A 45,297-nucleotide genomic window follows, 5' to 3' on the forward strand; every position below is an offset into this window, starting at 1 on the left:
CGAAAAGTGGAAAGCGTATAATAAGATTCTAACTTCTCCGCATCATTTGTTGATTTTTGTCGAAAAAGGAGCTTGTGCATACCGTATCGAGGGGACTCCGTATGTCGTGGAAAAGGGGGATGTATTATTTATTGCAGAGGGTCTGGGACGGCAAGGCGAAGCTGTCAATGAAGATGCTCATACCAAATATTCGATCCATTTTACAGGAGACGATGTGTTCCAGCACTTTCCGGATCTGAATCATAAAGCGGTCGTATTCAAAACGGCGTCGCTTCATTCGTATTTAAAGCAATCCTACGCCCATATGTATGCCATTTGGGCCAAGAAGGATATGTATTTTAAACCGATCTGTGAGTATATGCTGCTGGAATTGATCGTGCGTATTCATCAAGAGTCTATGGTGCAGCAAAGCTCAAGCAAGCAGCCAAGCGTCGTTCAGCAGGTTCGCAATTATATTACGGAGTACTACCGGGAGCCTCTTTCGATTAAAGAGCTGGCACAGTTCGCCAATAGAAGCGAATCGCATATCATTACAAGCTTCAGAAAGCACTACAACATGGCTCCTCTTGAATACATGCACAGGATTCGTATTACGAAGGCCGAGGAGCTGCTCTTAACAACGGGAGCTAATATCGAAAAAATTGCGATGGAGCTTGGCTATTATGATGCTGCACACTTCAACCGTTTGTTCAAAAAGTTAACCGGAATGTCCCCATCGATGTATAGGAAGCTGCAGTAAATACCTTTTATTATCTTTTTCTATCCTTCAATTTTAATTGTAACTGATGAACATGGCAAAAATGACGTATAAATTACTATTTACACAATCATCGGCTGCTTTTTATTATCTTTTTATTCCTTTTTCATGGCATAAAATTGACTTTTCCTTCCGACCATTGATATGATGAAAGCGATTGAAGCTAAACAAGGTCAGGGAGATGAAAGGATTGTCAAAGCTGTTCGCCTACGAAAGAAGGACGAAAATATCCGAATATTTGAATGAGCACCAGCGCGCAACCGTCAAGGAGCTGTGCCAGCTGCTCAACGTCACGCCGGCGACGCTGCGCTCGGATCTGGATGTTCTGGTAAGCGAAGGACATATCGAGCGCACGCATGGCGGAGCGATGATGAAAGCGAACGGGCGAGTCGAATACAAGTTTGCCACCCGGCAGCTGATGAATTCGGACAAGAAGATCTCCATTGCCGGCGAAGCCGTCAAAATGATTTACCCCGGGCAATGCATCCTCCTCGATTCCAGCTCTACCGCCTTCGAGCTTGCGAAACTTTTAGCGAGAAAAGACATTCGCGCTACCGTCATTACGAACGGCATTTATTCCGCCATGGAATTGAGCAACAATGCATTGCTTACGGTTATTTTAATCGGAGGCGTGGTCCAGAGCGGTTCCCCCGTAATCGAAGGCAAGTTCGGCAGCTCGATCTTATGCCAGTTTGATATTGACACCATGTTTACATCCGCAACGGGCTTTACGTATGAAGACGGATTGACGGATTTTAACGTATACGAAGTCGATCTAAAAAAACTGATGGCCAAATTCGCCCGCAACGTAGTCGCCTTGCTGGACAGCAGCAAAATCGGCAATAGCTGCAATAACACGTTCGTTTCCGCCCATCAAATCCATACCCTCATTACCGACCGAAGCCTGGAAGAGCCATTGATGGAAAAGCTGCGAAGCGATCAAGTGAACGTGATGGTCGCTCCCTAATCCGCATTAGCTAACGAACAGATCGCGCCTTGCGCTTGCACCTCTCAATCGGCCTGCGGGACGATCGCTCCGAAGCGCTGAAGCTGCGCCCTGAGCACATCCATCGGCACCTCTCTAACGGATATGCGCCGCTCTGCGGCAATGGAGGCGGCGAGACCTGCCGCTTGACCTGTGGCCATGCAGCTCGCCTGTACCCGGAAGGCGGAATTGGCCATTCGATCGCCGGCGGCACAACGTCCCGCTACGAGCAGGTCGTCGCTGCCCTTCGGGATCAACGCCCGATAAGGCAATGTCGGGACAACGCCCTGCGGAATCATTTTCTGCTCGATATGGTATCCGCTGTGATGATGCAGGTCGATCGGGTAGAAGCTGTAGCATACCGCATCCGGCCATACGTACCCGGAGATATAAGACTGCTCGTCGACCTCGGTCTCGCCTTCGATTCGCCATGTTTCGCGAATGCCGCATTCACCCGCGAAATACCGGACTTCCAAGTTCTCGCATCCCGGCACCTTACGCAGCAGGCTGACGGTGTTCAGCAGCATTTCTCGAGCCTTGATCTCCGCCTGCGTCTTCGTTTCGGAATTCGACCCGTCGATTCCCTGCACATGCATGTTGATCCGTCCGACCTTCAGCTCGTGGTACAGACCGGAGCGGCTGCGGCTGACTTCGCCTTTCGCCAATGCCTCCGTGTAGATCTGCTCCAGCTGCTCTCTCGACACTTCAGCCAGATTATAGCCGCCGATATCGTTGATTAACGTTCCGGGCTGCAGCACCTCGCCCTTTTTACGCGGATAACCCATCATCCCCGTTACGTTCGCGTCGCCGGTCGCGTCGATCAATTTGGCGGCTTTCACCCAAGTCAGGCCCGTCTTGCCGGCTAGCGCCACATCGTATCCGTCCTCCGCCGGCACAATGGCTGCCGGCATTTCGTGCAGCCGAAGGTGGACGCCTGCGTCCAGGCAGAGCCGATCGAGAACGGCGCTGTAGATGAAGCGGTTGACCAATACTTGCTGATGCCAATGCTTCGCGGGCGTAACGGAGAAATCCGGCAGCTTCGCTCCGCCAAGCTTGACGGTCTGCTCAATGATCTCCCAGCCGATGCCGCGAATGACCTGCTTCCCCCAGGCGTGGAACAGCCCTGGGAAATTGACCGAGGCCACGGTCGTTGTACCGCCCAGCACCCCGTTCTTCTCGACCAGCGCCGTTCGCCTGCCCGTTCGCGCCGCTTGAATAGCAGCCACGCATCCGGCGGAGCCCCCGCCGAATACGATGACGTCATACGTCTCCGTGCCGGCCGCCGATTCGCCGTTCATCCGGCGATTCAGACCAAGCGCGTCCAGCATACGGGATTGATGTAAAGTATCCATATTATTTATTCTCTGCCTCCAATGCTTTATTCGCTTCTTCCTCCGCCATTTGCAGTGCGGTGTTCAGATCGGTTTCGCCCATCATGACTCTGGCAAGCTGTTTCGTCAAAGGACTGGCAACGAGCCGGTCATGGATATAGCGCTCGATCGGAGCGGCCGGCTTATTGGTGAATACCGCCGGAATCATGTTCTTATCCTTGAAGGGGGAATCCTGTCCGAACGCCTTGCGGACCGCTTCGTTTTTGACGACGGGAACAAAGCCCTTCTTGGACAGCGTCGTTTGGAATTCGTCGGAGACGAGATAGTTCAGCACTTCCATCCCCTGATCCTTGTACTTGCTCGTGCTTGTCAGGAATAATCCGTTCGGATACGGCTGGCTGCCGATGCTTGGCAAATCGCCAAAGGTAGGCAGACTGACCATATCCCAGTTGAACGTTTCAAAATCCGGCTGAAGCTGCAGGTAGAAGTTCATCACGAACATGGCGACGTTCTTTTCTTTCATAAAGTCGTTGTTGTTTAACGTCCGCTTCAGCGATTTCAAATAGTCCCGATAGCCGCTCGCTTCCGTCGGTTCGACGATGCTTTTGCTGACCATCTTGCGGTAGGCCTCGGTACGAATGGCCGCTTTCTCCGTCGACGAATTGACGTACGGCAGCGAGTAAGGATTCATCGTCAGCATATGGTCAATCGAAACGCCCAGTCCGATATACTGGCGCCCGTCATAACGGGTCAGCCGCTTGCCGAGCTCGATAGCCTGGTCCCAGGTCATGCCGTCCTTCGGATACGGCACGCCGAATTTATCGAAAATATCCTTGTTATAGTAAAGAACAAGGCCGCCGTCATGAAGCGGATACCCGTACAGCTTCCCCGCATTGCTGAGCGATTTGAACACATTCGGCTCGAAACGGTTCATGTCGACCTTGTGCTTCTTCATCAGCTCGGTCAAGTCTTGGCCTAAGCCCGTCTTGATGATGTTCTCGCGCACACCGCTGATCGTATCATGGACAAGATCGATGGTCTGGCCAGAGGCAATCAGGTTGGATATCGTATTTTGACGGTCTTTCGGAATATAGGTAAATTTGTAGTTTGGAAATTTCTGCTTGAGCGCGTTCCCGAACCGCTCGTTCCAGACCTCCTCGCTATTGCCGACTTGACCGAAAATAACAAGTTCAGCCGGATCATTGGCATACGATCGGGCCGGCTCCCCGTCCTTCCGCTCCCCCTGCGAAGCCGGTTGATCCGCCGGGATGCCTCCTGAGCTGCACGCCGTCATGGCCGCAACAGCCAATACACATAAGCTCGTCAATTTCTTCCGATGCTTCCTCAATCCCATACACCCCTTAACCGCTCAGATCGGTGCAGCGGGCCCGCTCCCCTACTCCATTGTATTTGAAAGCCCTTTCAGGTTACCATGCATTATTGTAAAATGAATGATATACTTTTTAACGGAATACGCGGTTTCATCGCAATCGCTCCGGTTGCCGGGCATCCAAGATCTGGGGAGGATCGTTCATGCACATGTTTCCGCTGTGCGGCCATATTCCGCGACTTACTTATTTCAGGCACTTCGTGCACCATGAGCAGTTTTTCCAGTACGAGAGCATTCAGCGCGAATGGCTTGTTTTTGCCATAGCGGGGGGCTCGTTTTACTTTGAAATTGGGGACTGCCACACGACCGCTTCTTTTGGCGATCTTGTGTTCTGCCCACCCGGCGTCGCATTCCGGCGCGTCGTTATCTCCCCTGTCTCCTTGTTCGTGCTGCGGATGGTTTGGATGGACGATGAAGGCCACGCGATCCCGCCGGACCGGCTCGGCCCCCTTCCGTCAGGCAAGGTCAGTCTCAGCAGCTCCGACCGGTTATTGGACATTTACTCGGCCTTTACACGGTACAGCCCCCTGCATGACCGGTGGAGCCGGATCAGCCGCAGCCATACCCTGCACCGGCTTTGGCTGCTGTACTGCGAGGAGATCGGCGAGCTGCTGGAGGACGACCGGCCGCAGCCGGCCGATCCCCTCATCCAGCAGGCCGTCACGCTGATTCAAACCAAAGCGTTCGAGCGGTTCAGCCTTCATGCCGTGGCACAGGAAATCGGATTAAGCCGGATGCAGCTGTACCGAAGGTTCCAGTCCGTGCTCGGGATTACGCCGATGAAGTACTTGACCTCCCTTCGGCTCGAAAAAGCGAAGAGGCTGCTCGCCGAAACGAATCTGAATCTGGATCAAATCTCGGAATGCTGCGGTTACTTGAACGGCTTCTATTTAAGCCGTGTATTCAAGAGCAACTTTCGGATGACCCCCATGCAGTACCGCAAGGAACACCGGCTGTAGGCTGCTCGGGATCGTAAAGAAGCCGGATCGGCGCGTCCCGATGAACAGCAAACAACGCAAAAAGCCCGGCATAAGCGATTATGCCGGACGTTGCGCTGCTCCTATCACGTCGTTCTCGTTCTTGGACGCCGCTTACTTTTTCAGCGCCTCGATCTGCTTGGCCGCTTCTTCCTGCGCCTCCCGCAGCGCCGTATTGATGTCTTTGCCGGCGGCTACATCCTTGAACTTCGCTTCCAGCGCCGCGCGCGCCTTGCCCGAGAACGTCGATTGGGCGACGAACGGCGCCGGCTTGCTCTTGAAAATGCCCTCGATATGCTTCCCTTTGAGCAGCGGCAGGTCTGCGCCGAACTGCTTGTTCATCTCCGGATTGTTCAGCCCCGACAGCATCGCCGTCGATTTCGTATAAGCGAGCTGCACCTCGTCAGAGGTCATCACCTGCAGCGTCTGCATCGCCTGCTCGCGGTGCTTGCTCGTCGTCGTAATGCAGAGTGCGTACGCCTTCACCATGCCGTACACGTTCGGCCTCTCCTTGAAGCTCGGGTATTGGGCGATATCCCAATTCACGTCGGACTGCGCCAGCGCGCTCACCACGCCGTGGGAGGCGTACATCGCGACATTTTTATCCTTGGCGAAGCGGTTTACCGTCCCCGCGTGATTCGAGATCGTATTCTGGTTGCCGGGGATGCCGTAAATTTGCTTGAGCGTATCGAATACGTTTCTCCACCCTGCGGTATCGAGCGCCGCCTTCTGCGTCTTCGGATCGACGAACGGCAGCGACAGCGAATTGCCGAGCTTCTCCGGCCCTTCCGGGTCAAGCCCCTTGTACTGAACTCCCCCGTCTTCGCGCGTCAGCTTCTTGGCCAGCCCGATCGCGTCCTCCCATGTCATGCCGTCCTTCGGGTAAGCGACGCCGAACTTGTCGAACAAGTCTTTGTTGTAAAAGAGCGCGTAAAAATCTTGCGCAAACGGCAGCCCGTACAATATCTCTTTCTTATCCCCGTCGCGCATGCCGTCGAGCACCTGGGCGTCGAACCGGCCGAGGTCGAGCCCCGCTTTCTTGACCTCCGGCGTCATATCGCTAAGCAGCTTCAAATCCTGAAACTGAAACAGTACGTCGTTCCACGCCATAATGATGTCGACCGCATTGTCGTCGCTCGTCACGATGCTCTCCGGCTGCGTGTTCGGCCCGCGCACCACCTGCTGCAGCGTAATGTTCGGATACTTTTTCTTCACGGGCTCGGCGATCAGCTTCTGGAACACATCCTCCTGGAAAATGGCGTCCCACATATAAATTTTCAAAGTAACCGGCGGCGCCTCGGCAATCGGCTGTTTCGGTGCGCCGACCGGGCTGCTGCAAGAAGCCAGAAGCGCGGCGAGCGTCAAGGCAGCCGCGGTTTGTTTCACGACGGAACGGACCATGATCGTCAACCTCCCTCTTTTACGGAAAGACTGGCCATACCTCTTACGCCTTCCATATGTAAACCCTTACAATACCGTTATGGTATCAAATGCGCAATTGGTTTAAAATAGACATAATGGACAATATTTCAAGGAAAATGTCCCGATTGTGCAATCGGAAAGGGGAATACGGGATGGAGATTCCCTATCGCAGGGATTATGACGACCTGGACTTGCGGGTTCAGATGGGTCACTTGCAAATCAACGTGTGGTATATCCGGTTCGTTCCCGCTTCGATGCGGACGAATAAGAAGCATGCGCACGGCGGCTATGAGCTGCACTTCATTCCGTACGGGTACGGTCAGCTGATTGCCGAAGGAAACCATTACCGGATTACCCCGAATACGTTTTATTTGACCGGCCCGCTGGTCTACCACGAGCAGACAACCGACGCTGACAATCCGCTCGCGGAATGCTGCATTAATTTCGATATCACCGTGACCAAGAAACGGAACGACGACAACGAGTTTCTCCGGATCGAAACCGACGCGCTCATCGAAACGCTGTCCTCGACACGCTTCTGGTTCGGGGAAGACGCCTACGGCAGCATCGGGTTGTTCCAGCGCATCATGGACGAGCTGGACAACCGGCTTGTCGGGTATTATCACAACATCCGCAGCTACGTCTCGCAAATTATCGTCAATGCCGTCCGCAGCTACCGGGGCGAGAACAAAGCCGACTACGCGCTGCCCCGCAAGACGCTAAACGAAAAAAGAGAGCATCTGCTCGATGCCCTCATGAATCGCGAACCGTCCGATCTGTCGCTGGAACAAATGGCGAGCGCGCTTAAGGTAAGCAAACGCCATCTGCACCGGCTGATGAAGAAGCAATTCCATATGACGTTCAAGCAAAAGCTGTCGCAGGAAAAGCTGGAGATCGCCAAGAAGCTGCTGACGGAGACGCAGCTTACCGTAGACGAAGTCGCGCGCACCGCCGAATATTCGTCGAGCAGCTATTTTTGCAAAAAGTTCAAGGCGCTTACGGGCATGTCGCCGACCGCGTACAGGAAAACCGCGATGCGGGAATAAGCATTGCGGTTCACGTAGCTCCCTGGTCAAGAGCATGCCGCAAGCGGCTATCTCCAAGGGACAAAGTCTGGATTCGGCTGCGGAATCCGCGCTTCGACGCGCTCGCGCCACTGCGCCAGCTTCGCCTGCATGCGCTGTGCCAGCTCCGGAAGCTGCGACGACAAATCGCGCGTCTCGGAGATGTCGTTCTTCAGATCGTACAGCTCGAGCCGCCCGTCTTCGAAAAATTCGATGAGCTTATAGTCGCCGATGCGAATGGACGAGCCCGGCGTGCCTCCCTGGTTGCCGTAATGCGGGTAATGCCAATAGATCGCTTCACGTTCGAGGGCGTCCTCCCCTTGCAACAGCGGGACGAGGCTGCTGCCGTCCGTATGCTGCTCCGGCAGCGGAGCGAGGCCGGCGATGCCGAGCAGCGTCGGATATACGTCGGGGCTTGTCACCGGCACGTCGCACACCGTCCCGGGCTTCGTGACGCCGGGCCACCTGACGATGAACGGCTCCCGCACGCCGCCCTCGTACATCCAGCCTTTCCCCTCATGCAGCGGGCGGTTGCTGGTCGGCGAGCCTTCCGCCGTCGCCAATCCTCCGTTATCCGAGGTGAAGAAGATCGCCGTATGCTCGTACTGGCCGGTCTCCTTTAACGCTTCGATTAACCTCCCGATATTCGCGTCGAGGTTATGCACCATCGCCGCATAGACGGGGTCGGACTGGACGACTCGCCGCTGCACGTGCAAATGCTTCTTGTGCTCGCACGGGAAAAGCTCGCCCTGCACGATCGTTTCGACCTCGTCCAGCCCTTGTGCTCTTGCTTTCGCTGCGAATCGTTCGGTCAGCTCCGGATGCGCCTGAATCGGCGTATGCACCGCATAATGCCACAAGTTCAGGAAGAACGGCGAACCGTCGTTTTGCCGGATGAGCCGAATCGCTTCGTCTGTCAGCCGATCTGTCAAATATTCGCCTTCCGGCCCCTCCTCCAGCGTGTCGATCCCGTACGGGCTGAAGTATCCTTTCTTCGGCGCGCCCCAGTGGCAGCCCCCTACGTTCACGTCGAATCCGTGGTTGTCCGGATAATGCTCGCGGCCGCCCAGATGCCATTTGCCGACATGCCATGTGCGATAACCGCCTTCCTTCAGCGCTGCGGCGACCGACTTCTCCTCAAGAGACAGATGGTCGACGTAAGGCGAATCGATCAGCTTGCCCCGCGCCTTTCCTCCGATCCAGTTCGTTACGCCGAGCGTTGCCGGGTATTTGCCCGTCATGATGCTTGCCCGTGTCGGCGAGCAGACCGGGCAGGCGGCGTACGCCTCCGTGAACCGCACGCCTTCGGCGGCCAGCGTGTCCAGATGCGGCGTTTCGTAAAACGAGCTTCCGTAGCATCCGAGATCAGTCCAGCCCATATCGTCGATCAAAATAAAAATGATGTTCGGTTTTGGTGCAAAATGGCTCAACGCTGAACGCTCCCTTCGGCAGCAAAAGGAAACCGGCATGCCGCCAGGTTTCCTTACTCTTGCTCCTATTTATGATCTTATCAATAAGGACGGTCTCCGACAATCGCAACCCGCTCCGCAATGCGGCGGCTCGGATAATAATCCGACGAAGCGTAATGCTGCGTGGCCCGATTGTCCCAAAAGGCGACGGTGTTCGCTTCCCAACGGAAGCGCACCTGATATTCCGGTACTTGCGCCTGCTGGAATAAGTATTGCAGCAGCTTTTCGCTTTCTTCCGCTTCCAGTCCCACGATCCGTACCGTGAAATTCGGATTGACGTACAGCGTCTTGCGTCCGGTCTCCGGATGCGTGCGCACGACCGGATGCTCGGCCGCCGGAAATTCGGCTTGCTTGATCGGGAGTTGATCCGCAGGCAGTCTCACGCCGAACACATGCGTGAAATCGTGGATCGCCGTCAAGCCGTCGATGCGCCGCTTCACTTCATCCGGCAAGTTGTCGTAGGCGGCTCCCATGTCGGCCCACAGCGTATCGCCTCCCGCTTCCGGCACCTCGATGAGCCGAAGCACCGCGCCGAGCGCGGGGTTGAGCCGCCAGCTCACATCCGAATGCCAGCTGTTTTCCCGGCCGACGGCGTTCTCGTTTTTCGCGAAGCGGACGACTTCGTCCGAATCCCCTACAGGCAGGAACGGGTGGGTCTCCAGCTCGCCCCACAGCTCGGCGAACGCCCGCTGCTGCGCGCTCGTCATATGCTGATTGCGGAAGAAGATAACCTTCCATTCGAGCAAGGCCCGGTTCAGCTCCTTCTGCAGCTCGGGGGACACCGGCTGGCTCAAGTCGACGCCTTCGATATCGGCGCCGATGATCGGGCCGTGCGGCTTGACGTTGAACAGCGTGTACGGCTGCGGCTCTACCCCTTCGGGCAGACGGCGGACGATACGCGGACCGGTCTTAAGACCGCGGACAGGCAATTGCAAGGGACGCTCATGATTGGCTACTACTTCAGACATATGACATTCTCCTCTCAAATAGACGGTTATCGTTACGCCTTTTCGGCTATGAACCTTTTATTTAGGATTGCGTTATTTGCCGCCGTTCTTCTTGTACTCCTCCGTGACGGCCTTCAGTATTTTGTCTCCGCCGGCCTGGCGCCACTTTTGCCCCAATTCGGTAATCCCCTTGTCGACGTCGAGCTTGCCGTTCAGCAAATTGACGAAATACTGGTTGTACACTTCATTGACCGCTTTGCCGAATTCAATCTCCGCGTCCGTCTTTTTGTTAATCAGATTCGGCATAATGTATTTGGATGCCACCTTGACGGAATCAAGCGCCCGTTCAATGCGGGGCTCCGTCTGCGGCAAGTAGCTCTCGTCGATCGGCCAAGTGACGTTGCCCCATGCGATCGGATGCGCCCAGCCGTTCGGAGCGAAGCCGTCTTTCTCGCGTTCCGACTCGTTGTAGCTGATTTTGTCCCCCTGCTTCGTGTAGTGAACGCCCTCGATGCCGAGCTGAAGCAGGTCGCGCCCTTCCTTGGACAGCAAGAACTCGATGAATTGCGCCGCTTTTTGCGGATTTTTCGCCTTCTTGGTCACGGCGGTGAACAGGGCGTTTTTCGACTTCGTCGCCATGCCCTGCTTCCCTTCCGGTCCGGTCGGCGGTGCCGTATAGCCGAGCTTGCCCGTCGGGATGACCTGCTGCAGGCTGCCCTCGATCCGGCTCACGTGGCGGAACAGCGGTCCGTCCATAAAGCCCGCCTTGCTCTGGAAAAACTTCTGCTCCTTGGTCGGGCGGTCGTATACGATAAATTCCGGATCGATCAGCTTCTCATCGTACCATTTCCGCAAGTCGGCGAGCCCCTTCTTGAAGGCGGGATGCTCGAATTTCGGGATCACGTTCCCTTTGTCGTCTTTGGCATAGTCGCCGTAAGGCAAGCCATAAGCGTAAAATACGAAATCGAAGGCGGTCAGTGCGTCGCCGGCGTTCGGCTTATTCGTAATGAAGCCGTATGTATCGGCCTTGCCGTTGCCGTCCGGGTCTTTCTCCACGACCGCTTTGAGCGTGGAATGCAGTTCTTCGAGCGTCTGCGGCGGCTTCAGGCCGAGCTTGTCGAGCCAATCCTGACGAAACTGCACCGTGTAGTTCGACCGCTCCACGCCGCTGATGAACGGGTAGCCGTAAAACTTCCCGTCGATGGCCGTCCACTTCAAGTCGCCCTCCAGCTTTCCTTTCAGCGTCGGCGTATCTTTCAAATAGTCGTTCAGCGGCACGATAATGCCTTCCTTGATCCACTGCGATACGGATTCGGACGGGTATTGCGTCGTGACGACGTCGGGCAAGTCTCCGCTCGCGATCGCGACGTTGATTTTGTCGTACGAAAATTCCGGCACGATCTTGACGGTAAGCTTGATGTTCAGCCGCTTGTTGATTTCCGCGATAATGCGGTCGTTCGGCTGCAGCGGCTTCGCCCCTTGGTCTCCCGTCGTCAGGAACGTCAGCTCGTAGGGCTCGTTGCCGTTCCCCGCCTCCGAGCCGGCCGGTTTATTCGAGCAGCCTGCCGCAAGCAGCAAGGAAGCTGCGCTCGCGCCTGCAATCCATTTGTTCCACGTTCTCTTCTTTGTCCCCATCGTATGTTTCCTCCACCATTTGATTTTTTTATGTTGGACCGGCCGGTCACTCTTTGACGCCGCCGATCATGACCCCATTGACGAAATATTTTTGAAAGAACGGATACACGAGCATGACCGGAATCGTCGCTGCCATCACCGTCGCCATCTTGATCGATGGCCCCAGCAGGAACAAGCCGTCTCCGCCGCCGGAATAGGACGATTCGTTCTCGAACAGCATGCTGCGCAAAAACAGCTGCAGCGGCCATAAATTTTTGTCGCTGATAAAAAAGACGGCGTTAAAAAATTCGTTCCAGCGCGACACGGCGTAAAACAGCGTGATCGTCGAGATGGCCGGCATGGATAGCGGGATGACGATTTTGAACAGGACGCCGATGTCGTTGCAGCCGTCGATGCGCGCTGCGTCAATCAAGCCGTCCGGCAGCGACGAGAAAAAGTTGCGCATGATGATCAAATTGTACGTATTGATCGCGCTTGGGATGATGAGCGCCCAGACGCTGTTCATCATGCCCAAATTTTTGACAATCAGGTACGTCGGAATGATGCCCCCGCTGAACATCATCGTAAACACGATGAGAAACATCATGACGCGGTAGCCCTTCAGCTCCGTTCTCGACAGCGCATAAGCGGCCGTCACCGTGAGCAGCATGCTGATCGCCGTGCCGACAACCGTAACGAAGATCGTTACGCCGTACGAATTCCACAGCTCCTTCATCGAGAATAAATATTCATACGATCCGAGCGTGATGGTCTTCGGAAGCCAATGGACGCTTGCGTTCAAGTATTCGTCGAGCGGTATGATCGAGACGATGAGCGTATCCCAGAAGGGGTACAATGTAATCAGCGCGAGCAGCGCCAGCAGCGTATAGTTAAAGGTGTCAAACAGCTTGCCTGCGGTTCCCGTACGGTGCATATCGATTCCCCTTTCTTCATTAATAAACGCCCTGCTCTCCCATCATCCTTGCGAGCCGATTCGCGAGAACGAGCAATGCGAAGTTGATCAGCGACTTGAACAACCCGACCGCCGCCGCCAGACTGAACCTGCCTTCGGTCAAGCCGATGCGATACACATAAGTGTCGATAATGTCCGAGACGCTGTAGACACCGGGATGATACAGCACGAAGATTTGCTCGAAGCCGGCTTCCATAATGCCGCCCAGCCTTAGAATAAGCAGCAGGATGATCGTGCCCCGCATAAGCGGAAGCGTGACGTGCATCAGCCGCTGCCACCGGTTCGCGCCGTCGATCAACGCCGCCTCGTACAGCTGCGGGTTAATGCCCGCCAGCGCCGCCATATAGATGATCGTGTTCCATCCGAACTCCTTCCAGATCATCGAGAACACGAGTGTGCTGCGGAAGTAAGACTCGTCGCTCATAAAGCCGACCGACGTCCCGCCGAACGCCCGGATGACGTTATTGACGACGCCGTTGTCCGTGGACAGCAGGTTGAGCAGCAGCCCGCCGAGAATGACCCATGAAATAAAATGCGGCAAATAGATAGCGGTCTGCACTGTCTGCTTGAACAGTCTCGACCGGACCTCATTCATCAGCAAGGCGACGATGATCGGCGCCGGAAATCCGAAGGTAAGACGATACAAGCTAATGATGATCGTATTCTTGATTACCTGCCAAAACTTATCTTGCGAGAACAAGTAGGCGAAATGCTTGAAGCCGGCCCAGTCGCTGCCGAGAATCCCTTTTGTGATGCTGAAGTCTTTGAACGCGACAATCGCGCCATACATCGGGATATAGTGGAATATCAAGTAGTACGCAAGCGCCGGAGCCAGCATCAAATATAAATAACGATGAAACCAGACGTAGCGCCAAAACGTTTTTTTGCTGTTTGCCGCCTGTCGCGGGGCGCGTCCCGCGGTCTCGACCCGATAATCGCTGTTCATAACGGACATGCCGTCCATCCCTCCTTCGTAAGTAAAAGCTCTTGTCACCCACGCCCCAACAGACAACAAAAAAAGACACAACAGCCGATCGTACTCGATCGTCATATCGTGTCTCTGGTGGTCCAGTAGACGGATTTTTTTTCGAAGTAATTCTTTTATTCCGATGCGTTTACTATGATTTATTTATAAATGGATCGTAGCACCTGCAGCCCATCTTTGTCAATGCCATTTTTCAAAAAAGTTCCGAGACCTCCACCGGCTGTGCGAACCGTACGCCCAATGATTGAATCAAAAACACGACTCCCCTGGAGAATCGTGTTTGGGCCGTGTCCCGATCCGCTCTATATACGTGCACGTTCCCTGGCATTACATCGAGTCGTAACGCTGAAACAGCATCAGGGGCATTTTGAATACATAGGCGACGACGATAAAGATACCGATCATCATGCCAACAATGACCAGCACGCTGCTCAGCGACAGTCCGCCGACGCCCGTAATGACGTTGGCGATGTTGCAGCCTGGCGCGATTCGCGACGATACGCCCATCAGCAGGCCGCCGCCGATAGCATAGGGCAAGCGCGAGGCGCGCGGTAAGCGGATCTTGAAGCTTCCGCTCAGCACCGATGCCGCAAGCGAGCCGATGATGAGAAATATGACGAGCGTTTCTTCCGGTCCGAGACCAACCCGCGGGAAATCGGCAAACAGCGCATTCAAATACGTGTTGTTGAATACGACGTCGTCGCCGAGCAGCTGCGCCAGCGCAACGGCCCCGATACGCGTCTCCGGACCGGTGATGCCCACGTTGGACATGAGCGCGAATTGAACCGTCGCAACGACGCCGATCAGGAAAGCGACAAGACGAATGTCCCAGTGCGATTGCTTGAACGGATTGTTCTCCCAATCGGTCAGCGCCGCCTTCACCCCGTTCCAAAATCCGGACGCGCCGTGCCGGTACATCGCGATAAGCAGCATCCCGGCGACGAGGACAACGGGAATGACCCAATACGGGATGGGCAAAGAATACAGCGTATATCCGTTCTCGACCAGCGTCAAAGGCTGCAGCGCTTCCCTTGCCCACGGATCATAAATAAAGGCGAACAGCAGATTGCCTGCGATTGCGAACAGCAGCACGATCCAAAACTGCACATACCCCATGCCGCACCGGTACAGCGTCCCCGAGCCGCAGCCGCCGGCGATCGTCATCCCGATGCCGAACAAAATGCCGCCAAGCAGATTCGCGCCGCCGAGCGGTACGGTCCAGACGTCGGACACCTGCTTGACGCCGAGCGTAAGCACGAGCGCCCAGCCGAGCAGCGCCGTGGCGATCAGCACGAGCACGCCGTTCAATATCCGGTTATCCCTCACGCTGATCCAGTCGCGAATCGAGGCCACGAAGCAAAAGTCCGCCTTCTGCAGTAGAAACCCGTACAGGAACCCGAAGACTCCGGCCAGTATAAAGACATCCAATGTGTATGCCATCAGTCTTCCCCTTCCAGCTCAATCCTTATATTTTTTTCACGAAAATATGATACTGCCCGTTCTTCTTGGCAACGCCGAGAAACTCCCCGTATTTGTTCATCTTCACCGCGGCCGGAATCGTCTTCGTCGCGATCGTATGATCCGTAATTTCGACGACGATCTCGCCCGGCTTCGCCCGCTTCAGGCCGTCCAGCGCCAGGTTCAACGTATGCGGGCATACCTCGCCCACCGCATCGACGGTAATATCGGCTTTCAATTCCAGCAGTTGTTGTTCGTTCAAGCTCATAGGTTGATCTTCCTCTCCAGTTGGTCTAGTGCAAACGCGTCGACGATGCGCTCGCGGCCGGTGGCCACCTCGCGCCCTTCCTGCTGCCATTGCAGCGTGCCGCCCGAGTAATTGTGCACCTGCGCAAAGCCGTTGGCGCGGAAAAACTTGGCGACCTCCATACTCCGCCGTCCGCTCCGGCACACGAATACGTACGCTCGCTGCGGGTCGAGCTTCTCGATCCAATCGATGATCTCGCCCATCGGAATGAGCGGAATGCCCGGGATGTGGGCCGCTTCGTACTCTTCGATCTCCCGTACGTCAATGACAATCGTCCGGCGCTCCGGGTCGCCCGCGAATTCGATCAGCTCCTGCGAATTGAGATGGGATATATGTTCGATGATCTGTGCCATGGAATCCGCTCCTTATTTGACGACTTCGGTGTCGGCCGCATTGCCCCATTCCGCCCATGAGCCTTCATAAGGACGGATGTCGGAAAATCCGAGCAGTCGCAATGTAAAATAAGTGTGGGCCCCGCGCACGTTCGTCTGGCAATACGGAACGACCGTTTTGTCCTGCACGACGCCGATTTGATCGAAGGCCGCTTTCAAATCTTTGTAGCTTTTGAATTTCGGCACGCCGTCCGCTCCGCTCGCGTCGACCGCATCGCTCCATTCCTTGTTGACCGCCTGATCGATATGCCCGCCCTTCTGCGAACGAACGTCCTCGCCTGTGTACTCCTTGGCGGAACGAACATCGAGCAGCACGCACTGCTGTTTGTTCAATTCCTTAATTTGATCCTTCGTCGTAACCAGCTTATCGTTTGGCTTGGCGACAAAATTGCCCTTCGTCACCGCCGGCTTGTCGGTCGATACATCTTTGCCGGCGGAAGCCCAGGCGGCATATCCCCCGTTAAGCACCTTCACTTTGTCTTTGTGCCCGTAATATTCCAGTGCGTAAAATACGCGCGTCGCATTCAGCGCATTGCCCTCATCGTACAGCAGCACCGTCGTGTCGCTGTTCACGCCGAGGCTCTGGAACAGCTCCGTGAACGGCTCGGTCGCCAGGATCGTATTGTTTTTGGCGTCTTTAAGCAGTCCGGAGTTTAACGCGATCGCGCCGGGAATATGTCCTTGCTCATAGCCTTTGGCACGCACGTCGAATATTTTCACTTTGCCGTCTTTGGCATGCTCTTCCGCCCATTTGACGTCTGCGAGCAGATGCGCGTTCGGATACGTATCGGACGCTTTCACCACAGCCGCCGACCCGCCGGTCTTGGTATCCCCTGTATTGGCATTGGCAGCTTGAGGCGCTTCTTTTTTACCGCAGCCGGCCGACATTAAGGCAACCGCCAACATAGTTAAAATCATCCACTTGCTCTTGCTTTTCATCGATCATTCCCCCTACAGCTTGAAAATAAATGATTGCTTTCCATCGCGATTACACCGTATAATATCATCAATTCCGATAGAAATACAATGATTATTTTTGAGGTCCACGAACATGCTGTTCAAGTTAGGAGAGCCTGCAATGAATACGTACAAAAAAAGTCTGCTCATCGGCGCCGCATCGTTGACCGTCTTGTTAAGCGGATGCGCCCTGGAAACGAAGCAAGAGGCGGAACTACGACTGCACGGGAAATCCGCAAATGCCGCGGAATCGGCTGCTGCCAATCAACCAGCCGCCGGCAAATTGACGAGCATCCAGTTCTATGTCCCTTCCGAGAAGGAGAACCGCATCTCCGTCATCGATGTCGTCTCCAGTAAGGTGGTCGGGAACATCCCGGTGTCGGAATCCCCATCGACCGTCATCTTCTCGAGCACGATGCGCGAAGCGTACGCGGCCAATATGCACAGCAGCACGATCTCGATCATCAATACGCAGACGCTCAGCGTCGTAAAGGAAGTGCCTGTCGGTCCCATGCCGCACGGCATGGTGCTCTCACCTGATAATAAAACGTTATATGTCGCCGCCGTAGCGGATCAATTCGTTTATCTCGTCGATACGAAGGAAGGCAAGGAAGCGGGCACGATCGATTTGGGCACCGGCGCCAAAACGAATTACCTCGCCCTGCTCGGCGACAAGCTGTATATCAGCGATCATGAGAATCACAAGGTCTATATCGTCAATGTGAAAACGAAGACGGTTGAACACACGATCGCGACCGGCAAAATCCCGCGCGCCGGCAAAGTAAGCGATGACGGGAAGACACTGTACGTCCCCGTCGCCGGCGACCGCGCCCTAGAAATCTATAACACCGCCGACGGCAAGCTGCTCGGCAAAATCGACGCGATCGACGGAGCGACGGACGTTGTCGTCACCGATAACGGGCAAACGGCAATCGTCACCGGTATGGAGGGCAGCTCCGTCACTTTTGTCGACCTGCAAAGCTATAAAGCGGTGAAGACGCTCACCGGTCTGCCCGGCGCCAAGCATATTTCGTTCAATCGGCAGCAAACGAAAGCGTACGTAACGCTGAGCGGCTCGAATCAGGTCGCCGTGATCGATACCGAGAAACAGGAAGTCACAGACCGGATTACCGTCGGCGCGCAGCCCCACGGCATTCAGCTCAAGGCGCTGCCCGGCATCGGCGGCAGCTGCTGACGGCTAAGGAGGAACGGGGATGCTGCGTAACCGGATCATTGTCATCATCATTTTGTTATTCGCCGGAGCGACGGTCTACTGGCATGTGTTTCAAGCCAAAGACGCGGCGAAACCGGCGGATACCGCGCCGCAACCCGGCTACCTAGCGCCCTCCTTCGAGCTGGCCTCGCTCGAGGGACAGCCGTGCCGCGTGGGCGGAAGCCGGGACAAACCGCTGCTCTTGAATTTCTGGGCTTCATGGTGCGGACCTTGCCGCCAGGAAGCGCCGGATTTAAAGGCGCTGTACGATCAATATAAAGACCGGCTCGATCTGTACGCCGTGAACGTCACCCATCAGGATACGCTCGCGGATGTGAAGGAGACCGTCCGCGAGTTCGACTTCCGGTTCCCTGTCCTGCTCGACCCGAAAGGAGACGCGACCGGCCCGTATCAAGTGCGGGCCATCCCTACCAGCTATTTGATCGACAAGAACGGTAAAATCGTCGAAGTGCTGTACGTGATGGAGCGCGAGCAGCTCGAACGGAAAATAAAGAAGCTGATCGGCGATTGAGCTCGGGATTGACATAACCTTGGCACCGCACGTGCCGGTTCGCCTCTTGCTGGGAATAAAACAAAAAAGCACCATCATCCGTAGCTCTACGAATGATGGTGCTCGTTTTGTATTTCCTGCTGTCAGGCACAGTCCTGCCTCCGTATAACGCGCCAGCCGCCTTGATGTAATATCCGGGCGACCGCTAGCCGGAAACCGACTTGACGATGTCGTCCATTACTTTTTGCCCGGCGATGACGCCGTTGTACAGCCAGCTGCTCTTGGAATCCATCTCATATACATGACCGGCACGTACGGCAGGAACGTTGCGCCATAACGGGTCTTCCAGATTACCGGCCAGCCCTTTGTCGTGGTTCACAAGGAAAATATAATCGGCGTCCAGCTGCGCCAGCTTTTCAAGCGAGATCGGCGTCCAGTTCGCTTTCGCATCCGGAAGCACAGAGAGAATGTTAGGCGGCTTCAGGCCAAGATCGCCGTATACGACAGCCCCGCTCGCTACTTTGCCGTTGACTACGTAAAAATTTTTCTTCGTAAGCCACAGAATGGCAACCTTCTTGTCGCCGATGGATGGCTTCAGCTTCTCCTTCGTTGCGGCCGCCTTCTGGTCATACTGCTGCAGCGCCTTGCTCGCCACATCCTTCTTGTTCAGCAGCTCCGCCATCCGGTTCAGCGTCTGGCGATAGTCGTTGATCGTCTCGCTGCCGAGCACATACGTCGGCGCAATCTTCGAATACTGCTCGTAGAGCCCTTTCTCCACTGCCGATTCCGGACCAATGATGAGCAGATCCGGGTTAAAGCTCAGCACGACTTCCGGCGGCAGCGTCGAAGGAATGATCGGCACGCCTTCCAGCTCGCTGCGCAAATAGTCCTGCACGTTCCCTTCCTTAACAGACCATTGCGCCACCGGTTTAATGCCGAGAACGAGCAGCGGGTCTTCCAAATACGAGGCGATGATGCGCTGCGGGTTCGCCGGCACCTTCACTTCATGTCCCATGCTGTCTTTCATTGCGGCAGGTGCGGCAGGGGCGACCGGAGCGGCCGACTTGCCGCAGGCTGACAACAGCGCGATGGCGCATAGCGCCAGTATACCGAACAAGCGGCCCGCCGACTTATTATACTTATGCATCATGAACAATCCTCCAAGTAAAATCTCATTTACAGCTCCATCAGCTGCTTCACGATCTCGCGGTTGCGCTGCTTGAACAGCTCGTTATGCGACGAGACCATCCCGACTTTAGTGGCGTCGGGTTGTATATACTGCTTCGCTTTATTCACCGCGTTGGCCGCGTCCTGGAACGCCCCGGCGATCAAATTCAGCTTCCCGTCATGCCGCAATATATCTCCGGCGGCGTAGAGTCCGGGGATGGACGATTCGCTGCACGCCGTGCCGGCAATATAATAGCCGTCCGCGATGTCGATACGGAGTTCGCTGTTGTTGAGCAGCGCCGTGTCGCGCTCATAACCGTGATTAATAATGACTTCGTCGATCTCAAGGTAACTAATCTCGCCTGTTTCATGATTCGTGAGCTGCACGCGCTCGACCGTTTCATGATCGTCGCCGGCGATTAATTTGGTGATCGACGTGTTGAAATGGCACACAACCGAGCTGTTCATCAGCTGCCGGACCTGCGCTTCATGACCCGTCAGGGCGTTTTTGCGGTAAGTCAAATGCACTTGTCGGGCGATCGGTTCCAGCTCATTGGCCCAGTCGACCGCAGAGTTGCCTCCGCCGGATATAATGACCGTCTTGTTCTTGAACCGCATGAGCGACTTGACGGTATAGTTCAAGTTCGTCACCTCGAACCGCTCCGCTCCTTCGATCTCCAGCTTCTGCGGGTTCAGAATTCCTCCGCCGACGGCGACGATGACCGTTCTGGACCCATGCTCACGGCCAGAAGCGGCGCGCAGGACGAACAAGCCGTCTTCTTCGCGCGAAATCGATTCGATTTTTTCATTCAGCACGACTTCAGGTCCGAAAGTCAATCCTTGCTGCACGAGCTGCTCGATCAGCTTCGCTCCGGACGTCGGCATTAACCCGCCTACGTCCCATATCATTTTTTCCGGATAAACATGCACTTTTCCGCCGAGCCTGGGCTGAAATTCGATGATCTTCGTTTTCATTTCTCTAAGACCGCTATAGAAGGCGGAATACAACCCAGCCGGGCCTCCGCCGATGATCGTCACGTCGAATACCTCTTGATTCATCTCCCGTTCTCCCCCACTAAGATGATAATGATTATCATTATTAATAAATATACCGTCTTTTCATCCTGATTACAACAATCGGCTGCCAACGAAAAAAAACTGTACTATCTAATCATATCGATAATGATTCTCATTATCAAGATAAATTTCCATTTTCTATTTTACACCGTTCCATTCCATCCATTTTTTCGAGGTAAACCATGATGAACAAAATGCATGTTTCCTTTGCTCTGCGGGAAAGGACATGAAAGCGAAAATCGGCGAGAACGCCACCGTCTCCGTCTTTGAAAGCTCCGACAAGCAGATCTGTGTATTCGGCGACAACTGGGGCCGGGGAACGGAAATTATTTACCGGGCCGACAAGTAAAAACGCTTTCAGGCCCTTACGGCGATGAAAGCGTCTTTTGGCATGCAGATTCATAAAGTCAGGCAGCGCGCTTGGCGTTCTGGAACATGCATACCGCGTGCAGCTCCCCTCCTCCGGTGTTTCGCTGCATGCCATCCGGCTCGAGGGCCGTCCGTTCGCCAAGTCGCTTACAAGTGCAGATACAAAACAAGCGCCGCTTGAACGATTCCCCGTCCAGCAGCGCCTTATCTCATGTGGTCATCTATGGTTTATACCTGCGTCACATCCGAAACGGTGAACTGTCTCGCCTCGCCCCAGCCATGGCCGCAGCCGCCGGTACCGACCTTACCCGAGATGCTCACTTCCGCCTCGTATGTTTCGCATTCCGCATCCTCGCTGCGCCATACGTGCAGCCGCACGACAGCTGAAGCCTCATCCTTCTTATGCAGTTCGGCCTGTTTCTTATATTCGATCCAGTCCCAGCCTTCGCGAAGGAGCATTTCGCGCTCCACCACCTGCTCGAACGTCCCGACGCCGCCCCAGCCGCGATAATGGCGGGCCAACGGCTCGAAGCCGCCCTGACGAAGCAGCAGCGCATCCAGCCGCTCGGAGGTGATCTGCGCCCAGTAACGTCCCTCGGGGAAATCGATCATCGTCGGCGCGTGGCGATGCCCGCCGAAATGGCTCGTGCGCCATACGCGCAAGCGTCCGCCGGATGAAAGCGCGTAGCGGTCGAAGATCTCCTTGTAGGCCGGGTACCCGAATTTGCCGCAGCAAACGTCATGGCTCCCGTGGGTACAGACGAACAAATCTCTCGTCTCCCCGTCCGCGGTCAGGCAATCCTCGAACGATGACAGATCGCCCTCTGCATGCAGCAGCGCTTCAACGAGCGCGTTCAAGCGCTGCTCGGGGACGATAAACTCCCGTTTGTCGAACCGCGCAAAGGGCCCGTCCGGCCGCTCGTAGCAGATGATCCTGCGGTGCCCCGCCACACTGTGAAGCGGCTCCGGGGCAAAGCCCAGCAGCCGGAAGGGCGGCACCTCCGCCTGCACGCGCTTCAGCGTTTCGCCGAGCCCTTCGGGAAAATGCTTCGACTGCTCGACCTGATGCTCCCAAGGCAGCGGCACTTCAACGAGTAAATATCGGCGATGCCCTGGAGCGGAACCGATCGGGTCTTCGCCACAGAAACCGGATACTTCGGCGCAGTATCGCTGCTCTACGGGACGGTCTTCGCCGCAAACGAGCGGGCATGTTTCCGATGTTGCTGACATGGCGATTCCTCCCGTTATTTGAGCAATTTTTTGACTGCGTCCTCCAGCATCATCGTATTGGCGATCGGCCCGAAGCCTTGGAACCACAAATCGTAATCGACGCTGTACACTTGATTGTTTTTGACCGCTTTCAGCTGCTTCCACAGCGTCAGTTGTTCGATCGAGCTGATTTTATCTTTATTTTCAACCAGCAGGAAGATATGATCGGGATTAATTTCCGGCAGTTTCTCGATCGACAGCGCAACATAGCCCGTCTTCGCATCCGGTACGGAAGGCGGCGGCGTCAGTCCAAGGTCCGAGTACAGCACCTCAAAGAGCGACGTGCTGTAATAGCGGAGATCCTTCTCCGTTACCCGCAAAAACATGACGGTGCCGCTGCCAACCTTCGTCTTCACCTGATCGCGTGCCTGCTTCACCTTGGCATCATATTGGGCGATCGCCTGCTTCGCCTGCTCATCCTTGTTCATCATGGCAGCGAATTGCAGCAGCGTATCGCGCATCCTCCGGTTGCCATTATCGTCCTTGAACGGCTCGATCGCGATCGTCGGGGCGATTTTGGATAGCTGCTCGTACACCTTCTCGTGATTTTGGTTGGCAACGATCAGATCCGGGCTTGCCGCCAAAATCGATTCCAGATTCGGCTGCGGAATTTGCCAGCCAAGGTTGACGGTACCGGACAAGCTTTTCTCGAAATACCACGGGAATTTCGGATTGTTCGGGCCTGCGCTCGGCGCCGCTGCCGGCGTCACGCCCATCGACAATAGAAAATCGGTCAGCCACGGATGCAGCGACACGACCCTCTTCGGCTCTCCCTTCACCGTCGTTTCTCCGAGAAGGTGTTTGACCGTGCGCTCGGCGGCTGCCGTCTTCGCCGCCCCGCCCGCCGCTTCGTTCCCGGCGCTCCCGCTTGATCCCGTGCAGCCGGCCAGCGCCGACGCCAGGAGAAGGAGCGATACAATCCATGCGATGTGAAGTCTAACTGGTTTTCTGTGCATGATGTTTCCCCCTGAAAACATGTAATGAGAATAATTATCAATGGTGAGTCGATAATTGATTATAAGGAACTGCCGGATTCTCGTCCATGTACGAAATCTTTCATTTGCATGGACAAAATCGTTGACCGCTTCCCTCTCATCTACTTGTCCTCCGCTGCACGGAAAGGGATGTCCGTCTGCAAAAGATGCCGCAGCGCGATATCGATCGATAAGCTGTGCTGAATCGGCGCATGCCCGTTCAGCCAGCTGGGCACCTCGTATACCCGGCCGCTGCGCACGGCCGCCAGCGCCGCCCACGAGCCGCTGGCCTGGAGCTCGCTCAGCCTTGTGCGCTTCATCGTGGAATTGCTCGTCGTCACAAAGATATGGTCCGGGTTCATCGCGTTCACCTCGTCGGGCGTGACGCGTCTGTAATGTTCCTCCAGCTTGATGCCGCCGGGTGGCAGCAGTCCGAGCTCCTTGTACAGCAGCTGGCCGAACTGCCGCTTGCCGCCGTAGACGCGAAGCTCGTCGGCCGTCACGATCAGCACCATGACCGTCTGTCCCGGCTGTGTTCGCGCCGCCAACCGCTTTCGGGCATTGGCCGCTTTTTGCTCGAAACGGCGGATCCACCGGGCATACTGCGGCGTTCGGCCGCAAATGACGGACAATTCATGCAAGATATGCTTCCAGTCTTCCCGGAACGTCAGCGTAATGGTCGGGGCCACCCGATTAAAGCGTCTTGCGTCCATCCGGTTCCAGTCGGAGCCGAGCACAAGCTTCGGGCATGCTTCCGCGACTGATTCCACATCGGGATGCTGCCAGTTTCCGTCCATCGTCACCGTATCCTTCAGCTGTTCGGCGATGTAGGGAAGAAAGCCGTTGACCTGATCATGTCCCGTATAGGAGAGCGTGGCGAAGGGCTGCAATTCCAGCGCCAGAAGATAGTCGTTCAAATGAGGGAACAGCGTCATGATTTTGTCGCTGCCGTACTGCCTGCGGTAATAGGCGGGGGAGACGCCGACATGCTTCTTGAATGACCGGCTGAAATAAAAGGCATCGCGAAATCCGGCCTGCTGCGCCGCTTCTTCCACGCTCGAATTGGCAGACAGGCATGCTTTGGCATGGTTCATGCGCAGCTGCAGCAAATAATCCATCGGCTTCACGCCGGTATGCTTCTTGAAAATATGCGAAAAGTTGGACGGGCTGATGCCGTGCGCCTGGGCCAGCGACTTCAACGAAACGTCGTTGCGGTAATGCTCGTCCAAGTAAGCTGCAGCGCTGCGTATCGTCTGCCGCATATCGCCGTCTGCCGCTTCCGCCCGCCGGCTTGAGACGATCTGGTACATCAGCTGCTGGAAGGCAAGATGACGGCGCCAGGACTGGAGCGCATCCGGTTCACCAGCCGTGCCGGCCAGCTGCTCCAATAAATCCGTGGACAGCGGCACCTGCTGCACCCGATCTCCCGCAAGCGGCGCAAACAAAGGCGCCTGCGCCTCCAGATCGGCTGCCGTCAGCTCCTGCTCCGCCGGCCGGCATATCCGATACGAGAACGCCACCATATACAGCTCGGGCGGATGCTCCGCGGCGACGCGCGCTTCTACCCGATTCCCCGGCGCGAGCAGCGCCGCGCATCCCGCGCTCAGTCTTATCGTCTCGCCGTCCACACGCAGCTCGCCTTCGCCCTCCTTCACGTAGATCAGGCAGTAGCGGTGAAGCGCCCGGCTCCGGAACCGGCTGCCGGGGCGACATAGTTTGCTGACGGCGGCGTGCACCGTGAATAAAACATGCGGCATATCGTTCAAGCGATTGTCTTGAATCATTGGCTCCTCCCTTGTCCCCCATCGACATCATGAACCACGGCAAAAAGAGAGCCCGCCCTTTAAACTTGTCAGGCGAAGCTCCCCGAAATGGCCATGCTTGCGGCCGAATCGCCGCCTCTTATCGCGCGACGGCCATTTCCTTCTCGACCGTTTGGGCTTTCTCGGACGCCGGTTCGGACGACCCGATCAGTTCGTACGGCAAGCAGAGCGGTACGCCCGTTCTCGGATCAGGAACGATGTCCGCCTCGATGCCGAATACGAGGCGAAGCACTTCCTTCGTGACGACCTCCTCCGGCGCGCCCTCGCTTACCACTTGCCCCTTCTGAATCGCAACCATATGCTGGGCGTAACGGGTCGCGTGGTTCAAATCATGCACGACCATGATGATCGTGCGGTTTTCTTCCTTGTTCAGCTTCTGCAGCAGCTTCAGCACTTCGAGCTGATGGGCCATATCGAGGAACGTCGTCGGCTCGTCAAGGAATAAAATATCCGTTTGCTGCGCCAAAGACATCGCAATCCATGCCCGCTGCCGCTGCCCCCCGGACAGCTGGTCGACCGGACGGTCGGCAAATTCGGTCATGCCCGTCATCTCGACGGCCCAGTGGATGACGTCCTTATCCTCCTTGCTCAAGGAGCCGAAGCCCTTCTGATGCGGGAACCGGCCGTACGATACGAGCTCGCTGACCGTCAGCCCGTCCGGGGCGGTCGGATTTTGCGGCAAAATCGCGAGCTGCCGGGCGACCTCCTTGGTCGTTTGCTGATGAATCGATTTGCCGTCCAGCAGCACCTGGCCGCCCTTCGGCCTCATGATGCGGGCCATCGACTTGAGAATCGTCGATTTGCCCGAGCCGTTGGAGCCGACGAGCGCCGTAATTTTGCCTGTTGGTATCGATAAGTTCAACCCCTTGACGATCACGCGGTCTTCATATGCGACATCCAGCTCCTGTGTGTATAAACGAATCATCGTTCGTTCCTCCTTTGGGTTGCGTCACGCTTTGGATTTGGCAAGCAGGTACAAGAAATACGGCGCTCCGATCACGGCTACGACAATGCCGGTGGGGATTTCGCTCGGCTGCAGCATCGTGCGGCCGATCGTATCGGCGACGATCAGCAGCAGTCCGCCGGCCAGCGCCGACGCCGGGAGCAGGAATTGATGCTTCGGACCGATCAGCTGTCTGGCCAGATGCGGTCCGATCAAGCCGACGAAGCCGATGCCGCCGCCGACGGCGACGCAGGAAGCGGCCAGCGCCACGGCGGACGCGAGGAGCGTCAGGCGCTCCCGCTCGAGCCGGACGCCGAGTCCGGCGGCTGTTTGATCGCCCAGATTGAGCACGTTAAGTACATTGGCTTTATAAATGACGTAAGGTATGAGAACGGCAATCCACGGCAGCAGGGCAAGCACGAATTTCCAGTTGGTGCCCCAGATGCTGCCGGCCAGCCATATGGCAACGAATTGATAGTTTTGCGGCTCGAGCCGGATCGTCAGCACGATCATCGCCGCGTGAATGCCGGCGGCGACGGCGATGCCGACCAGAATGAGGCGCACCGGCGAGATGCCGACTCCTTTTTTATACGACAGTACGTAAATGAGTGCAGCCGTCAGCCCCGCGCCGACAAGGGCGAGCACGGGCAGCATGAAGGCCGGCGCAGCCGTCTTCACCGGATAGAACGAAATAAACAAGACGACAGCCAGCCCGGCGCCGGCGTTAATGCCGAGAATCCCGGGATCGGCGAGCGGATTGCGCGACAATCCTTGCAGAATCGCTCCGGAGAGCGCAAGGCCGCAGCCGACGAGAACGGAAATGACGATTCGCGGCAGCCGGAATTCGAATAAGATGAGCTTCTGCTTGTCGGTCCCTCCGCCGAACAAGGTTGAGAGTACCTCCAGCGGAGACAACCGGGTAAATCCCATATTCATGCTGACTACGAAAACGCCGACAATCAGCACGAAGAACGCGGCCATGACCGCATAGGCACGAACCGATCGGGCTTTATGCATATCTTGAAATGGATGCATCGCTACAAGGTCCTCCTTTCCCTGCGCGCCAGGTACAAGAAGAACGGTACGCCGATCAGCGCGATCAAGGCGCCGATCGGCGTCTCGAACGGTGGATGAATCATGCGCGCCCCGATGTCCGCCAGCACCATCAGCAGTCCGCCAAGCACGGCGGAGCATGGAATAATCCAGCGGTAATCGACACCGACCAGCGCACGGGACACGTGAGGAATGACCAGACCGATGAAGCCGATCGCGCCGACGGCGGATACGGAAGCACCCGCCATCACGAGCGTCAATAGCGCGCCGGCCAGCTTCACGAGTCCCGTTCGTTGGCCGAGCCCCGCGGCGATCTCGTCGCCGAGGCTCAATACCGTAATCGAGCGCGACAGCAGCAAAGCGCCGATGACGCCGCCCGCGATCCACGGCCACATAATACGGACCTGCATCCACTTGGTGCCGGACACACCGCCGGCATACCAGAAGGCCAAATCCTGCGAAATTTTAAAATAAATCGCAACGCCCTCGCTCAGTGCGAGAAGCAGCGCGCTGACCGCGGCTCCCGCCAGCGCCAGACGAACCGGGCTCAAACCGCCCTTGGCTACCGACCCAACGCCATAAACGAGGCCGGTACCGATCGCCGCGCCGATAAACGAGAACAGAATCAGCTGGGAAAACGGCAGCTGCGGAAAAAAAGCAAAGCATAACGCAAGCACGAACCCCGCGCCGGCATTGATGCCAAGCAGTCCGGGATCGGCCAGCGGATTGCGGGTCATTCCTTGCATAATGGCGCCGGATACTGCGAATCCGACGCCGACCATCGCTCCCGCCAGCGCCCGGGGCAGGCGAAGCTCCCAAATGATCTGATGCTGCGTCAGATCCGGATTAAATCGGAACAGCGCTTCCCATACCGTCTGGAGGCGAATATCCGCCGCACCGACCGATATGGACGTCGCAAGCCCCAGAGCGAGTGCAGCCAGCCCGCCGATCAGGATCATAACGGCGATCACGGGACGGGTACGCAGTTGGGGTCGAGACGCAGAAGACGCTTCGGTTGTTGTATTCATTGCCGTTCTCCTTCTTCAATCTCATTTCGTCAGACGGTCCACTATGAAGTCCAGCTGCTGATCCAGTGCGATCGGGTCGTTGAAGTAAAACGACTGTACGCTGTATTCGTGGACCCGCCCCGCCTTCACGGCAGGCAAGTTGTTCCACACAGCCAGAGACGTCACTTCCGATTTGCGCTTTTCGGCTTCCCCGGCGCCGGTGCCGACCGCCGCGTCGCGTACGCCGAGGAACAGCTGGTCGGCCTGCCCGAGATAGTCGGGAATCGCCTCCAGCGAAATTTTGGCCCAGCCTTGCGGGAAAGCGTCCTGCTCCACCTTCGCGGGAGCGCGCAAGCCAAGTCCGTTATAGACGATGTCGCCGCCTCTGCCGAACGATTTTCCGTAGATGAACAATTCCTTCGGAGTAATTTCGACGATGGCGATTTTGGCGTCCGGCTTGACGGTTTTCAGCAGCTGTATTTTCTTCTCCTGCATTTTCTGATCGAACCGGCTGAGCCACTGCTTCGCTTCATTCGTCTTGTTGAGCGCTTTGCCGATTTCGAGCAGACGGTCCCGGTAGTTATATTTGCCGTACGGAATCAGTACGGTGGGAGCGATCTGCGACAGCTTCTCGTACGTATCCTCCTGATACGTAATAATGACATCAGGATTCAGGCTCAATATTTTCTCGTAGGAGATGCCCGTCATGTCTCCCACGTTCTCGGCTCCGCTCACCAAGCTTTGGTGGTAAGGCGTTTGAAACACCCACCCTGCGGCGCCCACCGGCTTCACGCCCAAAGCCAGCACGTCGCCCACATAGTCTTGCACCGTTACGACGACCCGCTTCGGATTCGCCGGAAGCTGTACGGGCCCTTTCGCCCCCTCGTATGTAATGACGTCGCTTTTCTTCGCTTCGCCGGCCGTTTGATTCGTACCGCAAGCAGCAAGGAGGCACAGCAGGCAAGCGATGAGTAAGGCGGCGCCGATCATCCGGTATTTTCGTAACGACAGCATAAGCTCCTCCATCTTTCTAATGAGATTATTATAAATGATAATGATTATCATGATCAACAAAAAAACTAGCATGCCGCTCCATTTATGTCAAGCGGCATCGGCCATGAATCCGACACCCGCCAATGGGATCATGTCAGTACGCGCAGCAGCGGCCTGCCCATTTCATCGATATCCGTGAGCTTGCTGCCCGTCGATCGTATGGTTTCATGTCTTGGATCCGGATCGCGGGGACTGCCTGTTCCCTCACAGCTTGCATCGTATGCCGGTTCATTTTTTTGGGTAGACAAATGGCGCCATCGCCGTCTATAATGTTCGAGAATGAAAATCATTATCATTTACATAGTGCTGTATGCCAACCTAAGGAGGATTCCATGTTTACCTTGAAGTCAAAACTCGCTGTGTACCTCTTGCTCGCCTTCGCGATTGCGCTGCTTGCAGGCTGCGGGCAGACGCCGTCCGGTACGGCGGCAACGCCGGATAAGCCTTCGGCCGCGGCCCCTACAGGCGATAAACCTCAATACCCGCGCACCATTACGCATGCGCTCGGTAAAACCGTCATCGAAAAAATGCCCGAGCGTCCGGTTATCATCTGGGGCGAATTTTATATGGCGGGCAACGCCGTCTCGCTCGGCGTCATCCCTGTCGCTATGACCGACAATCCGACCTGGTACAAGAACGAGCAAGGCCTTCCCTCCTACCTGATCGATTCTTTAAAGCAAACGAAGCATATCGGAAGGGCGAATCCGATCAACTACGAGCTGCTCATCGAGCAGAAGCCCGACGTGATCATTATCGGCAATTCTCCGATGTATACAGCCGCTTACGAGCAGCTCAACAAGATCGCGCCAACCATCGTCATCACTAAATATTCCGACTTTGAATCCGCTCACCGCGACATAGCCGCCATCTTCGGGAAGGAATCGCTCGCCGACACCCAAATCCGCGAATCGAAGGAATATGCCGCGCAGGCGAAAAACCGTCTCGCCCAAACGCTCGGCAAAGAGAAGGTGGCCGTCATCGAAGTCAACGGCAAATCCATCTGGCAGCATGACGACAGTCCGATCGCGAATCTGATCTTCCAGGAGCTCGGCGCAACACCCGCTTATCCGATCGTAAGCAACGGGAAAGCCGAATCCATCTCCATGGAAGGGCTCGCCTCAACCGATCCCGACCGAATCCTGCTGTACTGGACCTCGAAGGAATCGTTCGCGGAGCTGGAGAAAAACGAAGTATGGAAGCAAATGCGCGCCGTCAAAGGAGGCAAGGTGACGCTCTCCGAGAAATCGATCGAATGGAGCGCTTCCCATCCGCCAGGCCGCAAATTTACAATTGACGAGCTGACTCAAATATGGAATCATTAATGATTTATACAAGCCGGATGCTTATGAAATTGTTGTCGATAAGGATGTGATGCTTCTTGCTTCGCCGTTTTTTCAGCTATTACAGACCGTATAAAGGATTGTTCATGCTCGATTTCTCCTGCGCCGTGATCGCGGCGCTGCTCGAGCTTGGATTTCCGCTGGCCGTTAACCGGGTGGTGGACGATCTGCTGCCGAGCCACAACTGGACGCTCATCGTATGGGCATGCGCCGGGCTGCTGGCGATTTATGCGATCAACACGTTCCTGAACTTTGTCGTCACGTACTGGGGGCATATGCTGGGCATTAATATCGAGACCGATATGCGCAAAAAGCTGTTCGATCATGTGCAGAAGCTGTCATTCCGCTTCTTCGACAACCAGAAGACGGGCCACCTGCTTTCCCGGATGACGAGCGATCTGATGGAAATCGGCGAAGTGGCGCACCACGGGCCCGAAGACTTGTTCATCGCCTGCATGACGCTGGTCGGCGCCTTCGCGCTGATGCTCGGAATCAACTGGAAGCTCGCGCTCATCACGTTCGCGGTCGTGCCTTTCCTGATCTTCTTCGCGGGCTACTTCAATAAAAAGATGTCGCATGCGTTCCGCCGCATGTTCTCGGATATCGCCGATTTCAACGCACGGGTGGAAGACAACGTAGGCGGCATCCGCGTAGTTCAAGCTTTCTCCAACGAAGAGCATGAGAAGGCGCTGTTCGCGGTCAACAACGGGCGCTTCCGTTTGACGAAACTGATTGCCTACAAAATTATGGCTTGGAATACGTCGGTCAGCTACATGCTGATGCGGCTCGTCTCGCTGTTCGTGCTGATTTGCGGCACGTGGTTCGTGCTCAACGACAATATGTCGTACGGGCAGTTCATCGGCTTCGTCCTGCTGACCAACGTGTTCCTTGGACCAATTCAAAAAATCAACACCGTCATCGAGAGCTACCCGAAAGGCGCGGCCGGCTTCAAGCGCTATACGGAGCTGCTCGATCTCGCGCCGGACATTACCGACGCACCCAACGCCGTCGAGCCCGGCACGCTGCGCGGAGAAATTCGCTACAGCGGCGTAGGCTTCGGTTACGGCGATCAGGCGAATGTGCTGAACGGGATCGACCTGTCCATTCGCGCAGGCGAAACGATCGCCTTCGTCGGGCCTTCGGGCGCAGGCAAGACGACGCTCTGTTCGCTGCTGCCGCGCTTTTACGAAGTCCAATCAGGCCGAATTACGATCGACGGCATCGACATTCGCGACATGAAGCTGTCCTCGCTGCGCAAGCAAATCGGCATCGTTCAACAGGACGTGTTCCTGTTCGGAGGCACGATCCGCGAGAACATCGCCTACGGCAAGCTGGAGGCCTCAGAAGCGGAAATCTGGGAAGCCGCACGCCGGGCGAAGCTGGATCAGTTCATCCGGTCGCTGCCGGAAGGGCTGGATACGGTCATCGGCGAACGCGGCGTCAAGCTGTCCGGCGGGCAAAAGCAGCGTCTGGCCATCGCGCGCATGTTCCTCAAAAACCCGCCGATTCTGATCCTGGACGAAGCTACGTCGGCGCTCGATACGGAAACCGAGCTGGCGATTCAGCAATCGCTCGCCGAGCTCTCGAAAGGGCGCACCACGCTCATCATCGCGCACAGGCTGGCTACGATTAAGCATGCGGACCGCATTGTCGTCGTCAATGAGCAGGGCGTCGTCGAAGACGGCACGCACAAGGAATTGGTAACCGCCGGAGGCGCCTACTCCCGCCTGCACCAAGCCCAGTTCGGCGCGTACTAGCAACGGGCCGCGCATTCGGGCTGTCCTTCGCTGGCGATACCGTTCGTTAAGGGCAGTCCGCTTCGCTCCATCGGCACATCATGAAAACCGGCCCCGCCGAGGAGCATATTCCTTCAGCGGGGCGGTTTTATAAAGTCTATGGGTGCAACGGCTTTCACACAATCCGGCAAGCGCATTCCCGGATCGCCCTTGTATACGGAGACGACGTTTGACATGAACATTGTTTCATTTCAACCCACATATTTTTCCAACTGAAAGTGGCAAAGAGTCTATAGAATGAATAAATGTTAATAATAGAAATTGTGCGAGAAATGACATATCTGTTTCACTAATATTGTGCTATTCTACATAATAAAACAATTTTTTCGAGGTGAATTATGCAATCTTCAGCTGCGATGCCGACAACTTATTCAAGAACAAATCCATTCCAAGCGAAAGTGCTTAAAAACGTAAACTTAAACGGGGCCGGTTCACAAAAAGAAACGAGACATATTGAGCTTTCGTTACAAGGATCGGGGCTCTCCTACGTGCCGGGCGATTGCCTCGGGATTATTCCCGCAAATGATCCCCAACTTGTAGCTTCCTTGATTGAGGTCATGAAATGGGATGCGGACCAGCCCGTTATCATTAATAAACAGGGCGATACGCTTCCCTTGCAAGAAGCGCTGGCAACGTACTTCGAGATTACGCTGCTGTCGAGAAAGATCGTTCAGCAAGCCGCCGAGTTTTCAGACAATGAGGAGCTGCACAAGCTTGTAGCGGCTGAAAACATCGACCAACTGAAGGCATATGTCGACGGACGCGATTTGCTTGATTTGCTGCAGGATTTCGGCCCGTGGAAGGCTTCCGGCCAAGACATCGTCTCCTTGCTGAGAAAAATGCCGCCGCGGCTGTATTCCATCGCCAGCAGCATTGCCGCGAACCCGGAGGAAGTGCACTTGACCATCGGCGCCGTTCGCTATATCACTCACGGTCGCGAGCGCAAAGGCGTCTGCTCCGTCTTATGCGCCGAGCGTTTGCCGGAAGGCGATACGCTCCCCGTCTTCATTCAACAGAACAAACACTTTAATCTGCCGGAATCGACAGATCAAGATATTATTATGGTCGGTCCGGGAACAGGCATCGCGCCATTCCGTTCGTTTATTCAAGAGCGTGCGGTAAGCGGAGCAACCGGCAAATCGTGGCTGTTCTTCGGAGATCAGCATGCGGCGACGGATTTCTTGTACCAAGACGAGCTGGAAGCTTATCAAAAGAAGGGCGCTCTGACAAGATTAGACGCCGCCTTCTCCCGCGATTCGGCGGCCAAAGTGTATGTACAGCATAAGATGCTTGAGAGCAGTAAAGAACTGTTCGCATGGCTGAATAGCGGCGCATACTTCTACGTCTGCGGCGATAAGCAGTATATGGCGAAAGACGTTCATAATACGCTGATCGACATCATCGAACAAGAAGGTGCGATGACTCGCGAAGCCGCCGAAGCCTACTTGAGCGCTATGCAGGAGCAAGGGCGTTACCAGCGCGACGTGTATTAAGTTGACTCTTATGACAAAAGCGACCCTTTTCCGCCTCGGCGGTCAGAGGGTCGCTTTTTGCTGTGAACTTCCTCAAATATAGCACTCGGAACGGATCGTCTGACGGGGTCGGCTTGACTATAAGCGGAATCGAAGCGCGTAGGTCACATGTCAACGCCGTTCTCCGGTTCTTCTTCCGAGCCAATCGCGCTGCTGCGAGACGACCACGGCATTGCCGCTCCGCCGCGCAGCGCTTACGCTTATGTCACTCCGCTCTCGCGGTGCCGTCTATATCCCCGGCTGCTGCCCTCCGCAGTCGAATGACGGACGTGCCGCCGCGGGCATCGCCGGCATGAAATTTCAGCAACACGGTCGGCTGCAGCCGGACCGCTTCGATGCGAGGGTCCGCCTCGATGATGTCCCCTGCTTCCACCGCGATTTCCAGCACAATCGCTCCGTCATTCTCGTGCGTCGGGTCGCTGACCGCGATCTCGATCGTGTCGGCATCCGTTCGCACCATAACCGCGGCTTTTCCCGTGCAGGTGAGACAGCCGGCTGTCGCCGTGTCGTCCGTCCAGAAATTCGCGCCGACGATCCCAGACGGCCCGTGGGAGACCGCATGCACCGCCGAGCTGTGCGCGACGATCTTCACCTTCGGGCAGCGCGCATAGCGTTCCGTCTCCGCCGCGCCGGCGCCGGGCAGCAGTACGTATGCGTAGCGTGCCCCGTTCGGAGCGGAGCCGTGGTTCAGCCCGAACGATATGTAATGCCTTGCAAGATCCTGACTCGGCCCGCTTCCAATATCGCTCCAGCGGCCGGTTCTTCGCTCGCGCTTCGCCTGTACCGCTGCCGCTTCCGGGAAATAATAGCCGATTCCCGTCCCCGCCGCATTGCCCTCCAGATGCATCCAATCAGCCGCCAGCTCGCCGGACCAGCCCGTGGAGCTTGCCATCCGCTCCCCGTTCACGATCAGACGGTTCGCGCCTTCTGCGTTCAGCTTGCGGTTATCCACCACCGTCTCGACCTGCACCGGCTCCTCGGCCGATATATCCGTGCCGAGCGCAACCGCTTCGCCGTCGAACAGAAACCACGATTTGCGCGCGCGCAGCGGAGCGCGGCCCTCCTCCGCCGGGTAATCTTCCAGCATCATCCCTGCGGTGCCGTAACGGCCGAGCAGCTCTACGCCGCCCACCCAGCTTTCGCCGCTGAGGAAGCGATGGCCGAACCCGGCCGCCCTGTGCTTGTTCGTCACCGTCGTGCCTGCCAGCCGGTACGGATCCACCGTCGGCCAATAGCCGTCCGCATATTGCGTCAGGTCGCCGTCATACAGCGAGGTGTGTCCGTGAGCCGTATACCAGCCGTGCAAATGCTCCCCGTTGATCGATTCGTACGTCGACACCCGCTTTGAATACATGCTGATGCCCAAAGCGAAGCCCGGCCGGCGGTAAACCGCTCTGTCCATATGGGCATACAGTTTGTACGCCGCCTGTTCTTCCTGCGGCTCGATCCGCTCGTCGCGCAGCAGCTCGGACGCGAGCCCGATCAAGTAAAGCGAGGCGTGCCGCTGGAACGGCTTCGCCGTATCGGCCAAGATCCACGCCTTCGCCATGCGCTTCAGCCGGTCCGCATGCGGCTGCGGAGCAAAGGCCGACAGCGCCAGCACCGCGCCGATGACGGTATGTCCCGATTCGTGGTTCTGCGTTGCATCGCGCGAAACCTCGCGGCCGCTCGCCATATCCATGAGCGATCCGCGGAACATGAGCGGCGCGAACGCCTGGTACACCCAGTCGTACATCCGCGGCTTGTGCGGATCGTTTACTTCATAATCAGTCCCTTCGAGCAAATGCAGCAGCGGCACCAGCTCGGCGAGCAGCGATTTGCCATAGCCTCCCGTGTACGGGTGGGAATCATGCTGGATGAACGAGCCATCCGGGTAAAATCCGTCCCCTGCGTCAGCATACGCGAAAAGCGGACTTAAAGCGTCGCGGACCTTCCGCAGCATTGCTTCGTCTTCGAGTATAATCGAGCGGATCGCGATTACCTTACAGATCCATACCCGGTTCGCGCCCGTAGACGGTTTGGCCGGCCAGCGGGAGACCAGGTACGTCTCCGGGTCGGGTGCGAACCGGTCGACGGCATCCATATAAGCAGCGATTTGCCCTTTGGACAGATGCTCCCGCATCAGCAGCACCGTATCCGTCAATGCCAGCGGCGCCCCGATCTCCCAATGCCACCAGTTGCTGTAAGCCGCAACGTCCCGGTTGTACCGGTTCGCCAGCATCCAGTCGAGCCCATCCCTTATGTCCCGTTCCAATGCCGCACAGCCCTCTAGCTGTGAGCCCGCTGTCTTGAAAGCGATTGCCATTTGGAACAACCTGCCGTAATTCGTCGTCAGCGCGCCCGAATCCGTAACGCTTGCCGCATCGCTCCACAGACAGGTCCGGTTCGCGTCGGTCTCCATGCTTTCCCAGCAGCTCCGCGCTTGGTCGGTCAACTGCTCGATCCGGCTTGCCGCTTCGGGCTCAGGGCCGACGGAATCCGCCCGCTCCCCGCCGGTTAACCATCGTGCCCATTTGACACGCAATGCTTCCATAGAAACGCCCTCCTGCCGGCGGTTACGCCGTCTGCTTGCTTGCTCGATAACACCTTTGCGTCAGCCTTGACCGACTCGGCGCCCGCTTCATCGGATTGCCGCCTGCTCCATCGATTGCCTGTAGGCTTTCGGAGACTTGCCATGCTTTTGCTTAAACACCCGCTCAAAATGCGACAGCGTCTGAAATCCAGACGCCAAACAAATGTCGGTCACCGGCAGGGCCGAAGCGCGCAGCAAGGAGCCGGCAAACGAAATGCGCAGCTCCTGCAAATAATGCTGGAAGGAGATGCCCGCCGTTTTTTTGAAGCACGCGCTAAAATAATTCGGCGCCATCTGAGCTTCCCGCGCCGCGTCCTCCAGCTTCAGCTCCTCGCGAAAATGATGCTGCATATACATCATCGCTCTTCTGATCGATGAAGCCTGCTGCGACGTGTCGCGCTCCCGTTCTCGCGGGGCTGCGTTCGACTTGCGGAACATTTCCACCAGAATCCGCTCGAGCGAGCCTTTGACCACGATCGGGTAACCGCTCGTTCGAACGCCCATTTCCGCCTCGATCCGGCGAAACTCCTGCTCCACCGGCGCGTCGCCCGCTCCGCCGAACTGTACGGAATAAGCGGTTTGTCCGGCAAACAGAAGAGACCGCAGCTCGCTCGTGAGCAGCTCCTCGGAAAACACGATGTTGTACAGCGCCATCGCCGCATCCCCGACCGAATAAATTTCGTGGAAATCGGCCGGCGTCAGCAAAAACAAGCTCCCCTCCTGCAGCGATACGGGCAGCCCGTTAATGACATTCACGCCTTTGCCCTTCAATATATAGCACAGCTCGTAAAACTCATGCCAGTGCACGTCATAATGCGAATCGATCACCTGCGAATAGATTTGCAGCGGGAAGGCCGATCCGACGTAACGATCGTTCAGCAGTCTTACCGGCTCCTTCTTCTTCACCGCTCCACCTCCGATGCGCCTTATGGAATCCGTGCCGCTTTTCTTCTATTATACATTGGCATAAGCATTGCCTGCCAAATCTTTTCCCCGCGCCAGCCATACTTTGAAGTTTTGGTTTTTTTCCGGATTCAGCTGAATATCCGTGGAGAAATACCGCATCGTGTAGCCGCACCGCCGATAAGGGCTTTTGTTCGGCTCCGCGCCGTGCACGATCCGCGAATCATGCAGTGAGCATTCGCCACGCTTCAATTCAAAATATACCGCCTTCGATTCGTCCACCTGCTTGATGCGCGAGCCGAATAAATTGCTGGACCGGTCTACCGGCTCATACTCCGAGAAGCCGTTCGCGTGCGTCCCGGGAATGACCCGCATGCAGCCGTTTTCCCGGTTGCTCGGATCAATCGCCAGCCATACCGTGACGATGTTGTGGAAGCTGCTCACCCGTCCTTTCCAATACGCCGAATCCTCATGCCACGGCGTTGCCCGGCCGATGTACGGGTCCTTGCATATAAAATGGCTCGACCACAGCCCAATGTTCGGACCGACGATCGGCTCGACGAGATCCAGCACTTCTTCGCTTAACAAATAATCGAGCAGCCGCTCTTCGCGAAAATGAGGCGTATCCAGCTCATCCGACAGCTTCTTCCCTTTTTGCGCAAGCTGCTCCTCGAACAGCTCCGTCAGCCCTTGCAGCTTTTCCGGCGAAAACAACGGTTTGTGATACAGCAAATATCCGTTCTCTTTGTAAAAAGCGACTTCCTCTTGCGTCAGTTTGCTCATCTGGCCGCAGCCTCCTCGTCGACTATGGTTCCTTCTTCTCCCCTTCATTTTGTCACAAGCGCGAATTCCGTTCTTCGCTTATTTAAAGAAGAAGTATGCATATTTTACGAAGGTTCAGCGATGAAACGCGTATCTAGCCCCCGGCACTTCGGCATGTTGCTAAAAACTTCTCGCCATCTCTCTCGCGCGCTCCATCGCCTTGTCTCGGATCGCCGATGCTTGATCCGGAGCGGCCGCCATGCCCTCTACGAAAATGCCCTCGAAGCTGGGAACACCGAGAAATTCCATAATCACTTTCAGATGGCGATGCCCCATTTCCAACTCCTCACCAGCCGAACCTGGAGACAGCACGCTTCCGCTCGCTTGAATATGAACCGCTTTTGTACCGGTCAGCAAACCGGTTCGGCCTTGGCCCGGGATGTATTGGAACGTTTTGCCGGCAATGCAGATGCAGTCGATGTACGCTTTCATCACGGGCGGGTAGGAATAATTCCAGATCGGATTGACGAATACGTATTTGTCGGCGGCGGCAAACTGGTCTACCAGCGCGTCGAGGCGTTGTATTTTCGCCTTCTCAGCGGCACTCCACTGCTCATGGGGGACACCGGCTCCGCGCTTGCCCCAGCCGCTAAATATATCCGCATCCAGCTGCGGAATGTCCATTTGATACAAATCGAGATGAATCACTTCGTCCGCTTGGTTTGCCTCGCGGTAAGCTTGTATAAATTGTTGTCCCACCGCCATGCTATACGATTGCTCGTGATCGAGTGGGTGCGCGGTAATATATAATACGGTTGCCACATGTTCATACCTGCCTCTACTGTCATTTGTGAATACAGCCTGCAAAGCGCTGCCTAGCCGATCCCGGCGTTTGCCGTGTGCCCGCTAGCTACGTTAAGGCGGTTCCACAGGTTGGCGGTGGCGATGCCGGCGATCAGCGTGGCGAGCGCTTCCCCATCGTAATGCCGGGCTGCCTCGTCGTAAATCCCGCCGGCCAGCGGATGGGTTCGGTCGCTTAAGCGGGTAGCCGCCTCGCTGAGCGCCAGCGCTGCGCGTTCCGCATCGGTATAATGCGGCGTTTCCCGCCAGACCGGCAAAGCCAGCAGGCGCTCCGTTGTTTCGCCGGACGCGATGGCATTGCGCGAATGAAGCTCCACGCCAGCGCTGTCGCCATTGATTTGACTGGCGCGAAGATACGCCAGGAACAGCGTACGCTTCGGAACGCCGCTGCGCTCGGCCGATGCGAACAAGGCTTGGCCCAGCGCTTGCAGCGCTTGCGCCGCTTCGGGTAAGCTCGTTACGAGGTTGTTCATGCTCTTCGTCATCGTTAAATACACTCCTCATGCTGGAATCGGGGCGGGTGTTTCGGCCCTATACTACAATGACGAATCGGGACGCCGGCAGTGTGACAGGCCGAATGAATGGAATGTTACTGGGAGCAAAAGCATGCTGCTTGTCACATCGGCCGCTTGGCATTCGTCAATAGGATGAGGGCTAACGATAGATGAAAAGGAATGGGAAGGATGAGCGAGCTTATGGAGTCTGCAGAGCAATTCGAAGCGCATCGCGACCACTTGCAAGCCGTGGCTTATCGGATGCTGGGAGCTTTGAACGAAGCGGAGGATGCGGTGCAAGAGTGCTGGCTGCGGTTCAGCCGCTCGGATACACGGGAAGTCGGGAACTTGGCCGGATGGCTGACCACCGTCATCTCGCGGATCTGTCTCGATATGCTGCGGTCGCGCAAATCTCGGCGCGAGGAATCGATCGAAGCGCACTTGCCCGATGCGTTCGTCAGCCAAGAAGACAGATCAAACCCTGAGCAGGAAGCGCTGCTCGCCGATGAGGTCGGTCTCGCGCTGCTCGTTGTGCTTAACCATCTGAATCCGGCCGAACGGGTCACGTTCGTGCTGCACGATATATTCGCCCTCCCTTTCAGCGATATTGCCCCGATTGTGGGCAAATCCGAAGTTGCCGTAAGGCAGCTAGCCAGCCGGGCGCGCCGCCGAATTCAAGGGAAGACAGCCGCGTCCGGTACGGACCTTGCCCGTCAACGGGAGCTGGTTGACGCGTTTCTTGCCGCGGCGCATGCCGGAGACTTTGACGCGTTAGTCGCGGCGCTCGATCCGGACGTTATGCTCCGGGATGACCGTCAGTCAGCGGCATCGCGCGTCACCCGCGGCGCCGCCGCGCTGGCCAAGCAAATTGCGGGTCGCGCAAACGCGGCGCAATCCGCTTGGGTGAACGGCTCCGCGGGAGCGATCGTAGCTCCGCGCGGCCGACTGCTGTACGTTCTTCAATTTACGGTGAAGAACGGCAAAATCGCCGCTGTCGATCTGATCTCCGACCCGGCGCGTATTGGCCGGATCGAGCTTGCCGTCTTCGGGGAGTAAGCGCAGGGCGCGCTGTCAAGGCTGCCGCCAACCGTAAGCCGCGCCGATATAGAACAAGGCTGCCGTCCACTTACTTTGACGGCAGCCTTGAACCGCTTCGCTCCTTTAGAGCAGCGGGATTACTTGTTTTCATCTGCGGAATAGCGGATACGGTCCTCGGGAGCTTGCAGAGGGAAGATCAGCTCCTGCTGGACGCTCCCGTCCTTGGCGCTGTGAACGAACAAGATAAGCGTCAGGTTGGGCTGCGAAGCCTGCGCATAGGTGACGTCGAAGCGGAAGTGTCCCCACGCCGGGGCCCCCAGGTCCGCCATCCCGTGACCTTCGGCCAAGATGTTGTGTCCGTCCTCCAGCGTCCAGCTAAAGGCGGCTTCGAATACGCGCGCTTCGCCTTCCACCGTAAATCCGGGTCCGGCCTTCGTGCCGGGAACGGGCGTAAACAGGCGGAAGGCGTCATTTTGCGCAACCGGCGTCTGGATACGCTCACCGGTACGGGCATCAATCTGCACCGTTACGGCTTGCTCGGCCGCTTCATGCTGAATAAGCTCGATGGTCCATATGCCCTTGACGGCATCCAGCAACGCCGATTTAACAGCTTTGACCGCGGTCGGCTTGGATAACGACGGCAGCGCTTGCTGCACGGCTTGCGTTTGGCCGATCATGCCGGCCGGGGCCGGTTGCGCGTCTGCATGCACGACAATTTTGGCGGCAACGGCCTGTGCGGGATACGATTCCGCCACCGGCCCCGTATGCCAAGCCTCCACTTCCGCACCGACGGCGATGTTCTCGGGCTGCAAGCTTTGACCGCCCGGGCCGAGCAGCTGCGTCTGCTCGTTGACCGTAAACCAATAGGCGTCGATCGAAGGCGAGCCATTCTTATTGACGTATGCGGTAATGAGCCAGCGGCTTCCGTCTTTTGCTATAATATTCCCTTTATCCAGAGCCTTGAAGGCCGCTGCATTGCGGCTCGGCGTTTCGCTCCCCGCAGAGTCCTTGGGACGGTGTTCCGGCTGGCATGATGCCACCGTCGCCGCGGTGCAAAGCAAAGCGAGAGCAAGTACGATGCTGTGAAATCTCATGCGCTTCAACTCCTTTGACAGGGAAGACGCAGGAAGAACGTGAAATGTTTCAAATTATCTCATATAGCGAAAAAATGGGCTAGTGCACAAATCAACTGTTCGGTCGAAACAAGATCGGACTGAAACGAAAGAAGGATGAGCTTCCGCCAGGGGGGCTCATCCTTCTTTCATTCGCATTCACCCACGTTCGTGCGTAATGCGGCTTCATCCGCGTGCTCGCTAGTCCGATCGTGCCGCGTTGTTGACCGTGCCCGATGACGAAACGCAGCGCCGCGGGCTGGGGTCTGGACTGCGCGGAATTCTTAGAAGACGTGCATTTTGAACGCCGGTCGGCAACCACTGCGATAAGCAGGACGTCGCTTTGCAGATGCAATGCTTTCTTGCGCTGTCGCCCCTCTCATCCCGACTATGCTTTCAGCGTCGCGCCAACCGGCTGTACGACAATGCTCGCTTCCGCTAAAGAACGCCGGATTCTCTCGGCAAATTGTACGGCGTGTGCGCCGTCGCCATGAATACAAACGGTATCCGCCTGAATCGGAATGTCTACATGCTGCTGGGAGAGCACCTTGCCCTCCGTAACCATTCGAATCACCTGCTCCACCGATCTGCGCTCATCTGTGATGAGCGAGTCCGGCTGACTTCTTAAGGTGAGCGAGCCGTCGGACTGATACGTCCGGTCGGAAAACACTTCGCTTGCCGTTCGCAGTCCCGCTTTTTTACCGGCCTTGATCAGCTCGCTGCCGGCAAGCCCGAATAATATGAGCTCGGGCTCGACGCGATAGACCGCTTCGGCGATCGCTTCCGCCAGCGCCGCATTCCGAGCCGCCATGTTATATAACGAGCCGTGCGCTTTCACATGCTGGAGCTTCGCGCCTTCCGACCGTGCGAATCCCCATAACGAACCGATCTGATAAACAACCAGATCATAAGCCTCCTCCGGCGAAATATCCATATCCCTCCGTCCGAAGCCAATCAGATCCTGTAGTCCGGGATGCGCGCCGATCGCTACGCCGTGCTCCAGCGCAAGCTTCACCGTTCGCCGCATGGTCGCAGGATCTCCGGCATGAAAGCCGCAAGCGATATTGGCCGATGTGACATATTTCAGAACGTCGGAATCGCTGCCAAGCTTATACGCCCCGAAGCTTTCCCCTATATCGCAATTCAAGTCAACAACATGCATATTCGATTCCCCCTCTTTCCTTTATGGCCCATAGCGAACCCGAACCCATCCTGACATGCATAAGCGAGTCCGTTACAGCTCGATTTCCTCTATCCTTTGCTCCAACCCGCATCGTAGGGTTTGAATCGCTTGCTCCCGCATCACGTATGCTTTTTGCGCTTCCCGCAAAGAGACGAGACAAAACCGCACGCGGCCTCCCAGATTAACCTGGGAGAGCAGGGGCAGGTCTGCCGTAATCACCTGAGCGATTTTGGGATAACCGCCGGTCGTTTGACGGTCTGCCATCAGCACAATCGGTTTGCCGTCGGACGGCACTTGAATGGTTCCGAACGTAACGGCGGAAGAAATCATTTCCTTCCTCTCTTTGAGCTCCAGCGTCTCGCCCGTTAATCGATATCCCATCCGGTCCGATTGCGGGAGAACGGTGTAGGTTGCGTTGAAGAAGGCGTGCACGCTCTCTTCCCGGAACAAATGGATTTCCTGGCCCGCTAGCACCTGTATCGTCGCCGGACTCTCCGCATACGGCGGGATGAGGTCATGGCTGACCGACCAACGGCTTGCCGCGAAGCGGGCTCCGCCTGATGCGAGCGCCATGGCGCCTAACCATTTCCGGCTGCGATGGGACGGTACCCGCAGCGGAATCCGATCTCCGGCTCGAAGAGCCCGGCCCTGGAAGCCGCCGATCCCCGCCCGCAAATACGTTGACCGGCTGCCCATCTGAACCGGAATATCGAGACCGCCGCCCACAGCTAAGTAAGCCCGGCATCCTTGCTTCAATGTACCGAATTGCAGACAGCTTCCTTTCGCCGCAAACACCGTTCTCCACATCGGAACAGGCTCCCCGTCAAGCTTCGGCGACAAGTCTCCGCCGCAAATCGAAATCGTCATTGCGCGATCCAATATCATCTCCGGCCCTAGCATCGTTATTTCCAGACCGGCCTCGCCCTCGTCGTTGCCGACCAGCAGATTGGCGATCCGCAAAGCTGCCGCATCCATCGCGCCGCCGACGATAACGCCATACTTTTGCGCGCCGAACCTTCCTATATCTTGAACCGTCGTCAGAAGTCCGGGTTTCGTAATCAGCAGACTCATCGCTTCGGCTCCTCCCACCGGTCATAATCGCCTCGGGAGATTCGGTAAAACCGAACAATGTCTCCGGCCTTCAGAAGCGTCGGCGGCATCTGCTCCGGGATAAACAGCCGCGTCGGCGTCCTGCCGATCAATTGCCAGCCGCCAGGCGTTACAATCGGGTAGACCCCCGTCTGTTCGCCCGCAATGCCCACGGTACCTGCCGGGATGGCCAATCTCGGCGTTTGCCGCCTCGGCGCAGCGATTCGTGCGGACATGCCTCCCAAATAAGCAAAGCCCGGCGCAAAGCCAAGCATGTAGACGAGATAGTCGGCGGCCGTATGAATATCGATCACTTCTTCGGTCGACAAGCCGTTATGTGCCGCAACGACGTCCAGATCGGGGCCCAAGTCTTCCCCGTAGCATACGGGAATGTCCACAACCTTTGCGGGCTTGACCGGGCGATCCTTCAGCTGCCGTACCATTCGGCCGACGATCGAGACCGCAATGGCAAAAGGAAAATCCCGGTCTTCCGGAGCGACGCTGTCTGCATGTTCCGCCATCAGCGTCATGGCATCATAGTAAATCGTAACCGTGGTAAACGCCGGAACGCATTCTGTCATCCCGGCGAACGGATGGCTCTCCAAGTAATTGGATAATTGCCTTACGCGCTTATGCGAATCTAAAGTGATCGCGTCTCCGCATTCAACGACGAGCGCTCCGTCTCCCAGCGGTACGATCCTCGCTTCGTCCGACAATTCCGCAGCCTCATATCTTTCATCACTCAACATGACAAATAAGCACCCCGCTATGAAAAAATATTCCGCGACGATTCTGCATGGCTGCCGCAATATGCTGACTGCCTCTTCATTATGGATGCCTCTTTACACGATGTATTGCTTTCGTAAGGAACGAACACAAAACTGACTTGATTGGATATAAAATATACGAACATTATAGTAGAACGGAACAACGATTCAAAGCGAAGATGATATTCTTATGAAACCGCATTGCTTGCGAGATGTTTTTAGATACCCTCACTACAAGTGGCTAGAGTGAAGGGCTGAAACTTTCAGCCCCTCCTCATCAAACCGTACGTGAGGTTTTCCCTCATACGGCTTTCCGATGTTCGTCTTTCATGTGCATGCAGATTACAAGAGCGTCTTTAAT

At 56.4% G+C, this 45,297-nt stretch carries 39 protein-coding genes and 2 pseudogenes (1 of these 41 running past the window's edge); 11 read left to right on the forward strand and 30 right to left on the reverse strand.

Features of this window, described 5'->3' with window-relative positions; genetic code table 11:
* Both KXG62_RS12755 and KXG62_RS12760 read left to right on the forward strand, forming a co-directional pair.
* Nucleotides 1-739, forward strand: partial view of an AraC family transcriptional regulator gene (locus tag KXG62_RS12755; protein ID WP_218092355.1) — the 3' portion only. The gene continues 35 nt to the left of window position 1, outside the view; the window shows 739 of its 774 coding nt (coding positions 36-774); the start codon falls outside the window, past its left edge; the stop codon is at nt 737-739.
* 208 nt (nt 740-947) lie between these two features.
* A complete protein-coding gene (locus KXG62_RS12760) occupies nt 948-1,724 on the forward strand; it encodes a DeoR/GlpR family DNA-binding transcription regulator (RefSeq protein WP_246627416.1) in 777 nt (258 codons plus the stop codon).
* Between the two features lie 44 nt (nt 1,725-1,768).
* Here the strand turns inward: KXG62_RS12760 and KXG62_RS12765 are convergent, their stop codons facing one another.
* Nucleotides 1,769-3,094, reverse strand: coding sequence for an FAD-dependent oxidoreductase (locus tag KXG62_RS12765; RefSeq protein ID WP_218092356.1), 1,326 nt, complete (start codon nt 3,092-3,094; stop codon nt 1,769-1,771).
* 1 nt (nt 3,095) lies between these two features.
* Nucleotides 3,096-4,421 carry an ABC transporter substrate-binding protein gene (locus tag KXG62_RS12770; protein ID WP_218092357.1) on the reverse strand — a complete coding sequence of 442 codons (1,326 nt, stop codon included), beginning with the start codon at nt 4,419-4,421 and terminating at the stop codon, nt 3,096-3,098.
* A gap of 185 nt (nt 4,422-4,606) precedes the next feature.
* Between KXG62_RS12770 and KXG62_RS12775 the strand changes: the two genes are divergently transcribed.
* On the forward strand, nt 4,607-5,422 hold the full coding sequence (locus KXG62_RS12775; protein ID WP_218092358.1) for an AraC family transcriptional regulator: 816 nt from the start codon (nt 4,607-4,609) through the stop codon (nt 5,420-5,422).
* 132 nt (nt 5,423-5,554) lie between these two features.
* Here the strand turns inward: KXG62_RS12775 and KXG62_RS12780 are convergent, their stop codons facing one another.
* Nucleotides 5,555-6,841, reverse strand: coding sequence for an ABC transporter substrate-binding protein (locus KXG62_RS12780; RefSeq protein WP_218092359.1), 1,287 nt, complete (start codon nt 6,839-6,841; stop codon nt 5,555-5,557).
* Between the two features lie 173 nt (nt 6,842-7,014).
* On the opposite strand from KXG62_RS12780, the gene KXG62_RS12785 reads away from it, so the two are divergent.
* Entirely contained in the window at nt 7,015-7,908 is an 894-nt protein-coding gene (locus tag KXG62_RS12785; protein ID WP_218092360.1) for a helix-turn-helix transcriptional regulator, read from the forward strand.
* A gap of 47 nt (nt 7,909-7,955) precedes the next feature.
* Here the strand turns inward: KXG62_RS12785 and KXG62_RS12790 are convergent, their stop codons facing one another.
* The 9 genes from KXG62_RS12790 to KXG62_RS12830 form a co-directional block, all read right to left on the reverse strand.
* Nucleotides 7,956-9,356, reverse strand: coding sequence for a sulfatase (locus KXG62_RS12790; RefSeq protein WP_246627417.1), 1,401 nt, complete (start codon nt 9,354-9,356; stop codon nt 7,956-7,958).
* A gap of 80 nt (nt 9,357-9,436) precedes the next feature.
* Complete coding sequence (locus KXG62_RS12795; RefSeq protein ID WP_218092362.1) at nt 9,437-10,363, reverse strand: TauD/TfdA dioxygenase family protein; 927 nt, start codon at nt 10,361-10,363, stop codon at nt 9,437-9,439.
* A gap of 72 nt (nt 10,364-10,435) precedes the next feature.
* Nucleotides 10,436-11,977: an extracellular solute-binding protein gene (locus KXG62_RS12800; protein WP_218092363.1), complete on the reverse strand. Its 1,542-nt coding sequence runs from the start codon at nt 11,975-11,977 to the stop codon at nt 10,436-10,438.
* Between the two features lie 46 nt (nt 11,978-12,023).
* Entirely contained in the window at nt 12,024-12,890 is an 867-nt protein-coding gene (locus KXG62_RS12805) for a carbohydrate ABC transporter permease (RefSeq protein ID WP_218092364.1), read from the reverse strand.
* Between the two features lie 19 nt (nt 12,891-12,909).
* Nucleotides 12,910-13,884 carry an ABC transporter permease gene (locus KXG62_RS12810; RefSeq protein WP_218092365.1) on the reverse strand — a complete coding sequence of 325 codons (975 nt, stop codon included), beginning with the start codon at nt 13,882-13,884 and terminating at the stop codon, nt 12,910-12,912.
* Between the two features lie 357 nt (nt 13,885-14,241).
* Complete coding sequence (locus tag KXG62_RS12815; RefSeq protein ID WP_218092366.1) at nt 14,242-15,354, reverse strand: YeeE/YedE family protein; 1,113 nt, start codon at nt 15,352-15,354, stop codon at nt 14,242-14,244.
* Between the two features lie 25 nt (nt 15,355-15,379).
* Nucleotides 15,380-15,640: a sulfurtransferase TusA family protein gene (locus tag KXG62_RS12820; RefSeq protein WP_218092367.1), complete on the reverse strand. Its 261-nt coding sequence runs from the start codon at nt 15,638-15,640 to the stop codon at nt 15,380-15,382.
* Nucleotides 15,637-16,032 carry a rhodanese-like domain-containing protein gene (locus KXG62_RS12825; RefSeq protein WP_218092368.1) on the reverse strand — a complete coding sequence of 132 codons (396 nt, stop codon included), beginning with the start codon at nt 16,030-16,032 and terminating at the stop codon, nt 15,637-15,639. The genes KXG62_RS12820 and KXG62_RS12825 overlap by 4 nt, the downstream gene beginning before the upstream one ends.
* A gap of 12 nt (nt 16,033-16,044) precedes the next feature.
* Entirely contained in the window at nt 16,045-17,010 is a 966-nt protein-coding gene (locus tag KXG62_RS12830; protein WP_246627418.1) for a sulfurtransferase, read from the reverse strand.
* Between the two features lie 139 nt (nt 17,011-17,149).
* Between KXG62_RS12830 and KXG62_RS12835 the strand changes: the two genes are divergently transcribed.
* A complete protein-coding gene (locus tag KXG62_RS12835; RefSeq protein WP_218092369.1) occupies nt 17,150-18,223 on the forward strand; it encodes a YVTN family beta-propeller repeat protein in 1,074 nt (357 codons plus the stop codon).
* Nucleotides 18,224-18,242: 19 nt separating this feature from the next.
* On the forward strand, nt 18,243-18,773 hold the full coding sequence (locus KXG62_RS12840; protein ID WP_218092370.1) for a TlpA family protein disulfide reductase: 531 nt from the start codon (nt 18,243-18,245) through the stop codon (nt 18,771-18,773).
* Nucleotides 18,774-18,957: 184 nt separating this feature from the next.
* On the opposite strand, the gene KXG62_RS12845 is transcribed toward KXG62_RS12840, so the two are convergent.
* Together KXG62_RS12845 and KXG62_RS12850 are read right to left on the reverse strand one after the other, a co-directional pair.
* Nucleotides 18,958-19,902, reverse strand: a complete 945-nt coding sequence (locus KXG62_RS12845; protein WP_246627419.1) for an ABC transporter substrate-binding protein — start codon at nt 19,900-19,902, stop codon at nt 18,958-18,960.
* 26 nt (nt 19,903-19,928) lie between these two features.
* Nucleotides 19,929-20,978 carry an NAD(P)/FAD-dependent oxidoreductase gene (locus tag KXG62_RS12850; protein ID WP_218092371.1) on the reverse strand — a complete coding sequence of 350 codons (1,050 nt, stop codon included), beginning with the start codon at nt 20,976-20,978 and terminating at the stop codon, nt 19,929-19,931.
* Nucleotides 20,979-21,210: 232 nt separating this feature from the next.
* On the opposite strand from KXG62_RS12850, the pseudogene KXG62_RS12855 reads away from it, so the two are divergent.
* Nucleotides 21,211-21,342, forward strand: a pseudogene (locus tag KXG62_RS12855) (ABC transporter substrate-binding protein); the annotation flags it as partial.
* Between the two features lie 251 nt (nt 21,343-21,593).
* Here the strand turns inward: KXG62_RS12855 and KXG62_RS12860 are convergent.
* From KXG62_RS12860 to KXG62_RS12890, 7 genes are all read right to left on the reverse strand, one after another.
* The gene (locus KXG62_RS12860; RefSeq protein ID WP_218092372.1) at nt 21,594-22,595 is read right to left on the reverse strand and encodes a ferredoxin family protein; all 1,002 of its coding nucleotides are present in this window, start codon (nt 22,593-22,595) and stop codon (nt 21,594-21,596) included.
* Between the two features lie 14 nt (nt 22,596-22,609).
* Nucleotides 22,610-23,590, reverse strand: coding sequence for an ABC transporter substrate-binding protein (locus KXG62_RS12865; protein ID WP_218092373.1), 981 nt, complete (start codon nt 23,588-23,590; stop codon nt 22,610-22,612).
* A gap of 140 nt (nt 23,591-23,730) precedes the next feature.
* Nucleotides 23,731-25,392 (reverse strand): helix-turn-helix domain-containing protein, encoded by a 1,662-nt coding sequence (locus KXG62_RS12870; protein ID WP_218092374.1) that lies wholly within the window; start codon nt 25,390-25,392, stop codon nt 23,731-23,733.
* A 118-nt stretch (nt 25,393-25,510) separates the two neighbouring features.
* Nucleotides 25,511-26,356, reverse strand: coding sequence for an ABC transporter ATP-binding protein (locus KXG62_RS12875; RefSeq protein WP_218092375.1), 846 nt, complete (start codon nt 26,354-26,356; stop codon nt 25,511-25,513).
* A gap of 24 nt (nt 26,357-26,380) precedes the next feature.
* Nucleotides 26,381-27,391, reverse strand: a complete 1,011-nt coding sequence (locus KXG62_RS12880) for a FecCD family ABC transporter permease (RefSeq protein ID WP_246627424.1) — start codon at nt 27,389-27,391, stop codon at nt 26,381-26,383.
* Nucleotides 27,392-27,411: 20 nt separating this feature from the next.
* The gene (locus tag KXG62_RS12885; protein ID WP_218092377.1) at nt 27,412-28,455 is read right to left on the reverse strand and encodes a FecCD family ABC transporter permease; all 1,044 of its coding nucleotides are present in this window, start codon (nt 28,453-28,455) and stop codon (nt 27,412-27,414) included.
* Nucleotides 28,456-28,476: 21 nt separating this feature from the next.
* A complete protein-coding gene (locus tag KXG62_RS12890) occupies nt 28,477-29,448 on the reverse strand; it encodes an iron-hydroxamate ABC transporter substrate-binding protein (RefSeq protein ID WP_218092378.1) in 972 nt (323 codons plus the stop codon).
* A 371-nt stretch (nt 29,449-29,819) separates the two neighbouring features.
* Between KXG62_RS12890 and KXG62_RS12895 the strand changes: the two genes are divergently transcribed.
* From KXG62_RS12895 to KXG62_RS12905, 3 genes and pseudogenes are all read left to right on the forward strand, one after another.
* Nucleotides 29,820-30,809 carry an ABC transporter substrate-binding protein gene (locus tag KXG62_RS12895; protein ID WP_218092379.1) on the forward strand — a complete coding sequence of 330 codons (990 nt, stop codon included), beginning with the start codon at nt 29,820-29,822 and terminating at the stop codon, nt 30,807-30,809.
* Nucleotides 30,810-30,865: 56 nt separating this feature from the next.
* Complete coding sequence (locus tag KXG62_RS12900; protein WP_218092380.1) at nt 30,866-32,584, forward strand: ABC transporter ATP-binding protein; 1,719 nt, start codon at nt 30,866-30,868, stop codon at nt 32,582-32,584.
* 380 nt (nt 32,585-32,964) lie between these two features.
* A pseudogene (locus KXG62_RS12905) lies at nt 32,965-34,116 on the forward strand (sulfite reductase subunit alpha); the annotation flags it as partial.
* 244 nt (nt 34,117-34,360) lie between these two features.
* Here KXG62_RS12905 and KXG62_RS12910 read toward each other — a convergent pair.
* From KXG62_RS12910 to KXG62_RS12930, 5 genes are all read right to left on the reverse strand, one after another.
* Nucleotides 34,361-36,688, reverse strand: coding sequence for a polysaccharide lyase 8 family protein (locus KXG62_RS12910; protein ID WP_218092382.1), 2,328 nt, complete (start codon nt 36,686-36,688; stop codon nt 34,361-34,363).
* Nucleotides 36,689-36,775: 87 nt separating this feature from the next.
* Nucleotides 36,776-37,633 (reverse strand): AraC family transcriptional regulator, encoded by an 858-nt coding sequence (locus KXG62_RS12915; protein ID WP_218092383.1) that lies wholly within the window; start codon nt 37,631-37,633, stop codon nt 36,776-36,778.
* A 48-nt stretch (nt 37,634-37,681) separates the two neighbouring features.
* Entirely contained in the window at nt 37,682-38,413 is a 732-nt protein-coding gene (locus KXG62_RS12920; RefSeq protein WP_218092384.1) for a phytanoyl-CoA dioxygenase family protein, read from the reverse strand.
* A 159-nt stretch (nt 38,414-38,572) separates the two neighbouring features.
* Nucleotides 38,573-39,214 carry an NAD(P)H-dependent oxidoreductase gene (locus tag KXG62_RS12925; RefSeq protein WP_218092385.1) on the reverse strand — a complete coding sequence of 214 codons (642 nt, stop codon included), beginning with the start codon at nt 39,212-39,214 and terminating at the stop codon, nt 38,573-38,575.
* A 53-nt stretch (nt 39,215-39,267) separates the two neighbouring features.
* A complete protein-coding gene (locus KXG62_RS12930; RefSeq protein WP_218092386.1) occupies nt 39,268-39,738 on the reverse strand; it encodes a carboxymuconolactone decarboxylase family protein in 471 nt (156 codons plus the stop codon).
* A 198-nt stretch (nt 39,739-39,936) separates the two neighbouring features.
* On the opposite strand from KXG62_RS12930, the gene KXG62_RS12935 reads away from it, so the two are divergent.
* Complete coding sequence (locus tag KXG62_RS12935; RefSeq protein WP_218092387.1) at nt 39,937-40,803, forward strand: sigma-70 family RNA polymerase sigma factor; 867 nt, start codon at nt 39,937-39,939, stop codon at nt 40,801-40,803.
* Nucleotides 40,804-40,922: 119 nt separating this feature from the next.
* On the opposite strand, the gene KXG62_RS12940 is transcribed toward KXG62_RS12935, so the two are convergent.
* The 4 genes from KXG62_RS12940 to pxpB all read right to left on the reverse strand — a co-directional run bounded on the left by KXG62_RS12940 (nt 40,923) and on the right by pxpB (nt 44,918).
* Nucleotides 40,923-41,879 carry a Gmad2 immunoglobulin-like domain-containing protein gene (locus KXG62_RS12940; RefSeq protein WP_218092388.1) on the reverse strand — a complete coding sequence of 319 codons (957 nt, stop codon included), beginning with the start codon at nt 41,877-41,879 and terminating at the stop codon, nt 40,923-40,925.
* A 406-nt stretch (nt 41,880-42,285) separates the two neighbouring features.
* Nucleotides 42,286-43,059 carry a LamB/YcsF family protein gene (locus tag KXG62_RS12945; RefSeq protein ID WP_218092389.1) on the reverse strand — a complete coding sequence of 258 codons (774 nt, stop codon included), beginning with the start codon at nt 43,057-43,059 and terminating at the stop codon, nt 42,286-42,288.
* Nucleotides 43,060-43,131: 72 nt separating this feature from the next.
* The gene (locus tag KXG62_RS12950; protein ID WP_281426776.1) at nt 43,132-44,151 is read right to left on the reverse strand and encodes a 5-oxoprolinase subunit C family protein; all 1,020 of its coding nucleotides are present in this window, start codon (nt 44,149-44,151) and stop codon (nt 43,132-43,134) included.
* Nucleotides 44,148-44,918, reverse strand: coding sequence for a 5-oxoprolinase subunit PxpB (gene pxpB, locus KXG62_RS12955; RefSeq protein ID WP_281426777.1), 771 nt, complete (start codon nt 44,916-44,918; stop codon nt 44,148-44,150). Before pxpB ends, KXG62_RS12950 begins: the two co-directional genes overlap by 4 nt.
* Nucleotides 44,919-45,297: the final 379 nt, after the last annotated feature.

The organism is Paenibacillus solanacearum, assembly GCF_910593845.1.
GTDB lineage: Bacteria > Bacillota > Bacilli > Paenibacillales > NBRC-103111 > Paenibacillus_G > Paenibacillus_G solanacearum.

Bases quoted from the DNA above. Each gene is read 5' to 3' on its own strand.
- KXG62_RS12765 (WP_218092356.1), bottom strand. From the start codon at position 3,094: ATGGATACTTTACATCAATCCCGTATGCTGGACGCGCTTGGTCTGAAT.
- KXG62_RS12775 (WP_218092358.1), top strand. From the start codon at position 4,607: ATGCACATGTTTCCGCTGTGCGGCCATATTCCGCGACTTACTTATTTC.
- KXG62_RS12780 (WP_218092359.1), bottom strand. From the start codon at position 6,841: ATGGTCCGTTCCGTCGTGAAACAAACCGCGGCTGCCTTGACGCTCGCC.
- KXG62_RS12785 (WP_218092360.1), top strand. From the start codon at position 7,015: ATGGAGATTCCCTATCGCAGGGATTATGACGACCTGGACTTGCGGGTT.
- KXG62_RS12795 (WP_218092362.1), bottom strand. From the start codon at position 10,363: ATGTCTGAAGTAGTAGCCAATCATGAGCGTCCCTTGCAATTGCCTGTC.
- KXG62_RS12800 (WP_218092363.1), bottom strand. From the start codon at position 11,977: ATGGGGACAAAGAAGAGAACGTGGAACAAATGGATTGCAGGCGCGAGC.
- KXG62_RS12805 (WP_218092364.1), bottom strand. From the start codon at position 12,890: ATGCACCGTACGGGAACCGCAGGCAAGCTGTTTGACACCTTTAACTAT.
- KXG62_RS12810 (WP_218092365.1), bottom strand. From the start codon at position 13,884: ATGTCCGTTATGAACAGCGATTATCGGGTCGAGACCGCGGGACGCGCC.
- KXG62_RS12815 (WP_218092366.1), bottom strand. From the start codon at position 15,354: ATGGCATACACATTGGATGTCTTTATACTGGCCGGAGTCTTCGGGTTC.
- KXG62_RS12820 (WP_218092367.1), bottom strand. From the start codon at position 15,640: ATGAGCTTGAACGAACAACAACTGCTGGAATTGAAAGCCGATATTACC.
- KXG62_RS12825 (WP_218092368.1), bottom strand. From the start codon at position 16,032: ATGGCACAGATCATCGAACATATATCCCATCTCAATTCGCAGGAGCTG.
- KXG62_RS12830 (WP_246627418.1), bottom strand. From the start codon at position 17,010: ATGAAAAGCAAGAGCAAGTGGATGATTTTAACTATGTTGGCGGTTGCC.
- KXG62_RS12835 (WP_218092369.1), top strand. From the start codon at position 17,150: ATGAATACGTACAAAAAAAGTCTGCTCATCGGCGCCGCATCGTTGACC.
- KXG62_RS12840 (WP_218092370.1), top strand. From the start codon at position 18,243: ATGCTGCGTAACCGGATCATTGTCATCATCATTTTGTTATTCGCCGGA.
- KXG62_RS12845 (WP_246627419.1), bottom strand. From the start codon at position 19,902: ATGATGCATAAGTATAATAAGTCGGCGGGCCGCTTGTTCGGTATACTG.
- KXG62_RS12850 (WP_218092371.1), bottom strand. From the start codon at position 20,978: ATGAATCAAGAGGTATTCGACGTGACGATCATCGGCGGAGGCCCGGCT.
- KXG62_RS12860 (WP_218092372.1), bottom strand. From the start codon at position 22,595: ATGTCAGCAACATCGGAAACATGCCCGCTCGTTTGCGGCGAAGACCGT.
- KXG62_RS12865 (WP_218092373.1), bottom strand. From the start codon at position 23,590: ATGCACAGAAAACCAGTTAGACTTCACATCGCATGGATTGTATCGCTC.
- KXG62_RS12870 (WP_218092374.1), bottom strand. From the start codon at position 25,392: ATGATTCAAGACAATCGCTTGAACGATATGCCGCATGTTTTATTCACG.
- KXG62_RS12875 (WP_218092375.1), bottom strand. From the start codon at position 26,356: ATGATTCGTTTATACACACAGGAGCTGGATGTCGCATATGAAGACCGC.
- KXG62_RS12880 (WP_246627424.1), bottom strand. From the start codon at position 27,391: ATGCATAAAGCCCGATCGGTTCGTGCCTATGCGGTCATGGCCGCGTTC.
- KXG62_RS12885 (WP_218092377.1), bottom strand. From the start codon at position 28,455: ATGAATACAACAACCGAAGCGTCTTCTGCGTCTCGACCCCAACTGCGT.
- KXG62_RS12890 (WP_218092378.1), bottom strand. From the start codon at position 29,448: ATGCTGTCGTTACGAAAATACCGGATGATCGGCGCCGCCTTACTCATC.
- KXG62_RS12895 (WP_218092379.1), top strand. From the start codon at position 29,820: ATGTTTACCTTGAAGTCAAAACTCGCTGTGTACCTCTTGCTCGCCTTC.
- KXG62_RS12910 (WP_218092382.1), bottom strand. From the start codon at position 36,688: ATGGAAGCATTGCGTGTCAAATGGGCACGATGGTTAACCGGCGGGGAG.
- KXG62_RS12920 (WP_218092384.1), bottom strand. From the start codon at position 38,413: ATGAGCAAACTGACGCAAGAGGAAGTCGCTTTTTACAAAGAGAACGGA.
- KXG62_RS12930 (WP_218092386.1), bottom strand. From the start codon at position 39,738: ATGACGAAGAGCATGAACAACCTCGTAACGAGCTTACCCGAAGCGGCG.
- KXG62_RS12935 (WP_218092387.1), top strand. From the start codon at position 39,937: ATGAGCGAGCTTATGGAGTCTGCAGAGCAATTCGAAGCGCATCGCGAC.
- KXG62_RS12940 (WP_218092388.1), bottom strand. From the start codon at position 41,879: ATGAGATTTCACAGCATCGTACTTGCTCTCGCTTTGCTTTGCACCGCG.
- KXG62_RS12945 (WP_218092389.1), bottom strand. From the start codon at position 43,059: ATGCATGTTGTTGACTTGAATTGCGATATAGGGGAAAGCTTCGGGGCG.
- KXG62_RS12950 (WP_281426776.1), bottom strand. From the start codon at position 44,151: ATGAGTCTGCTGATTACGAAACCCGGACTTCTGACGACGGTTCAAGAT.
- pxpB (WP_281426777.1), bottom strand. From the start codon at position 44,918: ATGTTGAGTGATGAAAGATATGAGGCTGCGGAATTGTCGGACGAAGCG.